The 46,522-nt window shown below is 71.4% G+C and carries 42 protein-coding genes and 2 pseudogenes; 12 read left to right on the forward strand and 32 right to left on the reverse strand.

Annotated features, from left to right (window positions below; all coding sequences use genetic code 11):
• On the reverse strand, window positions 1–785 hold a 785-nt coding region (locus FNH08_RS05545; RefSeq protein WP_228033924.1), incomplete at its 3' end, for a winged helix DNA-binding domain-containing protein.
• A gap of 238 nt (window positions 786–1,023) precedes the next feature.
• Here FNH08_RS05545 and FNH08_RS05550 point away from each other — a divergent pair.
• A complete protein-coding gene (locus FNH08_RS05550; protein WP_407704337.1) occupies window positions 1,024–2,178 on the forward strand; it encodes a magnesium and cobalt transport protein CorA in 1,155 nt (384 codons plus the stop codon).
• Between the two features lie 62 nt (window positions 2,179–2,240).
• On the opposite strand, the pseudogene FNH08_RS05555 reads toward FNH08_RS05550, so the two are convergent.
• The 5 genes and pseudogenes from FNH08_RS05555 to FNH08_RS05575 all read right to left on the reverse strand — a co-directional run.
• Window positions 2,241–2,654, reverse strand: a pseudogene (locus FNH08_RS05555) (alpha/beta fold hydrolase); the annotation flags it as partial.
• 85 nt (window positions 2,655–2,739) lie between these two features.
• Window positions 2,740–3,606, reverse strand: coding sequence for a GNAT family N-acetyltransferase (locus FNH08_RS05560; RefSeq protein ID WP_152770123.1), 867 nt, complete (start codon window positions 3,604–3,606; stop codon window positions 2,740–2,742).
• A gap of 57 nt (window positions 3,607–3,663) precedes the next feature.
• Window positions 3,664–3,906, reverse strand: a pseudogene (locus tag FNH08_RS05565) (IS630 family transposase); the annotation flags it as partial.
• Window positions 3,907–4,021: 115 nt separating this feature from the next.
• Window positions 4,022–4,555 carry an AAA family ATPase gene (locus FNH08_RS05570; protein WP_152770151.1) on the reverse strand — a complete coding sequence of 178 codons (534 nt, stop codon included), beginning with the start codon at window positions 4,553–4,555 and terminating at the stop codon, window positions 4,022–4,024.
• A gap of 168 nt (window positions 4,556–4,723) precedes the next feature.
• Window positions 4,724–5,176, reverse strand: a complete 453-nt coding sequence (locus FNH08_RS05575; RefSeq protein ID WP_152770125.1) for an Lrp/AsnC family transcriptional regulator — start codon at window positions 5,174–5,176, stop codon at window positions 4,724–4,726.
• A 111-nt stretch (window positions 5,177–5,287) separates the two neighbouring features.
• Between FNH08_RS05575 and FNH08_RS05580 the strand changes: the two genes are divergently transcribed.
• Genes FNH08_RS05580 through FNH08_RS05590 form a run of 3 tightly spaced genes read left to right on the forward strand, consistent with a single transcriptional unit; the run spans window position 5,288 to window position 7,386 of the window.
• Window positions 5,288–5,905 (forward strand): LysE family translocator, encoded by a 618-nt coding sequence (locus FNH08_RS05580; protein ID WP_152770126.1) that lies wholly within the window; start codon window positions 5,288–5,290, stop codon window positions 5,903–5,905.
• Between the two features lie 48 nt (window positions 5,906–5,953).
• Window positions 5,954–6,412: a PaaI family thioesterase gene (locus FNH08_RS05585; protein ID WP_322723764.1), complete on the forward strand. Its 459-nt coding sequence runs from the start codon at window positions 5,954–5,956 to the stop codon at window positions 6,410–6,412.
• Window positions 6,409–7,386 carry an MBL fold metallo-hydrolase gene (locus FNH08_RS05590; protein WP_152770127.1) on the forward strand — a complete coding sequence of 326 codons (978 nt, stop codon included), beginning with the start codon at window positions 6,409–6,411 and terminating at the stop codon, window positions 7,384–7,386. The genes FNH08_RS05585 and FNH08_RS05590 overlap by 4 nt, the downstream gene beginning before the upstream one ends.
• A 456-nt stretch (window positions 7,387–7,842) precedes the next feature.
• Here the strand turns inward: FNH08_RS05590 and FNH08_RS05595 are convergent, their stop codons facing one another.
• Window positions 7,843–8,709, reverse strand: coding sequence for a class I SAM-dependent methyltransferase (locus tag FNH08_RS05595; protein ID WP_322723765.1), 867 nt, complete (start codon window positions 8,707–8,709; stop codon window positions 7,843–7,845).
• A gap of 137 nt (window positions 8,710–8,846) precedes the next feature.
• Between FNH08_RS05595 and FNH08_RS05600 the strand changes: the two genes are divergently transcribed.
• Window positions 8,847–9,431 carry a TetR/AcrR family transcriptional regulator gene (locus tag FNH08_RS05600; protein ID WP_152770129.1) on the forward strand — a complete coding sequence of 195 codons (585 nt, stop codon included), beginning with the start codon at window positions 8,847–8,849 and terminating at the stop codon, window positions 9,429–9,431.
• Window positions 9,432–9,591: 160 nt separating this feature from the next.
• Here the strand turns inward: FNH08_RS05600 and FNH08_RS05605 are convergent, their stop codons facing one another.
• The 3 genes from FNH08_RS05605 to FNH08_RS05615 form a co-directional block, all read right to left on the reverse strand.
• Window positions 9,592–10,284 carry a M24 family metallopeptidase gene (locus FNH08_RS05605; RefSeq protein WP_152770153.1) on the reverse strand — a complete coding sequence of 231 codons (693 nt, stop codon included), beginning with the start codon at window positions 10,282–10,284 and terminating at the stop codon, window positions 9,592–9,594.
• Between the two features lie 83 nt (window positions 10,285–10,367).
• Window positions 10,368–10,592 carry a hypothetical protein gene (locus FNH08_RS05610; RefSeq protein WP_194238387.1) on the reverse strand — a complete coding sequence of 75 codons (225 nt, stop codon included), beginning with the start codon at window positions 10,590–10,592 and terminating at the stop codon, window positions 10,368–10,370.
• Window positions 10,593–10,623: 31 nt separating this feature from the next.
• Window positions 10,624–11,106 (reverse strand): molybdopterin-dependent oxidoreductase, encoded by a 483-nt coding sequence (locus FNH08_RS05615; protein WP_322723766.1) that lies wholly within the window; start codon window positions 11,104–11,106, stop codon window positions 10,624–10,626.
• Window positions 11,107–11,242: 136 nt separating this feature from the next.
• On the opposite strand from FNH08_RS05615, the gene FNH08_RS05620 reads away from it, so the two are divergent.
• From FNH08_RS05620 to FNH08_RS05640, 5 genes are all read left to right on the forward strand, one after another.
• Window positions 11,243–11,629 carry a TOBE domain-containing protein gene (locus FNH08_RS05620; RefSeq protein WP_152770130.1) on the forward strand — a complete coding sequence of 129 codons (387 nt, stop codon included), beginning with the start codon at window positions 11,243–11,245 and terminating at the stop codon, window positions 11,627–11,629.
• A 40-nt stretch (window positions 11,630–11,669) separates the two neighbouring features.
• Complete coding sequence (gene modA / locus FNH08_RS05625) at window positions 11,670–12,491, forward strand: molybdate ABC transporter substrate-binding protein (RefSeq protein WP_152770131.1); 822 nt, start codon at window positions 11,670–11,672, stop codon at window positions 12,489–12,491.
• Window positions 12,488–13,345: a molybdate ABC transporter permease subunit gene (modB, locus tag FNH08_RS05630; RefSeq protein ID WP_322723767.1), complete on the forward strand. Its 858-nt coding sequence runs from the start codon at window positions 12,488–12,490 to the stop codon at window positions 13,343–13,345. Before modA ends, modB begins: the two co-directional genes overlap by 4 nt.
• Complete coding sequence (locus tag FNH08_RS05635; RefSeq protein ID WP_152770132.1) at window positions 13,342–14,436, forward strand: ABC transporter ATP-binding protein; 1,095 nt, start codon at window positions 13,342–13,344, stop codon at window positions 14,434–14,436. Before modB ends, FNH08_RS05635 begins: the two co-directional genes overlap by 4 nt.
• Window positions 14,437–14,603: 167 nt before the next feature.
• Complete coding sequence (locus tag FNH08_RS05640) at window positions 14,604–15,023, forward strand: TOBE domain-containing protein (RefSeq protein WP_152770133.1); 420 nt, start codon at window positions 14,604–14,606, stop codon at window positions 15,021–15,023.
• A 261-nt stretch (window positions 15,024–15,284) separates the two neighbouring features.
• On the opposite strand, the gene FNH08_RS05650 is transcribed toward FNH08_RS05640, so the two are convergent.
• Window positions 15,285–16,859 (reverse strand): ricin-type beta-trefoil lectin domain protein, encoded by a 1,575-nt coding sequence (locus FNH08_RS05650; RefSeq protein WP_228033921.1) that lies wholly within the window; start codon window positions 16,857–16,859, stop codon window positions 15,285–15,287.
• A gap of 383 nt (window positions 16,860–17,242) precedes the next feature.
• On the opposite strand from FNH08_RS05650, the gene FNH08_RS05655 reads away from it, so the two are divergent.
• Both FNH08_RS05655 and FNH08_RS05660 read left to right on the forward strand, forming a co-directional pair.
• The gene (locus FNH08_RS05655; protein WP_322723768.1) at window positions 17,243–17,923 is read left to right on the forward strand and encodes a class I SAM-dependent methyltransferase; all 681 of its coding nucleotides are present in this window, start codon (window positions 17,243–17,245) and stop codon (window positions 17,921–17,923) included.
• 217 nt (window positions 17,924–18,140) lie between these two features.
• The gene (locus tag FNH08_RS05660) at window positions 18,141–18,815 is read left to right on the forward strand and encodes a phosphatase PAP2 family protein (protein WP_322723769.1); all 675 of its coding nucleotides are present in this window, start codon (window positions 18,141–18,143) and stop codon (window positions 18,813–18,815) included.
• A 7-nt stretch (window positions 18,816–18,822) separates the two neighbouring features.
• Here the strand turns inward: FNH08_RS05660 and FNH08_RS05665 are convergent, their stop codons facing one another.
• The 21 genes from FNH08_RS05665 to FNH08_RS05765 all read right to left on the reverse strand — a co-directional run bounded on the left by FNH08_RS05665 (window position 18,823) and on the right by FNH08_RS05765 (window position 46,467).
• Window positions 18,823–20,148, reverse strand: a complete 1,326-nt coding sequence (locus FNH08_RS05665; RefSeq protein ID WP_322723771.1) for a glutamate-1-semialdehyde 2,1-aminomutase — start codon at window positions 20,146–20,148, stop codon at window positions 18,823–18,825.
• A gap of 7 nt (window positions 20,149–20,155) precedes the next feature.
• A complete protein-coding gene (gene rfbC / locus FNH08_RS05670; RefSeq protein ID WP_152770134.1) occupies window positions 20,156–20,707 on the reverse strand; it encodes a dTDP-4-dehydrorhamnose 3,5-epimerase in 552 nt (183 codons plus the stop codon).
• Window positions 20,704–22,002 (reverse strand): polysaccharide pyruvyl transferase family protein, encoded by a 1,299-nt coding sequence (locus FNH08_RS05675; RefSeq protein WP_152770135.1) that lies wholly within the window; start codon window positions 22,000–22,002, stop codon window positions 20,704–20,706. Before FNH08_RS05675 ends, rfbC begins: the two co-directional genes overlap by 4 nt.
• Window positions 21,999–22,955 carry a glycosyltransferase family 2 protein gene (locus tag FNH08_RS05680; RefSeq protein WP_152770136.1) on the reverse strand — a complete coding sequence of 319 codons (957 nt, stop codon included), beginning with the start codon at window positions 22,953–22,955 and terminating at the stop codon, window positions 21,999–22,001. The genes FNH08_RS05675 and FNH08_RS05680 overlap by 4 nt, the downstream gene beginning before the upstream one ends.
• On the reverse strand, window positions 22,952–24,247 hold the full coding sequence (locus FNH08_RS05685; protein WP_407704336.1) for an MATE family efflux transporter: 1,296 nt from the start codon (window positions 24,245–24,247) through the stop codon (window positions 22,952–22,954). Before FNH08_RS05685 ends, FNH08_RS05680 begins: the two co-directional genes overlap by 4 nt.
• 5 nt (window positions 24,248–24,252) lie before the next feature.
• Window positions 24,253–25,527 (reverse strand): DUF4910 domain-containing protein, encoded by a 1,275-nt coding sequence (locus FNH08_RS05690; protein ID WP_152770138.1) that lies wholly within the window; start codon window positions 25,525–25,527, stop codon window positions 24,253–24,255.
• The gene (locus FNH08_RS05695) at window positions 25,524–26,549 is read right to left on the reverse strand and encodes an NAD-dependent epimerase/dehydratase family protein (protein WP_152770139.1); all 1,026 of its coding nucleotides are present in this window, start codon (window positions 26,547–26,549) and stop codon (window positions 25,524–25,526) included. Before FNH08_RS05695 ends, FNH08_RS05690 begins: the two co-directional genes overlap by 4 nt.
• Window positions 26,550–26,552: 3 nt before the next feature.
• Window positions 26,553–27,215 (reverse strand): PIG-L deacetylase family protein, encoded by a 663-nt coding sequence (locus tag FNH08_RS05700; protein WP_322723774.1) that lies wholly within the window; start codon window positions 27,213–27,215, stop codon window positions 26,553–26,555.
• Window positions 27,212–28,006: a glycosyltransferase family protein gene (locus FNH08_RS05705; RefSeq protein WP_152770140.1), complete on the reverse strand. Its 795-nt coding sequence runs from the start codon at window positions 28,004–28,006 to the stop codon at window positions 27,212–27,214. The genes FNH08_RS05700 and FNH08_RS05705 overlap by 4 nt, the downstream gene beginning before the upstream one ends.
• The gene (locus FNH08_RS05710; RefSeq protein ID WP_152770141.1) at window positions 28,003–29,238 is read right to left on the reverse strand and encodes a class I SAM-dependent methyltransferase; all 1,236 of its coding nucleotides are present in this window, start codon (window positions 29,236–29,238) and stop codon (window positions 28,003–28,005) included. Before FNH08_RS05710 ends, FNH08_RS05705 begins: the two co-directional genes overlap by 4 nt.
• A complete protein-coding gene (locus FNH08_RS05715) occupies window positions 29,235–30,476 on the reverse strand; it encodes a glycosyltransferase (RefSeq protein WP_152770142.1) in 1,242 nt (413 codons plus the stop codon). The genes FNH08_RS05710 and FNH08_RS05715 overlap by 4 nt, the downstream gene beginning before the upstream one ends.
• Window positions 30,477–30,478: 2 nt before the next feature.
• Window positions 30,479–31,744, reverse strand: a complete 1,266-nt coding sequence (locus FNH08_RS05720; RefSeq protein ID WP_152770143.1) for an O-antigen ligase domain-containing protein — start codon at window positions 31,742–31,744, stop codon at window positions 30,479–30,481.
• Window position 31,745: 1 nt separating this feature from the next.
• Window positions 31,746–33,269, reverse strand: coding sequence for a right-handed parallel beta-helix repeat-containing protein (locus FNH08_RS05725; RefSeq protein ID WP_322723776.1), 1,524 nt, complete (start codon window positions 33,267–33,269; stop codon window positions 31,746–31,748).
• Between the two features lie 12 nt (window positions 33,270–33,281).
• A complete protein-coding gene (locus tag FNH08_RS05730; protein ID WP_322723777.1) occupies window positions 33,282–35,237 on the reverse strand; it encodes a heparinase II/III family protein in 1,956 nt (651 codons plus the stop codon).
• Window positions 35,234–37,405 (reverse strand): bi-domain-containing oxidoreductase, encoded by a 2,172-nt coding sequence (locus tag FNH08_RS05735; RefSeq protein ID WP_322723778.1) that lies wholly within the window; start codon window positions 37,403–37,405, stop codon window positions 35,234–35,236. The genes FNH08_RS05730 and FNH08_RS05735 overlap by 4 nt, the downstream gene beginning before the upstream one ends.
• A 17-nt stretch (window positions 37,406–37,422) precedes the next feature.
• Window positions 37,423–39,357, reverse strand: a complete 1,935-nt coding sequence (gene asnB / locus FNH08_RS05740; protein WP_152770145.1) for an asparagine synthase (glutamine-hydrolyzing) — start codon at window positions 39,355–39,357, stop codon at window positions 37,423–37,425.
• Window positions 39,358–39,360: 3 nt separating this feature from the next.
• Window positions 39,361–40,914, reverse strand: coding sequence for a Wzz/FepE/Etk N-terminal domain-containing protein (locus tag FNH08_RS05745; protein ID WP_322723780.1), 1,554 nt, complete (start codon window positions 40,912–40,914; stop codon window positions 39,361–39,363).
• Entirely contained in the window at window positions 40,911–42,287 is a 1,377-nt protein-coding gene (locus tag FNH08_RS05750; RefSeq protein WP_152770146.1) for a Wzz/FepE/Etk N-terminal domain-containing protein, read from the reverse strand. The genes FNH08_RS05745 and FNH08_RS05750 overlap by 4 nt, the downstream gene beginning before the upstream one ends.
• A complete protein-coding gene (locus FNH08_RS05755; RefSeq protein ID WP_228033922.1) occupies window positions 42,284–43,537 on the reverse strand; it encodes a glycosyltransferase family 4 protein in 1,254 nt (417 codons plus the stop codon). The genes FNH08_RS05750 and FNH08_RS05755 overlap by 4 nt, the downstream gene beginning before the upstream one ends.
• Before the next feature lie 16 nt (window positions 43,538–43,553).
• Window positions 43,554–44,870 (reverse strand): nucleotide sugar dehydrogenase, encoded by a 1,317-nt coding sequence (locus FNH08_RS05760; RefSeq protein WP_152770148.1) that lies wholly within the window; start codon window positions 44,868–44,870, stop codon window positions 43,554–43,556.
• Window positions 44,871–44,988: 118 nt separating this feature from the next.
• Window positions 44,989–46,467, reverse strand: coding sequence for a sugar transferase (locus FNH08_RS05765; protein ID WP_322723782.1), 1,479 nt, complete (start codon window positions 46,465–46,467; stop codon window positions 44,989–44,991).
• Between the last annotated feature and the right edge of the window lie 55 nt (window positions 46,468–46,522).

Below are 46,522 nucleotides of genomic sequence, written 5' to 3' on the forward strand. Positions count from 1 at the left end.
GTGTCGGGGTCGGGCCTGGGGGCGTCCGGGAGGTCGAAGAGCTCGACACCGCTCTCGTCGCGGAAGGTGACCAGTTCGGGCCGCAGCCGCTCGAAGGAGTCGCGCAGCCGGGTGAGCCCGGCCCAGGTCTGCATGTCCTTGACGGACGCGGGCCCGAACGCGGCGAGATAGCGGAGCACGGTGGCGTCCGGTGACGACGGGGGTTCGGCGGGCCGGCCCAGCCAGTGCTCCGCCGTGGTCAGCGCGACCCGGCCGCTCCTCCCCCAGAGTCCGCGCGGGGTGACCTGGACGAGCGGCAACCGGCAGCGGGCGGCCAGGGACAGCGCCTGCGGGTCGGCGTCCGGCCACTCGGCGAGCAGCGCCTCCCGTAACTGCGCCATGGTGCGTGGCTCGGCCTCGACCAGTTCCCGGCTGATCGCCGCGAGCCGCTCCAGGTCCACGCCGGCCAGCCCCGCGCGGAAGTACCCGAGCTCCCGTTCGCGCGCCGGCTGTACGAGGGGACGCAGGGCGAGGCAGTCGTCGGCGGTGTGGGTGTGGATGGTGGACCGCAGGGTGACGATGCGGACGACGGCACGGTCCGCCATGAGCCGCGACAACTCCTCGGGCTCGAAGCCCTCCAGCCGGGCGGCGAGCGCGTGGTAGGGCGGCTTGACGTTCTGCGCCTGGAGCCCGACGAGGTGCTCGACGGCGGCGTACGCGGTGAGATCGGACCGGCGCAGGAGGAGCTGGCGGTCGAGGGTGGCGCGGTTGAGGGCCCGGGTGGAGAGGAGGGGCGCCGCGGCCATGGCCCTGGCCTTGGCCGTGGCCTTGGCCGTGGCCTTGGCCGTGGCCTTGCGCGCCGTCTCCTTTGGCGTGTTCGTCGCTGCCTTTGGCGTCTTCGTCATGCGGGGCACGCTAGCGGGGCAAGCGGACACCCATTGTCCCCAACACTTACCGACTCCTTGCCGCCCCCGCACGTCCACGTCGTTTGCCCCGTATATCCTGCCGGTCGATCCGACGATCACGCACACAGGGAGGTGCCCCATCACCTCGAAGGACCCGAAGGGGACTCGGGGCGCCAGGAGGTCCGTCTGGCGCCGTGCCCTGACGTCGCCGCCCACGCCATCGGAACCGCCCGCCCCCACCGCCGCCGATCCCGCGCCGGAACCGGTGGAACCGCCCAGCGTGGTCCAGGCCGCCCTCTACCAGGACGGCGTACGCGTCTCCTCCCCCGCGACGCTGGCCGACACCTTCCACGAACTGCGCGACACGCGGGGCGGCATGGCCTGGATCGGTCTGGCCGGACCGACCGAGGACGAACTCCTCTCCCTCGCCGTCGAGTTCGACCTCCACCCGCTCGCCGTCGAGGACGCGATGGAGGCCCACCAGCGTCCGAAGCTGGAACGCTACGGCGAGACCCTCTTCGTCGTCCTGCGCGCCGCCCGCTATCTCGACGCGCCCGAGGAGGTCGACTTCGGCGAGTTGCACGTCTTCGTGGGCCCGGACTTCGTCATCACGGTCCGTCACGGCGCCGCGCCCGACCTCTCCGCGGTCCGCCACCGCATGGAGGAGACCCCGGACCTGTTGAAGCGGGGCCCGGAGGCGGTCCTCTACGCGATCCTGGACGCGGTGGTCGACGGCTACGCCCCGGTGGTCGCGGGGGTCCAGAACGACATCGACGAGATCGAGACCGAGGTCTTCAGCGGCGACCCCGAGGTCTCCCGCCGCATCTACGAACTCTCCCGCGAAATGGTCGAGTTCCAGCGCGCCACCCGCCCTCTCGTCGGCATGCTGCACGGCCTGATGGCGGGCTTCGCGAAGTACGGCACGGACGAGGAACTCCAGCGCTACCTCCGCGACGTCGCCGACCACGTCACCCAGACCAGCGAACGCGTCGACGGCTTCCGCCAGGCCCTCAGCGACATCCTCGCGGTGAACGCGACCCTGGTCACCCAGCAACAGAACGCCGAGATGCGGGCGTTGGCGGAGGCGGGCTTCGAGCAGAACGAGGAGATCAAGAAGATCTCGTCCTGGGCGGCGATCCTGTTCGCTCCGACGCTGGTCGGAACGGTCTACGGCATGAACTTCACGCACATGCCGGAGTTGCACTGGGTATTCGGATACCCCTTTTCGATCACCCTGATGGCGGTCGTTTGCACCAGTTTGTACGTCATCTTCAAGCGGCGGGACTGGCTCTGAGCAATCGCCCGTGAAGGCCATTGCCCTGAGAGGCGCAAGCCCCGAGTGCAGTCGTCGCGGGCGTCGCCCTCCGAAAGACACGCAGAACGCCACGGGCGGGCGTCGGCTACAGGTGCGCGGCCAGGAACGGCAGGACGACGTCGGCCATCTCTCACGTATTCGTCGACCGCGTCGGAGGTGGCGCTGTCGGGGTGACTGCGCTCGAACTTGATCATGTACGTGATCAGCTCGCGCTCGTGTCCGGCGATCAGCATCTCGGGTACGTCCGGCTGGAAGTAGAAGCCCAGATGCCACAGGTGCATGCCGCTGGAGACATTCTCGGGGGTGAGGACCGTGTGGTCCTCAAAGCCGAATCCGAGGAACAGGGCCTCGGCGAACACGAGAGCGGTGACGTGGTCGCGGTGGCGGGCGGCGAGCTGGTAGCCGATCACCGCTCCCCAGTCCTCGCCCGCCACGGCGTATGTCTCGTGTCCGAGTCGTGCGGCTGCCGCACGAGGCTCTGGCGCGCGTGGTCTCCGTACGAGGTGCTGCGGCATGGTGAGAAGGTCCGCAGACCCGACGTCAGACCTTCCGGATCCGGTCGGCGATCTCCGGCCTCGCCGCGAACCCGGCCGCCTTGTACGTGGCGACGCCGCCGACGTTGGAGCTGGGCGTGCACACGCGCACGCTTGACGCGCCCATCTCCCGCAGTGCGGCCGCCCCGGCGACGGTGATCGCCCGGCCATGGCCGCGGCCGCGGTGGTCCGTGTGGACGCCCATCGGCTCGACCAGTCCTGGTTTCCCCGGGCCGGCCGACCAGACCGTCACCACCGCCGCGGGGTTGCCCTGGTCGTCGTAAGCACCCAGGCAGCGGGCGTCGGCGTAGAACGGTGCCGCGGACATCTTGTGCCGGTACTCGCGCGTGGGCTTCGTGGTGTTGAACGCGGACCGCAGGACGTCGGCGAAGTCCTGTGCCTGCTCCAGGCCGATCTCCTTGATCCGCGTGCCGGGGTCCTCCACCGCTTCGGTGAGGTCGCGGAAGAGCGGCGTCCACGGCTCGTCGACGCCCCAGCCCTCCTTGGTCAACAGGTCGTGGAGCAGCAGGCCCTGCGGTGCCTCGATGGACACCGCTCCTTCCGGCAGCACGCCGCGCTCGGGCAGCGAGAAGTCCTCGACGAGCCGCCGCGCCAAGTCCTCGTCATGGAAAGCTTCGGAAGCGACCGTCATCCGCACGAGCGTCGGCGAATCCAGCATCCCGACGGCGAGGATCCGTCCGTTCCGGCTCCAGGTCCGCACCGCCGCGGCCGTCTCGGCCGTTCCGAACCGGTAGTTCCAGCCGATGTCCCCGGGATGCAGCTGCATCGGCGTTTCGTCCTGCTGCCACTCCCGCAGCGCCGCAACGGCCTCGCGCACTCCCTCGGCCGTCGGCGTCCCCAGCACAATCGTCATGGCCGGGATCAGACACCCCGTCTCGGTGGCGTGCAACCGATTAACCGACCAGGCGCTTCAAGGTGATGGTGGCGGGAGGTCGATGGCGAGTGCGGTCCCGGCGAGGAAGCCGTCAAGGACGTCGGGGCGGCACTGGAGGCGGTTGAGTCGGTTGCGCACGAGCGCGGCGAGTCGGTTGAGGGCAACGCCGGCGAGGTTCGCGAGGCTGTGTTTCACGTGGGCCCACAGGTATTCGACCGCGTTCAGCTCGGGCGTGTAGGCGGGCAGGGTGAACACCGTCAGCCAGGCGCGTGCGTCGATTCCGGCTGCGTCCGCTCCGCCCATCCCGCACTGCTCTCCCCCTCGACTCCAGCCAGGCACTGGACGAAAGCGGCAGCAGCGGGGATGTCAGCACCCCGGCGCGACGGTGCCCCGGTCAGCGGTCCAGGGCGGGCAGGTGGGCCAGGCCGGTGTCGGACATGATGCGGGCCACGGTCTCGTGCAGGGCGCTGTCGGCGCTGATGACGGTCTCGAGACCGTCGGGCAGCAGATCGCGCGGCCGGTACCAGTCGCGCAGCTGTGTCTCGTCGACCTCGTCGGCGATCGGCTTCGTGGCATGCCGGGCGAGGGTTTCGTCGAACGGCACGTCCAGGTAGTAACCATGGGTCGGGCCGCGGTGGTCGGCGCGCAGGTGGGCGAGCATGTCGCCGTAGCGGTCGGCGTAGAGGATGCCCTCGACCACGACGTGATACCCGGCGTCCAGGGCGTAGCGGGCCGTCAGGTCGATCAGGCCGATGTTCGCGGCGCCGGGCCGATCGTGCTCGCGGAGCACGACGCGGCGAAGGTTGTCCTGGCCGACCATGGCCAGGCCGCGGCCGAACTGTTCGCGGAGGCCGGCCGCGACAGACGACTTCCCCGAGGCGCTGTTGCCGCGCAGCACGACCAGCCGGGTTGCTTCGGTTCCCACCATCACGGCCGTCACGCTACCGACAGCCGGTGACAGCACCTGGGCCGTTTCGGGACGGCTCCGACGCCGATGCCCGGACGGGTTATTTGACGGCAACGTTTCTCGGCGGAGGACGGGGAGACGTGGCGGCCATGGTCAGCGCGTCCGGGATGGCCGCGCTCCTCAGCGGTCCTACTCAGGCAGCGGGCGGTCGCGGACGACGTTCTTCATGACGAGGGTGGAGGTCAGACGCTGGACCCCGGGCAGCCGGGCGAGCTGCTGGTCGTACAGCTTCTGGAAGGCGGCCAGGTCGGTGGTGGCCACCCGGAGCAGGTAGTCGGGTTCGCCGAACAGTCGCTGCGCCTGGATGACGTGCGGGACAGCGCTTACGGCCTCCTCGAAGGCCGTGACGGTGTCGGGGCCCTCCCAGCGCAGGGTGGCGAAGACGAGCGCCTCGAAGTTCAGGCCCACGGCCGCCGGGTCCACCACCGCCCGATAGCCGCGGATCGCGCCCTCGCGTTCGAGGTCGCGCAGGCGACGGTGGCAGGGCGAGACGCTGAGCCGCACCCGCGCGGCCAGCTCGGTGACCGTCAGACGGCCGTCCAACTGCAGTTCGGTAAGAATCTTCCGGTCCAGGGCGTCCATGGAGAAGATTCTCCCTCGTATCGCGCGATCACGGGGTAAAGATGCAAACACCTTCGGGTATGTCCGGCCTAGCCTTCCCTCCAGAGTGAGACGTGCGAGAGGGAACGATCGATGGACACGACGACGCTGGCGGCCTTCCTGGCAGTGGACCTGCTGCTGGTGTTCACCCCGGGCGCGGACTGGGCCTACGCGATCTCCGCGGGCCTGCGGGAACGCGCGGTCGTCCCGGCCGTCACAGGGCTGATCGCCGGGCACGCGGCCTACGCGCTGGTGGCCGTCGCGGGCCTGGCGGTGATCGTGGCGAGTTCCCCAGCCGCGCTCACCGCCCTGACCGTGGCGGGCGCCGGCTACCTGCTGTGGCTGGGTTGGGGCGTACTGCGGCAGCCGGCCGTTCCGGCGGCCGCCGGCGAGAGCACGGACGCCTCCCGAATGCAGGTCATGCTCAAGGGGGCCGGGATCAGCGGCCTGAACCCGAAGGCGCTGCTGCTGTACTTCTCGCTGTTTCCGCAGTTCATCGACACCGCCGGCGGCTGGCCGGTCGCCGCGCAGACCGGGCTGCTCAGCACGATGCACCTGACCGCGTGCGCCGTCGTCTACCTCGCCGTCGGCGTCCTCGCCCGCACGGCCCTGAGCACCAGGCCCTCGGCCGCCCGGGCCGTCACCCGCATCAGCGGCGCCATGATGGTGGCCATCGGCGCCTTCCTGCTGGTGGAACGCCTGGCCGGCTGAGGAACCCGCCCCGCTCCACCCGACACGGACCCGAAGGAGAGCACGTACGTGGCAGAGCAGACGCAGCACGAACAGGCGAGCCCCGCAGTCCAGAAGCGCATCCAGGACAGCTTCGACCTACAGGGCCTCATGGCCCACCTCGGCGCCCGCCTCACCCACATCGGCCCCGGCCGCGTCCACATCGTGCTCCCTGCCCGCCCTGAGGTGACCCAGCAGCACGGCTACGTCCACGCCGGAGCCACCAGCGCCATCGGGGACAGCGCCGGCGGCTACGCCGCGCTCACGCTGTCCGACGAGGACTCCGAGGTCCTCACCGTCGAGTACAAGATCAACCTGCTCGCACCCGCCGCGGGCGACTACCTGGAGGCGATCGGGACCGTGCTGAAGTCCGGACGTACGCTGACCGTCTGCCAGTTGGAGGTGTACGGCGTCCAGGGCGACGGCGTCCGGAAGCTCGTCGCCAACGGCCAGCAGACGCTGATCCGCGTAGACAGGCCCGCCGAATGAGCCCCCTGCCGGCCCTGCCGTCCTGGCTGACGTGGTGGCAGCGCCCGTTCCCCGACGCCAACACCCTGTTGCTGCGCGGCCGTCGGCCGGCCTTGGTCGACAGTGGGTTCGTCGGGCACGCTCGGGAGACCGCCGCCTGGGCCCGCGAGCACGCCGGGGACATCGACCTGGTCGTCAACACCCACTGGCACTCCGACCACGTCGGCGGCAACGCCCTCCTCCAGTTCCAGGGCGCCGCTATAGCCGCCGGAGCACCGGAGGCGGAGGCGATCTCCCGACGTGACCCCGGCTGTTGCGCGGCCGAGTACCTTGATCAGCCTGTGGCGCCCTACTCGGTCGACGTACCGCTCGACGACGGGCAGGTCCTCCGGCTCGGGGACACCGACTGGGAAGTGGTCCGCACCCCCGGGCACACGCCTGGCCATCTGGCGCTGTGGCAGCCGGAGGAACGGCTGCTCGTCGTCGGGGACGCGCTGTCGGACTACGACGTCGGCTGGGTCAACCTCGCCCTCGACGGACCCGACGCCGCCACCACCGCGCTCGCCTCCCTCAAGCGAATGGCCGACCTCGCCCCTCGCGTGATCCTTCCCTCCCACGGCCCGGTCCCCGCGGATCCCGGCGCCGCCCTCGCCGCCGCCGTGCGCCGCGCCCAGCGGCTCGTCGACGACCCCGCCGGCGCGGTCCGGTACGGCGCCCGCCGGATCCTCGCCTTCGCCCTGATGATCCGCGGCGGCATCCCGGCCGACGGGATCGAGCCGTATCTGCACGCGCGGGCCTGGCTGACCGATGCCGCCCGGTTGCTGGGCCTCACACCCGAGGCCCTCGCTCACGAGTTGGTCACCACCATGCTCCGCAGCGGCGCCATCGTCCTGCGCGACGGCCGCCTCCACTCCGCCACGGACCACACTCCCGTGGCAGCCGAGACACTGCGTGTGCCCTACCCGCGGGCGTGGCCGGGCATGGGACCGCGCTGAGCGCAGGACAGCATCCGCATCTCAGTCGGGCAAGCCCCAGAAAGAGCCGTGCTCCGGTGCCGGGAACGTACCCGCCGCCACATCGGCCGCGAAGTCCCGGGCGGTCGCGGGTGGTCGCGGGTGGTCGCGGGTGGCGGCCAACAGGCCGGTGTACCAGGGGCCGTCGGGGCCGGTGACTGTGAGCTGCCGGCCGTTGCCGTTCAGAACGGCGGACCACTGCGGGTGTGGCTCGGTCCAGCCCTCGGGCTGCGGCTGATCTCAAGATGAACCAACGTAGGTGGTCGCGGCCGGGCGGGCCGTCGAACCGGACCGACGTCGGTGCGAGAGCCGGGGATCCACGAGTAGGCGCTCGATGAGCACTCCGTCCCGGAGTCACTCGACGTGTTTGGCCGGGGCCTGCTCCGGACGCTTGCCATGCCCCGGCGCATCGGCTGCGACACGCACTACGAGTACGACCTACGGCCTGTCCGAGGGGTTGGTCGGGCGGGCCGCCGTGACCAGCCATGACGTGCTGAGCAGGCGGACTGTGCCGTCCGGCGCCTCCTCGGCGCGGAGATGGTCCGTCAGGGTGCGGCGGGCGTGGGATCGCGTGGCCGTGTCCGCCTGCTCCATGAGGTGGCGGCCGGGGCCGGTGTCCAGCAGGAAGGCGGCCGCGTCCTCGGCTCCGTGCCCCCATGTCCCGTACGCCTGCCTCTGGTTGATGGTGATGCCGGTGAATCCGGCCGCGGTGAGTACTTCGCGGATGCGGTCCGGGGTGGCCAGGGAGAACATGCCGGGCAGCCCCGGCCGGCCGAAGTCGCCGACGGGCAGGAGGTCGCGCAGTGACGCCATCGCCGTAACCCAGCCGTTGAGCGTGGCGTCGGCCGGGCAGACGAACGCCAGGTGCCCGCCGGGCCGCAGTGCGCGGCCGACGTTGGCGAAGGCCGCGACCGGGTCGGCGAAGAACATCACCCCGTAGCGGCTGACCGCGGCGTCGAACGAGCCCTCCTCGAAGGGGTACACCTGGGTGTCGCCTTGCACGAAGGAGGCGTTCGTGATGCCTTCCCGCTCCGCGCGGGCCCGCGCCTCGGCCAGCATCGGGCCGGACAGGTCGAGGCCGAGCGCGTGGCCCCGGGGCGCTCTGAGCGCGGCGATGCGCGTGGTCTGGCCGGAGCCGCAGCCGAGGTCGAGGACCCGGTGGTCCCCGGTGATCCCGGCGGCATTGAGCAGTGGCTCGTTGAAGCCCTCGTTCACGGCGTTCCAGCGGTCCTGGTTACGGGCCCAGTGGGAGCCTTCCGGGCCGTTCCATGCCTGTGCCTGCTCGGTGTTGACAACGTCCGGCACGGGGGCCTCCTGTGGTGAACGACGGATGATGGGCATGCGCCCAAACAGTATGGGCGAATGCCCAAATCGGCAATCTCCGCTACGATCACGGGAGTTGTGCCCTTGAGGGCGGCGGCACCAGAACGGAAGTGAGGCCCATGTCACCGCGCGGAGTGGCGACGCCGGACGTGCGCGAGCGGCTGTTCGCGGCGGCCGAGCGCGTCGTGGAGCGGGACGGGCCCGGCGCGCTCACCAGCCGGGCCGTCACCACTGAGGCGGGCTGCGCCAAGGGGCTGTTGCACGCGCACTTCGCGGGGCTCGACGAGTTCGTGGCCGAGCTCTGCCTCGACCGGTTCGCGCGGACGGCGGCGAAGGCACAGGCACTGTCGCAGCTCACAGGGCAGGGCACGGTGGCGCGGAACCTCAACACCGTCGCCCTCGCGCTGCTCGACTCCGCCGGCCCCGCTCTCTCGGGCCTGGCCATGAGCCGACCCGCCACCACCCGGCTGGTCCGCGAGGCGCTGGAAGGCGGGGCGTCCGGCCTCACCGCGATCGAGGAGGCCGTCGCCACCTATCTATCGGCCGAACAGCGGCTCGGCCGGGTGGCGGAGACCGTCGACCCGAGCACCGCGGCCCTCGCCATCGTCGGCACCGCACACCACCTCCTGATGACCAGCTGGCCGGGCACACCCGACCCACGGCCCCGCATGACACGCCTGGTGGCCACGCTGGTGGGCGGCTGACAAGCCCTGCCAACAGCAGCTGACATGCGGCTGTCGGCTGACTGCTGTCGGCTGACTGCTCATTGGTCTCGTCGTGAGTAAGAGACCGCCGCGGCCGTGGATCGTGCGGATGAACTGTGGTCGCTCTTCGAGAACGCCTGCGCCAAGCGGGCCCGACCGGTCAGCCGAGCGTGAGCAGTTCCTCGTAGAAGCCGCCGAAACCGTGGTCGCGATCAACGAGGTGGATCTCCAGAATCCAGTGGCAGCGCAGCCCGGCCTTGTCGGTGCGGCGCATAGGGGTGTCGTTCGCGGGCGCGATGTACGACTCCACATCCGCGCCGTCGATCCACTCGTGCGGGAACTCCCCCACCAGGTGTCCGGCATGCCAGCCGCCCAGTTCCCACCCGGCCTCGGCGGCCAACCGCTCGACCTCGGCGTACAACTGCTTCCCGGTGATGTCGGCGTCGCTCGCGAAGAACCGCTTGGCGGCCGCGAAAATCCTCGGCAGGTCCTCCCGCAGCCGGTGCTTGACCGGGTCGTCGCCGAGGACGAAGGTCCGGCCGAAGTCGGCCTCGTACTCCTCGAAGATCGGCCCGAAGTCGGCGAAGACGATGTCGTCGGCGTCGATCACGCGGTCCAGCGGGTTCTCCCGGTACGGCATCAGCGTGTTCGGTCCCGACCGTACGATCCGCTTGTGCCAGTGACGGGTCGTGCCGAACAGTTCGTTGGCCAGATCACGGACACGGTCGCTGACCGCCCGCTCCCCCTCGCCCGGCGCGACGAGCCCGCGCTCCTCGATCTCCGCGAAGAGCCGCTCGGCCTTCGCCTGAGCCTCCAGCAGCCGTGCAGCACGCGTGGGTTCGTCATCCGCCATGAGCCCGAAAATAGGCTGCTTGATCCTTTCTCGGCAACCAAATACGACGGGCACCTCGGCCTCCAGTGCCGCACGCAGCAGGGTCAGCTCCGCCGTACGTCCGGGTAAGTCCTCGTACGCCGTCGCGGGCCCGCCCACCACCACCAGCGCCGCGGCGCCGCCCAGCGAGTCGGGCACGGGTCCCCCGCCCAGGTCCGGCACACCCGCACTGCCGGCCCGGCCGCCTCCAGCGCCGTGCCGATGGCGTACGGGCCTTCCTGCGGCATGTGCTCGACGACCAGGACGTCCGCCACCGGGACGGGGCTCACCGTGCTCCTCTCATCAGGGGCATGAATCGGATCACCAGGACGCGGGGTATCCGCCGTCCACGCGTATGGCGTTGATCCCGCTGATGTGCCGGGCCCCGCAACGGTCCTGCGGCAGCACCAGCTGCGGGCCGGCCCGGTCGAGCGGGTTGTCGTCGATGGTGACCGCCAGCAGGACGGGAGCGCGCCCGAAGTCGGGGTCGATCTCCGCCCACGACAGCAGGGCGTGATGGCCGTCGGCGCCGCGCACGGCGATGAGGAAGCGCAGGCGGTCCTTGCGCCGGGCGGGGTCGAAGCCCGGACCCGCATCCAGGAGCACGTCGTGCAGGAGCGGTCCGGTGAACCGGTGGTGCTGGATGCCGCTGGTGGCGCACTCGAAGCTGACCGCCGCCTCGTGCTGGGGCCAGGCCGGCAGATCGGCCACGCTCAGCCGGGACGGCCGCGCCAGATCACCGGCGAGAACGACTTCCGCCATCGGAACGGCGGCCGTACCGGCGGCTGCGAGGGACTGACTCACGGGCACCACCTCCCGAATGACGGTACCCGAGCACACCACCCGTACAAACGCACATACCAACCCTAGGGACCGTGGGCCCGACTCATGCAATGAGATTGGGACCTTTGACCTTGCATCTGCGGCATATGATCGATGTATGCGCACCTACCGGATCGGAGACGCGGCAGCCTTGCTCGGCGTCAGCGTCGACACCGTGAGGCGACTTGTCGACGGCGGCGAACTCGCCGCCGAACGCGACGAGCAGGGCCGCCGGACCATCCCGGGTCCGGCCCTCGCGGCCTACGCCCGGCAGGTGCACCGCACGGAGCGGGAGAACACCGGCTCCTCAGCCCGCAACCACCTCTCCGGCATCGTCACCGACGTGATCCTCGGGGACGTCTCCGCGCAGGTGGAGATCCAGGCCAGACCGTTCCGGGTGGTGTCCCTGGTCAGCCGGGAGTCGGCTGAGGAACTGAAGCTGGAGCCCGGGGCTCCGGCCGTCGCGGTGATCAAGTCGACCAATGCGGTCGTCGAGAGACCCTGAGCAGAGATTCACCACATTCGTGACAAGGAGTAGATCCGTGATGACCCGTTCCGCGCGCCGGACCCGCCGGACCTTGCAGGTGACCGGGGCCGGCGTCGCCGCGCTGCTGGCCCTGAGCGCCTGCTCCTCCTCCGACTCGGACTCCGCCGGGTCGGAGGGTTCCTCCGCGTCCTCGTCCCCGAAGCTGTCCGGCACGGTGACGGTCTTCGCCGCCGCCTCGCTCAAGGAGAGCTTCACGACCCTGGGCAAGGAGTTCGAGAAGGCCCACCCGGGCACGAAGGTCACCTTCAGCTTCGGCGGCAGCGACGCCCTCGCCGCGAGCATCACCGGCGGCGCCCCGGCCGACGTCTTCGCCTCGGCCAGCCCCAAGACCATGGCGATCGTGACCGACGCGAAGGACAACGCCACCGAGCCGGTCACCTTCGTCCGCAACCAGTTGGAGATCGCCACCCTGCCGGGCAACCCCGACAAGGTCTCCTCCCTGAAGGACCTCACCAACCCGGATCTCAAGGTCGTGCTCTGCGACAAGGCGGTGCCCTGCGGAGCCGCGGCCCAGAAGGCGTTGGACGCGAGCAAACTGAAGCTCACCCCGGTCTCCTACGAGGAGGACGTCAAGAGCGCCCTGAACAAGGTGGTGCTGAAGGAGGCCGACGCCGCCGTCGTCTACAAGACCGATGTGAAGGCCGCGGGTGACAAGGTGGAGGGCGTGGAGTTCCCCGAGTCCGCCGACGCCATCAACGACTACCCGATCGCCCTGCTCAAGGACGCCCCCAACGCGGCCGCGGCCAAGGCGTTCATCGCCCTGGTGCAGTCCGCCGAGGGCCAGAAGGTCCTGACCGAGGCCGGGTTCCTCAAGCCGTGACCGACGTGGACAAGTCCGGTGCCGCGGCCGACACCCTGACGGGCGGCCCGCGGCGTCGGCGCGGCCCGGCACGTCTCCGAGGAGTGCCGCTCCCGCTGCTCGTGCCCGGTCTGGTGGGGCTGGCGTTCCTGGTGCTGCCGCTGATCGCGCTGCTCGTCCGCGCTCCCTGGCGCAGCCTGCCGGACCTGCTGACCAGCACGGAAGTGTGGCAGGCGCTCCAGCTGTCCCTGGTCTGCGCCACGGCGGCCACCGTCGTGAGCCTGGTCCTGGGCGTGCCCCTGGCCTGGCTGCTCGCCCGGGCCGACTTCCCCGGGCGCGGCTTCCTCCGAGCTCTGGTGACCCTGCCGCTCGTGCTGCCCCCGGTGGTCGGGGGTGTGGCGCTGCTGATGGCACTCGGCCGCAACGGGGTCGTCGGGAAGTGGCTGGACGCGTGGTTCGGGGTCACCCTGCCCTTCACCACGGCGGGTGTCGTGGTCGCCGAGGCGTTCGTGGCGATGCCGTTCCTCGTCATCAGCGTCGAGGGCACGCTGCGGGCCGCCGATCCGCGCTACGAGGAGGCCGCCACGACGCTGGGTGCCTCCCGCTTCACCGCGTTCCGCCGGGTCACGCTGCCGCTGATCGCACCTGGGATCGCCGCGGGCGCGGTGCTCGCCTGGGCACGGGCGCTGGGCGAGTTCGGCGCGACGATCACCTTCGCGGGCAACTTCCCCGGCCGTACGCAGACCATGCCGCTCGCCGTCTACCTGGCTTTGCAGAGTGACCCGGAGGCGGCGATCGCCCTCAGCCTGGTCCTTCTGGCCGTGTCGATCGCGGTCCTCGCGGGACTGCGCGACCGCTGGATGACCGCCTCATGACCCAGATCGAGAAGACCGCACACGACGACGGCGCTGCGCCGACTCCCACTGGCGAGGGGCTGGATGCGCGTCTCGTGGTCCAGCGGGGCCGTTTCCGTCTCGACGCCACATTGAAGGCCGCCCCCGGTGACGTCGTCGCCCTGCTCGGCCCCAACGGCGCCGGAAAGACCACGGCCCTACGCGCGCTGGCCGGTCTGATTCCCCTCACGGAGGGGCACCTGCGGCTCGACGGCGACTCGCTGGAGGGTATGCCGCCCGAGGCACGCCCGGTCGGCGTCGTCTTCCAGGACTACCTGCTCTTCCCCCACCTGACAGCCCTGGACAACGTCGCCTTCGGCCCCCGCTGCCACGGCGCCACCAAAGCGGAGTCGCGTGCGCAGGCCACCGAGTGGCTGGAGCGGATGGGGCTCGCCGAGCACGCCGGCGCCAAGCCCCGCCGCCTCTCCGGCGGCCAGGCCCAGCGCGTCGCCCTCGCCCGCGCCCTGGCCACCCACCCCCGGCTGCTGCTCCTCGACGAACCCCTCGCCGCGCTCGACGCCCGTACCCGCCTCGACGTCCGCGCCCAACTCCGGCGCCACCTAGCCGACTTCGAGGCCGTCGCCGTACTCGTCACCCACGACCCGCTTGACGCCATGGTCCTGGCCGACCGCCTGATCGTCATCGAGGAGGGGCGCGTGGTGCAGGAAGGCACCCCGGGCGACATCGCCCGCCACCCGCGTACGGACTACATCGCCCACCTCGTCGGCCTGAACCTCTACCCGGGCCAGGCCGAAGGGCACACGGTACGACTCGATGCCGGGCCCGCGATCACGACCGCCGAGGAGCTCACCGGGCCGGTCTTCGTCACCTTCCCACCGAGCGCCGTCACTCTCCACCGCGACCGCCCCACAGGCGCCAGCGCACGCAACCTCTGGCACTGCGAGGTCGCCGGCCTGGAGACTCACGGCGACCAGATCCGCGCCGCCCTCACCGGCGAACTCCCCCTCACCGCCGACCTCACCACGATCGCCGCCGCTGAACTCGGCCTCCATCCCGGCGCGGCGGTCTGGGCCACGGTCAAGGCGGCACAGACCCACGCCTACCCGGCCTGACACACAGCAGGAACGGGGACACAGGCCCCCACGACGTGCAAGACCCTGCCCGTCCGCCCCCTGGCAGATGCGAGCAGCAGCCTGCCACGCGCGCCGGACCCGACTAGCGTGATCCCCACAGAAGGAAGCAATACCGGCAGACCATCCCTCCCCCGTGAGGTGTTCTCATGAGCCTGAGCATCCGCAACCAGCTCCCCGGCACCGTCACCGCCATCACCACTGGTGAGGCCATGGCCGCGGTCAAGATCCGCCTCGACGGTGGCCAGGACCTCACCTCGGCGATCACCGCGGAGGCAGTCGAGGAACTCGGCCTCGCCGCGGGTTCCGCCGTGAACGCCCTGGTCAAGTCCACGGAGGTCTCCCTCGCCACCGGCGCGGTGGAGGGCCTGTCCATCCGCAACCGGCTGCCGGGCACGGTGGCCGCAATCGCTGCCGGAGCCGCGATGGCCTCCGTCAAGGTCACCGTCGAGGGTGGGGAGCTGACCGCCGCCATCACCAAGGACGCCGTCAGCGATCTCGACCTGACCGCCGGCTCCGACGTCACCGCACTGATCAAGTCGACCGAGGTCTCCCTCGCCACCGCGTGACCCGGCCCCGGCACCCGCCACGGCCGCCGCGTGAGCGGATGGCCCCTCGCGTGTACCCCGTCCGGGCTTCGGCTGTTCCACGGACTGGCGGACTGGCCGGTGGGGAAGCGCAACGTGGTGCGCTACGTCTTCCTGCACCCGGCGGTTCCATCACCCCGACGCAGGCGGCGCCTTCCGGCCAGGGCGAGCGAGAGGGGACGCGCTGAGCCAGAACTCGCCGTCACCCGTTCTCGTCGCGAGCCCGCAGGCGTGACGGCGGGCTCATCCGGCGGCCGAAACCTCCCGGACGGCCGCCGACGGTGAGGTGCCGCGGTCGAACCCCTCGTCGGTGCGCCAGCGCTGGGACCTGCGGACCCTGTCCTGTGGGACGGGCTCCAGGAGGATGACCGCCCCCGCGTCCCGGCGAACGGGCGTCACGGCCACTCCGGGCTCGGCGACAAGGGTGAGGAGGCCGTCGACCGCCAGGTCGTAACGTGTGTCCCCGGACTCCTCACCCTCCCGGCCCTCCGGATCGGTACACGGCCTCAGGGCGACGGTGCCCTGCGGCTCGGCGTTCAGGCACAGTTCGGGGGCAGCCTGGTTGCGCAGTCGTCCCCCGTCCTCCAACCACCACATCTGGGTGGCGGATCCCCCGCACTCCGCCGTCACCGCGGGCACGCCCACCAACTCCGTCGAAGCGCGCAGGTCGAGGCACAGTCCCGTCCTCACGTTGCGCAGCCGCGTGGCCGTGGCCTCGCCCGTGCCGGGGGCCGACGAGGTGCCGGGTGACGGGGGTACGGCGGACGGCTCGGGAGCGGAGCCGGACGGGCTCCGGGTCGGTCCAGGCACCGGACCGACCACCGCCTCGCGGTCACTCTCGGCTCCGCTGAGGGCCATGGGGGACGCCGCGACCACCCCGCACAGCACCACACCGGAGGCGACCAGCAGCGTCCACCGGCGCCGCCGCAGCGCGGGACCACCCGAGGCCGTCGGCTGAGCCTCCTCGTCCGCGGGCTGTGGGGCGGGCTCCGAGCGCGCGCGAGCCGACGCGATCACCTGGCGGGCGGGCCGGGTCGCGAGGTAGTCCGCCGCACGGAAGCCCAGTACGGCATCCGCGAGCAGCGCGGGGAGCCGGTCCGGGGACTGGTCCAGTTGGTCCACCGCCGCCCGGCAGTAGGCGCAGCCGTCGAGGTGGTCGCGCACCCCCGCCATCATCTCGATGGATCCTCGGCGGGCGTGGACGTCGATGAGCCGGTTGAGCCGGCGGCAGCGTTCGTCGGGTGCGAGATCGAGGTGGACCCGTACGCATTCGTCGCGCAGCAGGGTGCGGGCGCGCTCGGGATTCAGCTGGGAGGGTTCAGCGCCGAGCAGGAGCGCCACCGCCTCGATCTCCTCGCCCTCGACCGCCGTGTGCCACAGCAGTACATGAGCGCGGTCCGGCAGGTTTCGCAGAGCGCGCAGGACCAGGCTCCTGGCACCGCTCCCGCCACCCGTGCCGGTCGCCGCCCGGCGCGCGTCACTGGTCGCGCCGTCCCGCAGGTCCGGGTGGAGGGACGATCGCCTGTCGTCCGCGCTCCATTCCCGGGCGGCGTCGAGGACCGCCGCGAGCAGCCGCGGGCGCCACGGGAAGTCGATGCCGACGTGAGGTGCCGCGTCGCCGTAGGTGTTCCGGAAGGCGTGCCCGGCCAGCCGCTCCGCGGCGCCCCGGCGCGGCACCGTGCACAGCGCCGCGTAGTCCAGGACGGATCTGCCGTGCAGAGTCAGCAGCTCATCGGCCGAAGGCACCGCGTCTCCGCGTTCCTCTTCCCTCTCCATGGGCTCGGAATGCGTGAAGACGAAATCCACTCCGGGCGTCATGCGCTCTCCTCCGCGAACGGAGCTTCCACCGCGGGAGCACCATCCATGAATCCGGTCCCTTCCCTGTTCCGTACCGCCGATACGTCCGACCTCGGTTCCCGCGCTCGGACACCCGAGCCGGAGCGTCGCGGTCACGCCGGATCGACCAGGAGTACGTCCCGAGCGATGACACGGTTCACCCAGGGGCGCTGCCATCGGTCGCCTACCCCGACCAGAGCCTCTACCCGGTCAGTGGCTCAGACACCGGGTGATCGACCAGGAGACGGTGGTGCGACCGCTCGACGACGAGGTCGTCGCCCTCGGCGCCGAGTACCTCCGGACGCCGATTTGCCGGATCGGCAACAGGAGTGGCCGACCGGGGCGCGGTGGGCGACGGTGGGCCCGTGACCGACAACATCGCAGCAGGATCGCCCGCGTCCGACATCCCTTCGACTGCCGACGGATACGTCGGAGACCCCGCGGTGCGGGCGGAGTGGGACAGCCGGTACACCGAGCGACAGCAGTTGTGGAGCGGCCGGCCCAACGGTGCGCTCGTGGCCGAGGTCGCCGGGCTCACACCGGGGAGGGTGCTCGACGTCGGCTGCGGCGAGGGCGCGGACGCCGTCTGGCTCGCGCGCGGCGGCTGGGACGTGACCGCGATCGAGGTCTCGGGCGTGGCGCTGGAGCGGGCGGCCGGACACGCGCGGGACGCCGGCCTCGCCGTTCACTGGGTACACGCCGCACTCACCGAGGCGGTGCTCCCGCCGGCCTCCTTCGACCTGGTTTCCGCGCAGTACCCGGCCTTGCTGCGCACCCCCGACGCCGCGGCCGAGCGAGCGCTGCTCGCGGCCGTCGCGCCCGGCGGCGTGCTGCTGCTCGTACACCACGCGGGGATGGACACCCAGCAGGCGCACGACAGCGGCTTCGACCCGGCTGACTACGTCTGGCCGTCGATGGTCGCCGATCTGCTCGACGACGACTGGGAGGTGGAGGTGGACGAGCAACGGCCACGCGTGGCACCCGGTGGGGGCGCCGGTGGGCACCATACCGACGACCTGGTGCTGCGCGTACGTCGGCTGCGCTGAGAGGTGAGCGGTCGCGGCGTCCGGCTCGCCGACCGGACGGCAGCGCGTCGGTGCTCCAGGACGGGATCGAACCCGGTGTGCCGCCACCGGATCGTTGGCTAGGGTGGCAAAGTCAGACACGACGGGGGGGCTCCGACCTGCCACGCAAAGTCAAGATCCGGAACACCATTTACCGGTCACGGCAAGCTACCGCAGGTCGACCGGACGAGGTGGGCATGTGACCGGCCGGTCGGCGCCCGCGGTGCTGCCCCCGTCGCTGCGCCCGTGGCTCGGGCTGATCGCGGCCCTCGCCGCGCTGGTCGTCGTCGTGCTCGGGGTCCTGTACACCGGCCACAGCGAGCCCGGCACGGTGGACAGGTGGATCGTCCAGCCCACGGCGGACAGTGTGCGGCCGCCGTGGCGGAACGTCGCTCTGGCCACGGACTTCCTGGGGGAGCCCGCCGGAGCGGCGACGCTGGTCCTGGCCGCCGTGACGGGCTGCCTGCTGCTTCGGCGACCTCGTGCGGCGGTGCTCTTCGTTGCCGGCGCCGGCCTGACCGTGGGGACGACGACGGTGCTCAAGTCCCTGGTGGGACGCACCATCCACGGAGCCGACAACCTGTCCTACCCGAGCGGGCACACGGCCTTCCTCACCGCGCTCGCCCTCGTGCCGGCGCTGCTCGCGACCGGCCGGCTCGGCCTCGGCAGGACGGCCGGCACGTCACTGGTACTCGCCGCGGCGCTGGTCGCCGGTGCCGCCATGGGCTGGGCACAGGTCGCCCTGGGCGCGCACTACCCGACCGACGTCCTGGGCGGCTGGTGCACCGCGCTGGCGGTGGTCCCGGCGACCGCATGGCTGGTCGACCGGACGGCCGACCGGACGGCCGACGCCGGTCTACGAAAGCGTCACTGACGTCACGTCACGCCAAGCGGCGGAACACGGGCTTCACCGGTCGTCCGCCCAGCCAGGGGGTGGGATCACCGGCGTCCAGTGCCTTCCGGTACACCGCGCATGCCTGGGCCACCGCGTCGACGGTGTGATCGATGTCGGCGTCGTCGAGCGCGCTGCTCACCACGAACGACGGGGCCAGCACCCCGCCCTCGAGGAGCCGGCGCAGGAACAGGGTGCGGTACTGCTGCGACGGCCGGCGGTTCTCGTCGAGGGTGGCGAAGACCAGGTTGCTGGCCCGGCCCCGTACGACGATGTGGTCGCCGACCCCCATGCTTGCCGCGGCGTCGCGGACACCGGCGGCCAACCGCTCCCCGAGGGCGTGCAGTCGCGCGGTGACGCCCTCCTCGGCGTACGTGGTCTGCACGGCCATCGCGGCGGCCAGCGAGTGCGTCTCCGCACCGTGCGTGGTGGACAGCAGGAACACCCGGTCGCCGGAGTGACGCAGCCCGCCCAGCTCCATCAGTTCGCGGCGCCCGGCCAGCGCGGAGACGGCGAATCCGTTGCCCAGCGCCTTGCCGAACGTGGAGAGGTCGGGGACGACGCCGTACAGGCCCTGGGCGCCCGCCTCGGACCAGCGGAAGCCGGTGATCATCTCATCGAAGATCAGTACGCAGCCGTGCCGGTCGGCCAGCTCGCGCAGGCCGGCGAGGTACCCGGGCGGCGGCTCGGTGTGGGTGGCGGGTTCGAGGATCAGGCAGGCGACCTCGCCCTGGTACCGGGTGAGCAGTTCCTCCGTGGCGGCCAGGTCCCCGTAGGGGAACGCCACGGTGAGGTCGGTGGTCGCCGCCGGGATGCCGGCGGACATCGGCGTGGTGCCGATGAACCAGTCGTCGGTGGAGAAGAACGGATGGTCGGCGCAGAGGGCCACCCGCGGGCGCCCGGTGGCGGCGCGGGCGAGGCGCACCGCGGCGGTGGTGGCGTCGGAGCCGTTCTTCGCGAACTTCACCATCTCGGCGGTCGGCACCGTGGCCAGGAAGCGTTCCGCGGCCTCGACCTCCACGACGGACGGCCGGACGAAGTTGCTGCCGCGCTCGATCTCCCGCCGCACCGCCTCGGTCACGCGGGGGTGGGCGTGGCCTAGGCTGACCGACCGCAGGCCGGAGCCGTACTCGATGTAGCGGTTGCCGTCGATGTCCCACACATGGGCGCCGCGGCCGTGGCTGATGACCGGGGCCAGGTTCTCGGGGTACTGGTCGTCGCCCTTGGCGTAGGTGTGCGCGCCCCCGGGGATCATGGCGTGCAGCCGCTCGTTCGCCGCCTGCGACCTGGGCAGGAAGAACTCCTCAGTGTCCACGCTGACTTCAGCTCTCTCTCTGCTTCAGGACCTCGGCGAGGCTCGGCGCCTCCCGGTCCCGCTGGGACATCGATGTGGCCGGCAGCGGCCAGGGAATGGCGAGCTCCGGGTCGTCGAAGGCGATCGTCACGTCCTCGGCCGGATCGTGCGGGCGGTCGATCCGGTACGAGGTGTCGGCGGTCTCGGTCAGCGCCTGGAAGCCGTGCGCGCACCCCGCCGGGATGTACAGGGTCACCTGCGTCTCGCCGGACAGGTCGAAGGAGGCCACGTTGCGGTACGTCGGCGAGTCCGGCCGGAGGTCCACGACGACGTCGAAGATCCTCCCGTACGAGCACCGCACCAGCTTGGCCTCGCCGGCACCGGAGCGCAGGTGCAGGCCGCGCAGCACGCCCCGGACCGAGCGGGACACGCTGTCCTGGATGAAGGCGTCCGGGTCGAGGCCCACCGAGCGGACCACGTCGGCGTCGAAGGTGCGGCAGAAGAAGCCGCGCTCGTCGGCGTACGGCGTCGGCTCGAACAGGTACGCACCCTCGATCTCCGGGACTGCGGTCGCTTTCATGAAGCCTCCTGCCGTGCGTGGGCGTTGGCGTTGGCGTTGGCGTTGGCGTTGGCGTTGGCCTGATTGGCCGCCGGGAACAGGGCCGCGGTCAACTCGGTGAACTGGTCCTCGAGTTGCCGGGCGGCGACCAGGTTCCGCTCGGTGAGGGTCCGCCGCAGCTCCGCCGATCTCTGCTCCAGCGCCCGGAACTGCTCGATCAGCCGGTCGGCGTCGACCTCGCGAGCCGGGTGGCAGTACGCGCCGAGCCCCATCCGATCCATGAGCGCGTCGCTCTTCGCCGCGTAGCTGAGTGCGAGCGTCGGCGTGCCGACCTTCAGCGCGCAGATCAGGTTGTGGTAGCGGGTCGCCACCACGGTGTCGGCAGCCGCCGTCTCCTTCATCAGGTCGGCCAGCGAGGCCGCCTCGGCCGCGGTGACCAGCGGCGAGTCCACCGCGTCGAGGATCGCGGCGACCACCGGCGCGTCGCACTCGTCGCCGGTGAGCAGCCGGACCGGCCTGCCGTCCTCGACCAGCGCGCGGACGAACCGGGTCGTCCCGTCGAGGTAGCGCAGGTGGATCTCCTCGGCCCGGGCGCGGTCGTCGTCGCCACCGTGGAAGTCCATGACGCCGACGCAGACCGGACCAGTCGGACCCGGACCAGTCGGACCCGGGCCCGGCGGACCCGAGGGCACGCCCGCCGACGGCGTCGGCAGGGCGAAGGCGAGGTCCGGGTAGACCTCGTCGCGCGCGGTGTCCACGCCCATCTCCCGCATAGCGTCGCGGGACTGGGCGTCCCGGTACGACCGGTACGCGGCCAGCCGCGCCGACCAGCGCACCAGGGTTCGGGTCGGCCGGTTGCCGATCGCGGCGGCGCCGACGCCGACCAGCGCGACCCGGGTGCCGAACAGCCGGCCGCTCGCGCAGAGCAGGAACAGCGCGTACGGGAAGCCCCACGGCCGCAGCGGCAGCGTGGCCTCCAGGACGCCCATGCCCGGCACGATCACCACGTCGTGCCGGCGCACCCAGGCAGCGGTGCGGAAGGCGTCGACGAGTTTGCCCAGGCCCTTGCCCGCGATCGCGCCCGCACGCGACGCGGTCCGGTACTCCCCGCGGTACCAGTGCAGCCGCGTCGCGGGGATCGCGTAGCGGGTCGCGACGACCTCGGGGCCGCCGCACAACGCGTCCACGACCGCGTCCGGGTGCTCGGCGCGGAGGTACCCGAGCACGGCCTCCAGCGACCCGTCGTTGCCGAGGTTGCCGGAGCCGAGCAGGCCGAACACCCCGACGCGCACCGGGGTTTCGTCCGCGGACGTCATACCTGCCCCCCTGTACGACCCTCACGGCCGGCTACGAGAGCGTCGACGGAGACAGCGAACCGGGCCGGATCGACCGGAGCGCGGTCCTCGACGCGCTCCCCGGCGCCCGGCCGGACCCGGCTGGTCATCCACGCGGCGAGATGGCGGTAGCACGCGCGCCGGTCGGCGGCGGACAACGGCGCCCGCCGGACCGCCGAGACGAAGCCCCAGACGTACTCGGCGAGCAGCCGGGGCGTCGGGTGCAGCGCACCTGCCCGGCGCGGGTCCAGGTTGACGCACCGGGAGCGCTTGCTCGGATTGGCCCGCTCGGCGCGGGTGGGGTGGTCGCGGCGGAAGTACAGCAGCTCCGGCACCTGGTGGAAGGGCCCCTGAAGGACGAGCTGGGCGACGAACGTGCGGTCCGCGTGGTGGTAGCTGTCGTGCGGCTTCACCCGGCGCAACACGTCGGCACGCATCACCCCGTAGAAGTCGTCGCCACCGGGCTCGAACAGGAAGCTGCGGAAGCGCTCCGGCGCGTGCGGCGAGGCGGTGGCGAGCCCGTACTCGTACGGGACCTTCACCCGTCCTTCGCCGTCGATGACCGCCTGGTCGGAGTGCGCGAGAACCACGTCCGGCCGCTCGTCCAGCGCCTGAACGCAGCGCCTTAGCAGGTCGCGGGCGTAGAGGTCGTCGTGCGAGGCCCACTTGAACAGCTCGCCGCGGCACTCGGTGAAGACGTAGTTGTGGTTCGGCGCGGCGCCGATGTTCCTGGGCAGCCGGATGTACCGGATGCGCGAGTCCTTCTCGGCGTACCGGCGGCAGATCTCCTGGGTCCCGTCGGTCGAGGCGTTGTCGGAGATGACCAGCTCGAAGTCCTCGTAGGTCTGGCCGAGCAGGGCGTCGAGCGACTCGGCCAGGTACTCCTCGCCGTTGTACACGGGCAGGCCGATGCTCAGCCTGGGTTGGGCGGTCATGGGGTCCTCGCTTCGGGAACGGAGTTGTGGTGGTGCTCGCGCAGGGCGGACCGCAGCTGCAGCCACCACACGGCCGAGCTGCAGACGGTCGCGGCGGCGACGCCCCAGGCCGAGCCGACCGTGCCGGCCGCGGCCGCCCCGCCGAGCCCGCCGATGACGTAGCAGGCGGAGGCGAACAGCTGGCAGCGCAGGCTGCGCCGGGCCGCGGCGAGCGCGCGCAGCCCGGCCGCCGCGCCGGTGCCGAGTCCGGCGCCCGCGACGCCGAGCGTGGCCGGCACGATGAGCTGTGCGGCGGAGTGCCAGACGTCGCCGAGTACGAGCTCGCCCACCCGGTCCGGCATGAGGAGCAGCGCCGCGCCCCAGAGCAGCGCGGCGGCGGCCTGCCCGCCGCCCAGCAGGAGGCAGAACCTGCCAAGGCGGTGCGGGGCCCGCCTCAGCACCCGTGCCGCCTCCGCGACGGTGACCAGCGACAGCCCCATCAGCACGGCGAGGAACGGGCCGAGCAGAAGCTCGGCACCCCGCACCGCACCCACCGCGCCGACCCCGACGATCGCGCCGAGCCCGTACGCCCGCAGCTGGCTCGCGCCGCTGAGGCAGGTGTTCTCGACCAGGTACCGGTAGCCGAGGTCGCGGTGCTCGCGAACCCACGCGCGCGCTCCGGTCAACTGGGGCCGGATGCCGGACTGGAAGCAGCCGTACACCGCGGCCACCGCGGCGGATCCGCCCCAGGCGAGCACGAAAGCGGCCACGCTGCCCACGCGGGCCGCCACCACCATGGCCGGGACGAGCGCGACGCCCCACACGACGTCGTTGACGAACGCCTTCCGCCCGGTGCCGGCGGCGAAGAACGAGTACCGCCAGGCGTCCTGCAGCAGCAGCCCCGGCAGCATGACGCCGAGGCAGGCGAACGCGGGCCCCACGCTGCCGCCGAGAGCCGTCCCGACCACCAGACACACCGCGCCGATGACGGCACCTGCGCCGAGCGCGGTACCCGACGACCGGGCCACCGCCCCGCGCCAGGAGGCTTCCGACACGCCGCTGAAGCGCACCACGAGCGGGTCGGTGGCCAGCCCGCGGGAGACGCTGAGCACCACGCCGTAGGTCACCCAGGCCAGACTGAACACGCCGAACGCGGTCAGCCCGAGTGAGCGGGCCACGTAGATCCCCACCGCGAAGTTGGTCGCGCTGGAGGCCGCCTGGTCGGCCAGTCCCCAGGACAGCCGGCCGACCACGGCCCGCCTGGCGGTGGGCGGGGCCGCTGCGGCCGTCGTCTTCTGTCTCCCGGTGGTCATCGGCGTCATGCCTTGATCAGCCCGGCGCCGTGCAGGGCGTCGGCCGCGGCGGCGACGGTGTCGAACGGCAGCCCGGACCGCTCGGCGACGTCAAGGAGACCATGCTCGCCGTCGGCGAGGCTGAGCACCCAGAGCATGGCCATCTGGGCCTGTTTCGCGTCGCTGCGGCCGCCGAGCGAGTCGTACAACCCGCGTCGGCCCAGCTGTGGTTCGCCGTAGGGGCTGAGGTTGACGTACCGCCGGTTGCGGTCGAGGACGGCGAACGCCTCGCGGCAGACGGCGAGCGTGTCCGCCATCGCCTCCGGGGAGACGAAGTCCGGGTTGTCCGCCGAGGTGTGGTACTCGGGGTAGCCGGCGTACGGGGTCCGGCTGAGCGAGCCCACGCCGAGGTCGAACCCGGGCGAGCAGTACTGCCGCTCGTCGTAGCCGTACGGAGTGAACTCGTTGACGTGGTGCGGCCGTTCGGAGGCGGCCAGTACATGCCGCAGCACCCGGTCGATCTCCGCGTCGCCGCGTCTGCTCTGCTTGTACGTCAGCTGTCCCGAGTCGCCGGCGCAGGCCAGCACGAGGCCGTGCTTGACCTGGTCGATCCGCTCCGCGTTGCGGGCCAGCCAGGTGATCGCCCCGATGGTGCCGGGCGCGTAGATGAACCGGTAGGTGTAGTACGGCGTCCGCTCCGCCAGCGCCCGGGCCAGGAACGTCGCCACCGCGATGCCGGCCAGGTTGTCGTTGGCCAGCGACGGGTGGCAGACGTGGCAGGAGACGATCACCTCGTCGGTGACCTGCCCGGGGACCACGTGCTCGGCGTAGGTGAGGTGGCCGTCCGCGAGGGTGGAGTCGACGCACACCTCGTAGTCGCCGTCCGGCAGCGCGTCCAGGGTCTCCTGGGCCAGGCAGAACCCCCATTCCGGTGTGTAGTAACTGGTGCGGTACGGCACCCAGGCCGGGTGGTCCGGCAGGGTGTGCAGGTGTTCACGAAGCTCGGCCAGCGGCATGGTCCGCGACACGGGCACGCTGTAGCCGAGCACGTGCAGGCTGGACGCGGCGAAGTCGACGACGCGGTTGCCGGCGGTGTCGGCGATGTACGCGTCCCGGATGTTCCACTCCTGCGGCACCGTCCAGTCGAGCACCTGAGTCCCGGTCGGCACCTCGTGCACCTGCAGCGGAACGTACTCGCCGACGATCTCCAGGGTGGCGCGCACACCGTCGCCGGTGATGCTCCGGCAGAGCGGGTACAGCCGCTCCACCAGCGCGTGCATCTCTTCGCCGGCAGTGGTCATCGGCGCCACCGCAGGGTGTCGTCGACGGCGCCGGCGTCGGATGCCGCGCGCAGCACGGCAAGGCGGGTGAAGCGTCGCTCGAAGTCCTCCTGGGTCAGCCCGTGTTTCCGGTAGGCGTCGGCGAGTTCGAGCGCGCCCTGCTTCACCGTCCACTCGCAGTCGAAGCCGGGTATCGCGGCGCGGAACCGGGAGAAGTCCACCCGGTACGACCGCGGGTCGGCACCGTTCTCCCCGGTGATCACCACCTTCGCGCCGGACACCGCCTCGGCGACCTGTTCGGCGATCTCGGCGACCGTGACGTTGTTGGTCTCGCTGCCGATGTTGAACGCCCGGTCGTGCACCGCTTCCCGTGGCGCGGTCAGCGCGGCCGTGAAGGCCCGTGCGATGTCGGCGGCGTGCACCAGCGGGCGCCAGGGGGTGCCGTCGGAGAGCACCAGGACCTCGCCGGACAGGAGCGCGTGGCCCACCAGGTTGTTCAGCACGATGTCGGCGCGCAGCCGGGGTGAGTAGCCGAAGGCGGTGGCGTTGCGCATGAACACCGGGCTGAAGTCGCCGTCAGCCAGCGCGTGGAGGTCGTCCTCCACCCGCACCTTTGACTCCGCGTACGGCGTCACCGGGCGCAGCGGGGCGTCCTCGGCCACCAGGTCGTCGCCGCCGGCGGCGCCGTAGACGGAGCAGGTCGACGCGTACAGGAAGCGCCGCACTCCGGCGTCGCGGGCCAGCCGGGCGAGCCGTACGGACGCGTGGTGGTTGATGTCGTAGGTGAGTTCCGGCGCCAGCGATCCGAGCGGGTCGTTGGACAGGGCGGCCAGGTGGATCACGGCGTCCACCCCGGCCACGTGGTCGGCCGTGACGTCGCGCAGGTCCACGCGATGCCCCGACGGGTCCGCGGGCGGCGGGCCGAGGACGCAGTCGGCGAACAGGCCGGCGTCAAGGCCGACGACCTCGTGCCCGGCGGCCGTGAGGACCGGTGCCATCACGGTGCCCAGGTAGCCCTGGTGTCCGGTGAGCAGTACGCGCAAGGTTCATTCCCCCAGGTTGGAAGTGCCGAGATCGAGCGTGAGTTTGGTGACGGCGAACGCCTCGGCGTAGCGCGCGTGGCTTTCGATGCCGCGGATCCGGGCCAGCCCGAGGAAGGCTTCCCGGTCGTACCAGGGCCGGTGCCGCTGCGAGGGGTAGTGCTCCTGCAGCAACCGCACCTTCTGTTCGGCGATCTCCGGCGACAGCGGCTGGTACGCCGCCGGACGGCCGAGATCGCCGTCCCACTTGACGATCTCGTAGCCGAGCACCAGGTGGTCGCGGAACGCGGTGGGTATCAGCTGCGCCAGGCCGCGGTGGTCCTGGTGCGCGTCCTCGGTGCGCGGGGCCAGGACCAGATCCGGCTCGGTCCTCTCGCGCAGCTCCTCGACCGCGGCCTTGGCCTCCTCCCAGTGCGCGGGCAGTCGGCCGTCCGGCAGCTTGAGCACGGTCAGCCGCAGGTCGGCGCCCGGGCAGAAGGCGGCGAGCGCGGCCTTCTCCTCCTGCTCCCGGTCGGTGCCTCCGCCGGAGAGCACCAGCGCGTCGATTCGGATACCCGGCCGCGCGAGGCACAGCGTCAGCAGCGTGCCGCCCGCGCCGATGGCGATGTCGTCGCAGTGCGCGCCCACGGCGACGATCCGGTCCAGGGGCCCGGCCCCGAGCCGGATCACGCCCGTGCTCCGGCGGTGTCCCGTTCCCACACGGCCCAGGGGCGGTCGCCGCGGGCGTATGCCTCGTCGAGCGCGGCCCGCTCCTTCACGGTGTCGGTCGGCTTCCAGAAGCCGCGGTGCTGGTGCGCCATCAGCCGTCCCTGCTTGGCCAGTTGGGCGCATCCGTCGGCGACCAGGTCGCCGTTCTCCGGGATGTGGTCGAAGACCTCCTGGCGGAGCACGAAGTAGCCGCCGTTCTCCCACAGCGGCATGTCGCTCACCGCGGTGATGCCCCCCACCAGGCCGTCCTCGCCCAGGTCGACGCAGTGGAACGAGGACTGCGGTGGCACCACCATCATCGACGCACCGGCGTCGCGCCGGGCGAAGTTCTCGATCATCTGCGGCAGTGGGGCGTCGGTGAGTACGTCGGCGTAGTTGGCGAGGAACATCTCGTCGCCGTCCAGGTGGTGCCGCACCCGGCGCAGCCGCTCCCCGATGGGCGACTCGATGCCGGTCTGCGCGAACGTGATCGTCCAGTCGGCTATGTCGGTGGACAGCAGCTCGGTCCGCCCGCCCCGCAGCACGAAGTCGTTCGACGTCGTCTCCTCGTAGTTGAGGAAGAAGTTCTTGATGTGGTGGGCCCCGTACCCGAGGCACAGGATGAACTCCTTGTGCCCGAAGTGCGCGTAGTAGCGCATGACGTGCCAGATCAGCGGCCTGGGGCCGACCATCGCCATCGGCTTGGGCACGTCGTCCGCGGCTCCGCTCCGCATCCGCATCCCGTAACCGCCGCAGAACAGTACGACCTTCATCGCTTGACCTCGACAATGCTCAGTTCCGGGATGGGAAAGACCAGTCGGCCGCCCCAGTCGTGGACGAAGGACAGTTGCTCGACCAGCTCGTCCCGCAGGTTCCACGGGAGGACGAGGACGTAGTCCGGTTTGTCGGTGCTGATCTGCTCGGGCGGCAGGATCGGGATGCGGGTGCCGGGGGTGAACCTGCCGTGCTTGTAGGGGTTGCGGTCGACCGTGTACGGGAGCAGGTCGGGCCGGATGCCGCAGTGGTTGAGCAGGGTGTTGCCCTTGCCCGGGGCGCCGTAGCCGACGACCGTCTCGCCGCGCTCGGCCGCCTCGATGAGGAACCGCAGGAGGTCCCGGCGCACCTTGGCCACCCGGGCGGAGAACTCGGTGTACCCGGACAGCTCCTGCAGCCCGGCGGCCTTCTCCCGGGCCAGCACGTCGGCCACCCGCTGAGTCGGCTCGCCGGCCACCTCGGCCGGCCGGGCCCACAGCCGGATGGAGCCGCCGTGCGTGGGCAGCAACTCCACGTCCACGAGCGCGAGTCCGCCGCTCGCAAGGGCTCGGATCGCGGACGCGACCGTGTAGTACTGGAAGTGCTCGTGGTAGATCGTGTCGTACTGGTTCTCCTCGATCAGGGTCAGCAGGTGCTGCACCTCGATGGAGACCCAGCCGTCGTCGGCGACCAGGGCGCGCAGCCCCTGGGTGAACCCGACGACGTCGGGGATGTGCGCGTACACGTTGTTGGCCACGACCAGGTCCGCCGGGCCGTGCTCGGCGCGGACGGCCGAGCCGGTGTCCGGGGACAGGAACTCCGTGAGCGTGGGCACACCCGCGTCCCGCGCCGTGCCACCGACGTTCACCGACGGCTCGATACCGAGGCAGCGGATCCCCCGGTCCACCACGTGCCTCAGCAGGTACCCGTCGTTGCTCGCCACCTCGACCACGAAGGCGTCGGTGCCGAGACCCAGGCGTTGTACGGCGTCGGCGACGAACGTGCGCGCGTGCTCCACCCAGGAGGTCGAGTACGAGGAGAAGTACGCGTACTCCTTGAACGTCTCCTCCGGCGTGATCAGCGGAGGGATCTGCGCGAGCCAGCAGTCGGTGCAGACCCGCAGGTGCAGCGGGTACGCCGGTTCCGGCTGGTCCAGTTGGTCCGCGGCGAGAAAGCTCTCACATGGTGGCGTCGCCCCGAGGTCGACGACGCTCGCCATCGCCTCCGAGCCGCACAGTCGGCATCGTGTCATCTACTGTCCCCATCCCCCCTGCTCGCGCGGGTGTCCCCGCCGCGAGCCAGTGCTGACCGTCCCGCGATCGCGGTGCGGTACTCCTCCAACAGGCGCTCCAGGCCGACGGCCGGGCTGAACCCCTGCTCGTATCGGCGCCGGGCCGCCTGGCCCATCTCCTGGTTGCGGTCCGGGTCGGCCGCGATCCGGCGTATGCAGGACGCGAGCGAGGCGGGCTCGCCCGGCCGGTGCAGCAGCCCGGTCACCCCGTCCTCGACGAGTTCGACGAAGGCGCCGTGACCGGCGGCGACGACCGGGACCCCCGCTGCCATCGCCTCCACGACCACCAGGCCGAACGCCTCCAGCCACGTCGAGGGAGCCACTACGGCGACCGCCCGCGCGACGGCCTTCCGGCACTCCGCCGTGTCGTACAGACCGACGTAGCGCACGTCGTCCCGGCCCGCCGCCCAGGCGGTCACCTCCCGCTCCAGCGGCCCCGTGCCGGCGATCACGAGCGGCACGCCCACACCGCCGTCCGCGGCCAACTCGTCCCACGCGGTCATGAGCAGCCGCACGCCCTTGGCCTCCGCGAGCCGGCCGAGATAGAGCAGATGCTCGCCGGCGCCCTCTCGGCAGGCGCCCGGGTCGGGCACGAAGTTGTGCTTCACCGCCAGCCGCTCGGCCGGCATGCCGGCCCGCACCAGGACGTCGCGCTGCGCCGCGGAGATGCAGAAGAACCGTTCCACGCCGGACCACCACCGCCGCCGGTTGACCGACATGCTGACCGCGAGCGGCACCGTCGCAAGGCGGGAGCTCCGGTAGCAGCCGTGCCGGACGGCGGGCAGCGGCGCGGACCCGACGCACTCGGTGCACGGCCGGCCGTCCCGCTGCAGCGTGCCGGGCGGGCAGACCTGCGTGTAGTTGTGCAGCGTGGCGACGGCGGGCACGCCGGCGTCGGCGCAGGCGGCCAGCACCGCCGGCGACAGGAGCGGGAAGACGTTGTGGACGTGCACCACGTCCGGCCGCTCGGAGCGAAGCCGGGCGGCGAGCTCCGTGCGAACCGCCGGGTTCCACGGCACAAGGAGCGGTACCGCGACCTTGCCCAGCAGGGACCGGGCGGCGATGTCGTCGCTGCGCCGCTCGAACACCTCGACCCGGTGGCCGGCCGCGCGGAGCAGCGCCACCTCCTGGTCGACGACCTTGTTCTCCCCGCTCGGCTGCGCCGAGGCGTAGCGGTTGTGCACCACGAGGACGTGCATGCTCAGGTCACCTCCGATTTCTGGGCCCATCGCGGGACGCGCCGTTGACGGACTTCGGGCGTCGGGACGTCGGGCCCCGGGAGGGGCGTGGGCACGGCGGGTGCCGCCAGCAGCGAGGCGGCCACGGCGAGATGCAGCAGATACGGCGAGGCGTCGCCCAGCCCGGCCTCGGTGTACGACGCGATCGCGCAGTAGCTGATCAGGAAGATCGCGCAGGCCCTCGACAGCGACGGTGGCCGCAGCAACGCGACGCCGCCCAGCACGATGATGATCGCCGCCACCAGGGCGACACCGGTCATGCCCTGCTCGTTGTAGACGGCCAGCCAGCTGTTGTCGATGGGCAGCCCGTCGAACGACTTGTCGCCCAGGCCCATGCCGAACAGCTGTTCCGTGGTCGTTCGGGGTGCTGCCAGCAGGGCGTGCCAGACCTTGGCCCGGCCGGTGAGGCTGGCGAAGTTCTCCTGGCTCTGCCCGCGCAGGAACCACGCCTGGAGCGCGGAGCTGAACCCCACCGCGGCCACCGCGGCGCACAGCACCGCCCAGGTGAAGAACCGGCGGGCGGCGGCGCTGGTCAGGATGAGCGAGCTGATCGCCAGTGCCAGCCCGACCAGCAGCCCGAGCGTGGCCGTCCGGGTATGGGTCAGCGCGAGCAGGGCGAGTGAGGGCACGATGACCACCGCCGCGCTGGTCCGGTCGGTCCGGCGGCCCAGGAGGAGCAGCACGGTGAGCCCGATGATCACCGCGGCGTACTGTCCGATCTGCGGCGGGGTGAGCGGCCACAACGCGCCGACCAGCCGCCCGCCGTAGAGCTCGGGCATGGCGGCGCCCGGTGAGATGACCAGGCCGGCGGCCACCGACCCGAGCACCGCGAAGTACATCCGGATGTGGTGCCGGACGAATGTCGTGCTGCCGTCCCACCAGCGGCTGAGCAGCCACAGCGTGCCGATGAAGAGAGCCAGCCGGGTGCAGCGGAACAGCGCGCCGAGCCCGGCCCCCTGTTCCACGCTGGAGATCAGGCTCGGCACCAGCAGCAGGGTGAGCAGGAACACGTAGGCGCTGGCCCGGATGCGCACCCGGGGGTTGACCACGAGCGCCAGCGCGAACGCGGCGACCAGCGAGCCCATGGTGACCATCTGGATGAGAGAGCGGGGCAGCGGGACGATGGTCTGTGCCCCGGCGGAGCCGAGGGTGTTGAGGACGAGCAGCCCCCAGGCCGTCCCGACGATCCTCGACGTGTGGTTCGTGCCCGTCTTGATCTCTGTGCCCATCTCAACCACCGTCCCCTGCGCGGAAGGTGCTGCCCGCGTCCTGCCGGTACGGCTTGTCCTGCCACTGCTTGAAGTCGACTGTCCGGCTCGCGTCATGGACGACGAAGGTCCATGGTCCGACGTAGACGTTGTCGTGCCAGCGGTTGTGCTGCTCGTTGGTGATCGCCTCGGCCACCCGCTCGCCCTGGTACGGCGACCAGTCCGGATAGGTGCCGTAGTTGGACAGCACAGCCATCCGGTCGCACTTCACCGTGCAGTCGACGACGGACTTGTCCAGCACGAAGCGGTTGTCGTGGATGTCCACCCGCTGGGTCTTCCACCGGCAGTCGGAGTAGAGCGGTGCCTTGGCGATCGCCGGCTGCGCGCAGCGGTCGGTGTTCTTCACCAGCAGCGTGCAGTCACCGGACGAGGTGTTGGCCGGGCTGTTGCAGAACCGGTCGGCGTTCTCCCACAGGGTGATCCCGGACCAGTTGTTCTCCAGCCGGTTCCGGTAGACCTCGATCTTGTCCGTGCGGGCTCGGATCCGCGGTTCGCCGCCGGACTCGGAGAGGTAGACGGTCGCGTACGGGAAGTTGTCGCCGTCGGCGGCGTAATCGCGGCCCTCGACCCAGTTGTTCCGCCGGATCGTGTTCTTCCGGATGACCGCGTTGTAGCTGATCTCGTAGATCAGCGCGGCACCGTCGTTGTCCTCGATCAGGTTGTCCTCGATCAGGAAGTCGTTGTTGTTGGTGTCCGCCCACAACCCGGTTCCGCGGTTGTCGTGCACCCAGTTGCCGCGTATGTCGGCGCCGTTGACGGCCCAGAACTTGACGCCTCCGCTGCAGCCGCAGTTCGGCCGCCGTCGCTCCCAGTCGCCCGTGTTGTTGCCCACGATCTCGTTGCCCTCGACCACCAGGCCGCGGATACGGTCGCCGGCCTGGTACGCGTTCATGCCGTACTGGCCGTTGGCGCGCAGGCAGCTGGCGCGGACCTGCTGGCGGGCGCCGGCCATCAGCCCGGCGCCGGAGTTGTTCTGGATCGTCGTGTGCTCGATCACCCACCCGTCGGCCGAGTCGTGATTGACCACGCCCTCGTCACGGGGCGCGACGAACCCCTGCACGGTCAGATAGCGGATCGTGACGTCGCGGGCGGTGCCGCCGAACGCGTAGTGGTTGCTCTTCCGGCCGTCGAGCACCGCGCCCGGCGCGCCGAGGTAGACGTCCCCCTCCTTGGGGACCACCTGGTCGTAGCGGTTCGACATGAGCGTGTGCTTGCCCGGCCGAAGCCAGAAGGTGGTGTGCGCGGGGCTGTTCTCGGTCTTCGCGGCCAGGTCGCCGGGCACGGCCGGGTCCACCGTCACCGCGCCCGCCGGCGCCTTCGCCGGTCCGGCCGCGGGCTTGGCGCACACCCGGGCCGCGGGCGTGGACGGCGCAGCGGTCGGCTTCGGCGCCGCGTCCGTGGTGCCGCCCTCACAGCCGGTCGCCGCCAGCAGGGCCAGCACCAGGGGTGCCGCCGGCCACGCCCAGCGCCGCCACTTCGTCCCCACGCGTCCTCCCCCCTAGCCGCGGAACCTGAGTACGGTCGTGAAGTCCTCCGTGCCGTCGGCGAAGCCGGTGCCGACCAGCGTGGTGGTGGGTTCCTTGCGCCCGAAGCCGGGGGAGTACCAGCCCAGCGGCGGGTCGCTCTCACCGCGGTGCGCCCGCCAGGACAGCTGCCCGGGCAGGTCGAGCGCTGCGGAGCGGTGCTCGCCGTCCCGGGTCCAGGTGAGCACGGCCCGGTTGTCCACCAGGTCCGCGGCGATCGCCGGGCCGAGGTGGAACGCCAGCCGCACGGGCCGGCGCGGGCCGCGCACCTCGTCGACCACCCTCAGCTCCTGGCTCGCAGCCGCAAGATCCACCCTGCGGCGGTGCACGGAGGGCTGGTAACCGTCGTGCTCGGCACACCAGCGGGTCACCCCCTCGGAGGATGTGTCCGCGACCAGGACCCGGCTGCGGGCATGCCGGGTCCACAGGAACGGGCCGCCGGAGACGGACTGGTCACCGCCGTCCAGTTGCAGGGTGTTGTGGCCGAGGGTCGACCGGAAGTACTGCCGCCACTCGGGCTGCCCGTGGTAGCAGAACGTCCCCGGGTCGGCGAGCACGTCGACCCCGTCGTGCCGGACCTCCACGGACAGCGCGTCCGCGTGGGCGTGCGCGGCGATGGACAGGAATCCGTGCGGACCACCGTCGCAGCGGCACCAGATCTCTCCCGTCCCTTCCGGACCGCGCAGGATGGTCATGCCCGCGTCGGCGAAATGGGCCGGTCGGCTCGCCGGGCGTGCGGTTCCTTTTGTCGCGTACGGCCGGATGAGCGCGGCCAGCAGCGGGGTGCGCACATCGGTACCGGTCACCGCCGGCCACCAGGCGAGCCGGCCGAACACGGCTTCCCCGGTGGCCAGCAGCGAGGCCCAGCGGTCGGTGCCCGCGCCGTCCACGATCAGACCGTGCCCGTCGTCGGCGTCCCCCTGGCGTGGCGGCCGCAGCCGGCCGTCCACGACGGCCGCGAGCGCGTCGGTCATCCGCAGCAGCACCAGCCGGACCGTCGCGGGGACCGGCACGCCCGCGGCATCCGCCTCGGCCACCGCGGCCAGGCCGAGCTCCAGCACCAGTCCGTGATACTCGCTGGCCAGCTCGCGGTTGAGGCCGGAGAGGAAGGTGTTGCCGCGCAGATTCCGCTCCAGCGAACGCAGCGCGTCGGCTCGCCAGCGCGCCGAGGAGGGGAACCACCCGAACGCGCAGGCCGCTGCGACCTGCCCGGCGGCCTCGGCGATGACGTGGTTGTTCGCCGAGGACCCCCGGCTGGGGAAGGCGGCCAGCCAACGCTGGTGGTGCCAGATCTGGTTCAGCGCCACCGGGTTGCCCTCGAACAGAGCGGCCACGCCCGGCCATCCGTCGAGCAGCCGGCGGACCCACACCCAGGACAGCAACCGGATGCCCAGCTCGATGCCGCTGATCCAGTGCACTCCGCGCAGCGGAGGGTTGGCCGCCCACCACGACCGCAGGTGCTCGGCCACGCGCTCGGCGTACCGCTCGTCCCCGGTGATCGCGTAGGCGGCGGCGAGCACGGTGAGGTACTGATGCCGGGACGGCTCCCAGATCTGCTTGATGTCCCCGACCGCGTCCTCGTCGCGGTACGGCACGTCGAAGGCGTAGCCGCCCGGAGCCCGGCGCCCTGTCTTCGGGTCGTACCACCAGTCCGGGTCGGCCAGGTCGTCACGGGCCACCCCGAAATACTCGGCGTGCCCGTCCATCAGCCGGTCCGCCTCGGCGATGAGACGTTTCGCGGCGTCCGGTGGCACCGCGTCGAGCGTCCCCGCGGGCAGTACCGCGGTGAACCGGGCGCCGGTCACGCTCGGGCAGTCCGGCGGCGCCGAACGCCATCGCCGCCTGCGCACCGCGTCGCCCATCCGGCCGCCGACCTCCCGCGGTTCCATCCGGGACAGCCGCCGCAGGTACCAGCCCGCGCTCATGGTCACAGCGGCCTCGCCAACGTCACCGGCGCGCCGCCGGCCAGGCCGGCCTGCACGGCGAGGGTGGCCGCCGTGGTGGCGACCAGCGACTCCAGCGGCACCGGCATCGGCCCACCAGTCCGCACCGCCTTGATGAACGCGGCCAGCTCGGCGTTCTGGCCCTTGTCCCGGGCCTTGGGCAGCCGCGAACTGACCCACCGCTTGCGGCCGTAGACCGAGGCGCGGACGAAGTCGTCGAGCCGCAGCACCTTGCCGTCCGCGAAGAGGTCCAGCGTCTCCTTCGGGAAGCCGGGCGCGCCGGTGGTGACGTAGCTGATGGTGGCGGTGGACCCGTCCGGGTAGCGCAGCACGACCTGCAGATCCTCGTTGCCGGACGGGGCGACCGCGAACACCGAGACCGGATCGGCCTCGAGCAGCCAGCTCGCCGTGTCGATGAAGTGCCCGCCCTCGCCGGCGAACCGCGAGCCCTCGGTGCCTTGTTGGAGGTACCAGCTGCCGTGGTCGAGGCGGCCCGCATTGACCAGGTAGCGCAGGCTCGCCGGCCCGGTCCGGGCGCCGAACCGCGTCCTGGCCTCCTGCAGCAGCGGCGCGAACCGACGGTTGAAGCCCACCTGCAGCCGGTCGTTGCCGGACTCCTCCACCGCCGCGAGTACGCCGGCCAGCTCGTCCTCGGTGAGCGCCAACGGCTTCTCCACGAACACCGTTTTGCCGGCAAGCAGCGCCTGTCGGGTCAGTTCGGCGTGCGAGCTGTGCCGGGTGACCACAAACACCGCGTCGATGGACTTGTCGCCGAGCACGGCGTCGAGATCGGTGGTCGCCTCGGCGAATCCGAACTTCCGCTTCGCGTTGGCCGCGGACAGCGCCGTCGTGGTGACGACCGTGGACAACTCGACGCCGTCGCGCTGTGTCAGGTGCGGCAGTAGCATCGACGTCGCGTAGTTCCCCGCGCCCACGAACGCAAGGCGCACCGGCGTCTTCACGGCCCGGGTCGGACTCGGCTTGACGTTCACCGTGGGCACGGCCACCGCCGGAGCCTCCGCCTGCACCCCCTGTTCGGGGTACCGGAACAGCACGGCCACGGCCTTCAGATCGCCGTCCTTCAGGCTCCGGTACGTCTCGACGGCGTCGTCGAAGTCGGCGATGTGGGAGATCAAGGGCTCCACGTCGACGCTGCCGCGGGCGAGGAGATCGAGGAAGCACGCCAGGTTGCGGCGCTCGGTCCAGCGCACGTAGCCGATCGGGTAGTCCCGCCCCTCCAGCTCGTACTCCGGGTCGTAGCGCCCGGGGCCGTAACTGCGGGAGAAGCGGACGTCGAGCTCTTTCTCGTAGTACGCGTTCCACGGCAGGTCCAGGCGGCACTTACCGATGTCGACGACCCGGCCGCGGTCCCGGCAGAGCCGGGCGGCCAGCTCGACGGGCTCGTTGCTGCCGCCGCCGGCGGCCAGGTACACCTGGTCCACACCGTGACCGCCGGTGAGTTCGGCGACGGCGGTCTCCACGGCCGCGGACGCCGGATCGCCGCAGGCCGCAGCACCCAGGCGCTCGGCGAGCTCGCAGCGCACCGGGTCGGGGTCGACGCCGACGACGCGGACTCCGGAGGCGGCAAGGAGCTGAACCACCAGCTGCCCGATCAGGCCGAGGCCGATGACCAGCGCCACTTCGCCGAGCCGTGACTCGCCCTGGCGGACGCCCTGCATCGCGATCGACCCGACGGTGCCGAAGGCCGCGTGCCGCGGCGCGAGGCCGTCCGGCACCGGGGCATAGAGGTTCTTCGGCACCCAGTTCAACTCGGCGTGCAGCGCGTGCTCGTTGCCTGCGCAGGCCACGAGGTCGCCGACCTTCACATCGTCGATCCCGGCGCCGACCTGCTCGACCACCCCGCACAGGGAGTAGCCCAGCGGCGTGTAGGAGTCCAGCTTGCCCATCACCTTGCGGTAGGTGGCGGGCACCCCGTTGGTGGCCACGCTCTGCACGACCTTGGCCACCTGGTCCGGCCGGGAGCGGGCCTTGCCCAGCATCGACATGCCGGCCTCGGACACCTTCATGAGCTCGGTCCCGGTGGAGATCAGCGAGTAGGCGGTCCGGACCAGCACACCGCCCGCCTTGCAGCCCGGCACCGGCACGTCGAGCAGGGCCAGCTCGCCGCTCTTGTAGTTCTGTACAACCTGTTTCACGCGAAGTCCTCTTGTCTCTACGCCGTCAAGGACGAGTTCTGGCCGGACCCGGAGGTCGCGCCGCGATACCAGTACTCGAGGGTCAGCACATGCCACAGATGTTTGGAGAAGTCCCGCTGCCCGGCGGCGTCCTCGGCGACGAGCCGCGCCAGCGCGTCGCGGCGCAGGAACCCGGAGCGGACGAGCTCCCCGTCGTTGATCACCTCGCGCACCAGCGGTGCCAGATCCCGGCTCATCCAGGCGCGCAGGGGGGCGCTGAACAGGCCCTTGGGCCGGTACACGATCTCCCGGGGCAGGATCGAGGTGGCCGCCTCCTTCAGGACTGCCTTGCCCTGTCGTCCGACGATCTTGCGATCACCGGGCACGGCGAACGCCGCCTTGACCACCTCGACGTCCACGTACGGCACCCGCACCTCGGTCGACGCGGCCATGCTCGACCGGTCCGTGTACGTGAGGTTCAGGCCCGGCAGGAACATCCGGGCATCGCCCAGGCACATGCGGTTGACGAAGTCGTCGAGGTCGTTGTCCTGGTAGACGTCCGCATGCTCGGTCAGCACGTCATCGACCGTCCCGGCCAGGTCCGGATCGATCAGGGCGAGCAGCTCGTCCTGGTCGTACATGGTGTAGCTGCGCCGGAACGCGGTCTCCTCCGGCAGATCGGCGAAGGAGAGGAACCGCTTCGCGAAGCGCACCGACCGGTACCCCCGGCGGCTCGTTGCGACCGGCAGCCGGTCCACGGCCCTCGACAGGCCACGCCGCAGGGGGCTCGGGACGCGCTGGTAGCGCAGCGCGATCAGGTTGGCCAGGTGCTTGCGGTAACCGGCGAACAGCTCGTCGGCACCCATCCCCGAAAGCATCACCTTGACCCCGGCCTCCCGGGCGGCCGAGCAGATCAGGAACGTGTTGATCGCGGCGGGGTCGCCGATCGGCTCGTCCAGGTGGTACGTCATCTGCGGCAGCAGGTCGAGCACGTTCGGGGCGATCTCGATCTCGTGCAGGTCGACGCCGAACCGCTCGGCCACCTGCCGGGCGTAGCGCAGGTCGTCCGGCATCGCCTCGAACTTCGCGTCCTCGGCGCGGAAGCCGATCGTGTAGGCGGAGATCCCGGGTTGGTCGCGGGCCGCCAGCGCGGTCAGGTAGCTGGAGTCGAGGCCGCCGGAGAGGAAGGTCGCCACGGGTACGTCGGAGAGCATGTGCCGCCGGGTGGACTCCTCGACGACGGCGGCCAAGTCCGGCTGCTCGCCGCCCCGGGCCCGCTCCCGGCCCTCTGCGGCGACGTCCTTCAGGTTCCAGAACCGGCCGCGCTCCACCCGGCCGTCAGGCCGGCACCTGAGCCAGCTCCCCGGCGGCAGCTTCTCCGCTTCGCGGAACGCGCACCGTGAGTCCGGCACCCAGTAGTACAGCAGCGAGGCCACCAGCGCCGCATGGTCCACCTGCAGCGACCCGCCGGTCACGGCGGCGAGCGCCTTGAGCTCGGAGGCGAACACCAGACCCTCGCCGCGCCGGAGCAGGAACAGCGGCTTGATGCCGAGCTGGTCGCGGGCGAGCACCAGTTCACCGGTTCGCTCGTCGAAGATCCCGAACGCGAACATGCCGCGCAGCCGGGGCAGGCAGTCCGTGCCCCAGCGCCGCCAGGCCTCCAGCAGCACCTCGGTGTCGGAGGTGCCGCGGAAGCGCACCCCGGCGGCCGCCAGCTCGGCGCGCAGCTCGGGCGCGTTGTACAGCTCGCCGTTGTACGTCAGGACGAGGCCGTCCGAGACCATCGGCTGGGCGCCGGTCTCGGACAGGTCGATGATGGCCAGCCGACGGTGCCCGAGGTGTACTTCGCCGTCACCGAGGGGGTGGCTGTACCGGCCCGCCCCGTCCGGACCGCGGTGGGCGAGGGTCTCGGTGAGCCGGTCGGTCACGACCTTCCCGTCCGGCCATCGGTAAGTGCCTGCGATGCCACACATGTCCTACCTCACCTCCTTGTCGTTGTCCGGGACCCGGGCAGCCCACGCCGGCAGCTGCTCCGTCAGCCGCCGGCCCTCCCCCCCTGCCTGAACGGCGTGGGAGGTACCCCCACCCTTCTGCCGGGCCGGCCGCCCGCTCCGCCCACGCAGCGCGGTGTGCAGCCCGTTCCACAGCGTGCCGTCGGTCCGGTCACGCGGATCGGGGTCGATCAGCACGACACCGATCACCGGAATGCGCTGGTCCGCGAGCTGCCGTGCCACGGTGTGCAGCCATGCGGCGCTTCCGTGCCCGGCACGCACGACGAGCACCGTCTCAGTGCCGAGGTACTGGAGGTCGGTCCACGCCGTGCCGGGCGCCACCGAGCCGACGCCGAGTCGGCGCTCCTGGTGCGACACGGCCGCGGCATGCTCGCCGGTGACCACGGCGGGGTCCCCGGGCTTCGGGCGGAGCCCGGCGAGCTGTCGGCCGGGCAGACCGTCGACGATGACCACCGGCCCCTCCGCCGCCAGTGCCCTGGCGAGGTCCAGGGCGATCACGCTCGTGTTGCGCGCGCAGCCCAGTTCCAGCAGCGACACGGGTTCCGCGGAGCCGCGCACAACGCGGGCCAGGGACGTGGTGAGCCGTTCGCGTGTCGCCCGGACCCGGCGGCTCTGCCATCGCCCGGCCGACCGGTGGGGCAGCTCCGCGATGACCGAGGCGCCGAGGTTCGCGGCGATCTCCCGGCGCAGCACGGGACGGTCCGCCACCACAGCGCCGACCGCGGCCACCGCGAGCCCGAGGAAGAGCCCGAGGAAGAGTCCGATCGCGGCGTTGGTGGCAGCGGCCTTGGGCAGGGAGTTCCGCACCAGGTACGGGGCATCCACGATCTGTGTGCCGGCGACGAGCCGGGGCGTGCCGATTCTCGCCTCCCCGGCGCGCTGGCTGAAATCGGTGATCTGCGAGGTGAGTTCGGCCCGGCGGGCGTAGAGCGACTCCAGGTCCGCCGACGACTCCGGCCCGCTCGCCTGCGTTCCGTCTCCGATGGCCTTGTTGACCTGGGCCAGTTGGCCCTTCAGCTGGTCACGCTGGTCGAGCAGGGTCTTGGCCTCGGCGTCCGCGGCCTCCTGTATTCGCCTCACATGGTCCGCGACGAACGCATCGGCCAACGCCTTGGCGCGGGCCACCGCTTCCGCGTCGCTGTCACCGGTCACGGTGATCTGCAGCACGTTGTTGGTCAAACCGGTACCGCTGTAGTCCTTCATGAAGTCCTCGGCTTTTTCCTGGGACTTGAGGGACTTCAGGGCCTTGTCGGCGATCCGTGTGGTCTGCAGCAGCGCGACGTCGGTGCGGATCAGCGTTCCGGGGTCGTTCGGCTGATCCTCCTCATGCGAGACCAGCACCTTGGTCACCGCGGTCGGCGGCTGCGGGAGCAGGAACGCCACCACCGCGCCGACGAGCAGCCCCAGCAGCGCGAGGGAGCACCAGAGGCGGCGCCGCCTGCGCACCGCGGCCACCAGGGCCTGCAGATCAAGCAGCGGAGCGGCGGCCGACGACTCCGGAGTCGTACTCGTCGTCACCCTCTGACTCCCGTCGCGTCGTCCAGTTCGCCGTCGAGGTCCGCGAGCGCCGGTACGGCGGCATCTCGAGAGTTGTCGGCCGACTGCGTCGCACGGATCGGACCGGCGAGGACGATGCCGACGACCGCGTGCTTGGCGTCCGCACACGCCTCGGCGATGCCGGCGAGCTCCCCCGCGGTCCAGCTGCCGGCGCTGAGCACGATCAGGGCTCCGGACTCGAAGCCGCGGTCCGGCACCATCGGCCGGGACACCGAAACCGCCACCGCTCGCAGCAGCGGATCGCTCCCGGCCTCGACGACGAGCTGCCCGGCGGCCCGGCGGGCGATCTCGTCACCCTCGGGGAAGATGACCAGCAGCCGCCGCGAGGCCGGTGGCTGGTCCCGGAGACGTGAGCACACCCGCCGGTAGCGGATCTGCCTGCTGGCCTCGTCGCCGGACGTCTGCGGGGTCGGGATGTCCCACCGGACGTCCAGGCCCAGCAGCCGGCGGATCCAAGCCCCCGGGCCGCGGCCTTCCGGCCGGTGCGTGGGCCGTTCCACGGGTACGTCGACGGTACCCAGCAGCGCCGAGCCCAGCGCCGCGGTGATCTCCCCTTCGCCGCGCAGCCGACGGCTCATCCGCGCGGCGGTGAGATGGCCGATGACCGCGAACAGGAAGAACAGCAGCGCTCCGCCGGCGATGAGCTGCGGTCTCGTCGGCGGAGCCTCGCCGGTCGGCCGGGCCGCCGACCCCATGACGACCAGGTTCTTCGCCTCGTCCTCGGCCGGATCGGCCTGCTCCAGCGTGTTGATGGCCTCCCGCAGCGCGGTGCGCAGCTTCTCCAGCTCGGTGCGGGTCTGCACGCTCTCCACGGTCTGCCCCGGGTCGGTCGCGTCGGCCAGCTTGCTGATACGACGGCTGGTGTCCCTCACCGACTTCTGAAGCGCGGCGAGCTCCTCCGCCGCTTCGGGGTCGGCGCTTTCGTTCGCGATCCGCGTGGCGTAGGAGACGAACTCCTTGGCCACCTGGTCGGAGAGCCGCTGTGCGCGCTCCGGGGTGTCGGCCGTGCCGGAGATCTTGATGATGTTCCCGTCGGTGGCCTTGGCGCTGACATGATCCCGCAGGTCGCTGCCGCTCACCCCGGTCCAGCCGAGCTTGGCGGCCGCGCGGTCGACCACCACCGAACTGGTCGCCACCTCCGTCTGAGTCAGCAGCTCGCGCTCTTCCCACGTCCCGGGCAGCAACACCGACGCCGACGTCGTGTAACGCGGCGGAAACAGCAAGGAGGTGCCGTAGCCGACGAGCGCGCCCACCACGGCGACGATGGCGAGAAGCCGCCAGCGCCGACGGAAAATGCGCCCGATCGTGACCAGGCGTATGGCGTCATCGTTCAACGGCGCTGCCTCTTCCCAGCCCGGTCCGGGTCGCCTGCCGACACCGGAGCGTGGTCACGGCAGGCAGCGGCGTAGGCGGCGAGCAGCGACGCCTGCGAGTTCCGCCAGGAAAGCTGCCCGCTGATCCGCTCCTGGCCGATCTTGCCCATCCGGGCCCGCTGCTCCGGATCGTCCAGAAGCAGCGCGATGAGCTTCGCGAACTCGGCCTCGTCGTTGGCGGGCGCGTAGACGGCGGCGTCACCGGCGGAGACTCGCGCCTCCCGGAGGTCGAACGAGACGATCGGCCGGCCCATCACCATGTATTCCAGGACCTTGTTCATGGTCGACACGTCGTTGAGCGGATTGTGCGGGTCGGGAGAGAGGCACACGTCCGCGGTGGACAGATAGCGCACCAGGTCGGCGTCCGGAACGCGCCCGGTGAACTGCACCTGCTCCGAGAGCCCGAGCCGCCGGGACAGCTCCACCATCGCGTCGAAGGTGTCGCCGGCGCCGACGAACACCGCGTGCCAGTCGGTCCGCCCGACTTCGTCGCGCAGCTTCGCGAGGGCCCGCAAGGCGTAGTCGACCCCGTCCTGCGGGCCCATGACGCCGAGGTAGCACAGCAGATGAGGCTTGCCGCGCTTGAGTTCCGGCTCGGGCGGTACGGGGTGGAACCGGTCGATGTCGGGCGCGCTGCGCACCACGAAGACGTCCTCCGGCCGCCGGCCGCCACGGCGCACCGCGACGTCCCGGTAGCTCTCGTTCGTGGCGAGCACGATGTCCGCGGCCCGATAGGTCCGCCGTTCCAGCGCACACACGGCGCGGTAGAGCAGATCCTGGCCGCGGTCGAACCGGGAGAGGTACAACTCGGGTACCAGGTCGTGCTGGTCGAAGACGAACCGCGCGCCGCGCCGCTTCATCCACAGTGCGGGCAGGAACAGCAGGTCGGGCGGGTTGCAGGCGTGAACCACGTCGACCGGGCCGACCTTCCGGGCCAGCCGGACCGTGTGCCACAACGCCGATCCGTACTCCCGCAGATAGCCGGCCGGTCCTCCGGTGGCCGCGCGCAACGGGTAGCGGTGGATCCGCACCCCGTCGATCTCCGCCTCCGGCTCCGTGTCCCGCTTGCTCCCCATGGGGCAGATGACGTGCACCTCCCACCCCGCGTCGCGCAGGGTCGTGCACTCCTGCCACACCCGCCGGTCGAACGGCACCGACAGGTTCTCCACCAGGATCAGCGCGCGCCGACCCGGCCGGTCGCCGCCGGCCATGTCTCCAAACGATCTGTCACCAAGCAAGGCCCACGTACCCCGGTTCGGCCCGGCGCGCCGCGGCGTCGGGAAGGTGGATGAGGTCGACGATCACCGGGCTGTCGCCATGGGGCAACGCCGACAGGACGGCCGGGTCCCTGGTCCCGACCAGGCACACCTCGGCGTGTTCGAGCACCTCGTCGACGGACTCCGCGAGCAGCTGCGCGAGGTGCGGCAGCCGGGTCTCGATGTACTCGCGGTTCGCGCCCATCAGCCGGGAGAGGCTCACGTTGGCGTCGTAGATCCGCAGGTCGTACCCCTTGCCGAAGAGCCTCTCCGCCAGCTCGACGAGCGGGCTCTCGCGGAGGTCGTCGGTGCCGGGTTTGAAGGACAGCCCGAACATTCCCACCCGGCGCTTGCCGGTGCGCTCGACCAGCTCCACCGCGCGCTGCAGATGGTCGGAGTTGGAGGGCAGCACATGGGAGAGGATGGGCACCGAGACGTCGGCCCGCTGCGCCGCGTGGACCAGGCTGCGCAGGTCCTTGGGCAGGCAGGAGCCACCGAAGGCGAAGCCGGGCCGCAGGTAGGCGGGGCTGATGTTGAGCTTGCGGTCGGCCAGGAACACGTCGATCACCTGGTGCGAGTCCACCCCGAGCGCCTGGCACACCGCGCCCAGCTCGTTCGCGAAGCCGATCTTGAGGCCGTGGAACGCGTTGTCCGCGTACTTGATCGCCTCGGCCGTCGGGATCGGCACCCGGAACACCTCGCCGGGCAATCCGTCGTACAGCGACGCCACCACGTCGCCGCTCGCCGGATCGAGCTCGCCGATGACGGTCTTGGGCGGGTCGAAGAAGTCCCGCACGCTCGTGCCCTCGCGCAGGAACTCCGGGTTGACCGCGACCCCGATGTCCACGCCGGCCGTGCCGCCGACGTACTTCTCCAGGATCGGCACCAGCAGGTTCAGGCAGGTGCCCGGGAGCATGGTGCTGCGGAACACGACGGTGTGCCGCCCACCCCGCTCGGCCAGCGCGGCGCCGATCTGCTCGGTGACCCGCTCCAAGTACGTGGTGCACAGGCTGCCGTTGGGCTCCGACGGCGTGCCCACGCAGATCAGCGACACCTCGCTGTCCATGATCGCCTCGCGGACGTCACCGGTGGCGCGTAGCGCTCCGGTCCGCACGACCTCGGCGGTGAGCTCGCCGATACGTTCCTCGACCACCGGGGCCTTGCCCTCGTTGACCAGGTCGACCTTCACCTGGTTCACGTCCACCCCGATGACCTCGTGCCCCATGCTGGCAAGGCACGCGGCCGACACGCAGCCCACGTAGCCGAGCCCGAAAACGCTGACTCTCATGACTCGTTCCTCCCCCCAGGCAGGCCCTCCCGGCCTGCGGTCCGCGCACCGGCGGGACCCTTGAGTTGCAGTCCCCCGTTGAGTTGCAGTCCCCTGCTGAGTTGCAGTCCCCCGCGCATCAGTAGGCCCCCTGCCCGTAGAGCACCGCACGCAGCGTCTTCCACAAGATCACTGTGTCCAGGGCGAGCGACCAGTCCTCCACGTACCGCAGGTCCAGCCGGACCGCTTCCTCCCACGACAGGTCGCTGCGTCCGCTGATCTGCCACAGACCGGTGAGTCCGGGCTTGACCAGCAGCCGCCGCCGGATGTCCGGGCCGTACGCGGCGCACTCCTCCGGTAGCGGAGGCCGCGGACCGACGAGCGACATCGATCCGGTGAGTACGTTGAAAAGCTGCGGGAGTTCGTCGATCGAGTACCGGCGCAGCACTGTTCCCACCCGGGTCACCCGCGGATCCCGGCGGAGCTTGAACAGCAGGCCGGCGCCCTCGTTGCGGTCGGCCAGTCCGGCACGTGCCCGGTCGGCCCCGGCGACCATGGTGCGGAACTTGAACATGGTGAACTCGCGGCCGTCCTTGCCGACCCTGCGCTGGCGGTAGAACGCCCCACCCCGGCTGTCCACCAGCACGAGCAGCCCGACGAACACCATCAGCGGCGCGAACAGCATCAGCAGAATCGTTGCGCCCACCCGGTCGACGACCGCTTTGACCGCCCGGCGGCCCCCGGTGAAGGTCGGCATGCTGACCCGCAGCAGCGGGATCCCGAGCACCGCGTCCACGTGCAGCCGCGGGCCGGCCACCTCCATGAGCACGGGGGCCACGACCATCTCGGCATCGCTGCCTTCGAGGTTCCAGGCCAGCCGCTGCAGTCGGGCCGGTGACCAGTGCGGGTCCGGTGTGACCGCGACGACACGGTAGCCGTCGTGGCGAACGTGCTTGGCTACGTCCGCGAGTTGGCCGACGACCTGCACTCCGTCCAGTTGGTCACCGTCGATCCCGCGACCGTCCGTCGTGCACACCGCGTCCACCCGCCAGCCGAGGTGCGGGAACTTGCGGGTCCGGGTGATCAGGTCGCGCACGGTGTCCGAGCTCCCGGCAGCGAGCACCGGTCTCAGGCACCGGCCTTCCTTGCGCTGTTTGTGCAGCCAGAGGCGCAGCAGATACCGCTCGGTCATGGTGACGAGGGCGATCGCGGGGATCGCGACGAAGATCCAGAGCTTGACGTTGCGCGAGGTGATGGCGATCCCGCCGAGCGCCAGTACGACGGTCGCCGTGAACAGTGAGCGGCCGAGCCGGCGGAATTCCTCGGCGCCCTGGCCGAGCACGGCCGGAGCCCACGCCCGGCTCACCGCGAGCGCCCCCAGCACCAGCAGTTCGGTGCCGAATGCGAGAATTCCCCACTTCTCATGCCAGTTGGCCGCGTCGCGGGCCCCGAAGAAGTTACCGATCGCCGCCACGACGAAGGCGGTGGCCACGGTGTCGCTGGTGATCACGGCACGGCGGTACCGCTGCTCCCAGTCGATCATTGGCCGGCTGATGGCGCCGTCCGCCAGACGCCCGTGCGCCGGCGGAAACGGGCTGACTAGTCCCCCTTGCCGCACAGAACCCCCCAAGGTCCCCAGTGGTTCGACGTGTTCGCCCAACACTGTTTAGCCC

Source organism: Streptomyces spongiae (assembly GCF_009377185.1).
Taxonomy (GTDB): Bacteria; Actinomycetota; Actinomycetes; order Streptomycetales; family Streptomycetaceae; genus Streptomyces; species Streptomyces spongiae.

Bases quoted from the DNA above. Each gene is read 5' to 3' on its own strand.
- FNH08_RS05560 (WP_152770123.1), bottom strand. From the start codon at position 3,606: ATGACGATTGTGCTGGGGACGCCGACGGCCGAGGGAGTGCGCGAGGCC.
- FNH08_RS05570 (WP_152770151.1), bottom strand. From the start codon at position 4,555: ATGGTGGGAACCGAAGCAACCCGGCTGGTCGTGCTGCGCGGCAACAGC.
- FNH08_RS05575 (WP_152770125.1), bottom strand. From the start codon at position 5,176: ATGGACGCCCTGGACCGGAAGATTCTTACCGAACTGCAGTTGGACGGC.
- FNH08_RS05580 (WP_152770126.1), top strand. From the start codon at position 5,288: ATGGACACGACGACGCTGGCGGCCTTCCTGGCAGTGGACCTGCTGCTG.
- FNH08_RS05590 (WP_152770127.1), top strand. From the start codon at position 6,409: ATGAGCCCCCTGCCGGCCCTGCCGTCCTGGCTGACGTGGTGGCAGCGC.
- FNH08_RS05600 (WP_152770129.1), top strand. From the start codon at position 8,847: ATGTCACCGCGCGGAGTGGCGACGCCGGACGTGCGCGAGCGGCTGTTC.
- FNH08_RS05605 (WP_152770153.1), bottom strand. From the start codon at position 10,284: ATGGCGGATGACGAACCCACGCGTGCTGCACGGCTGCTGGAGGCTCAG.
- FNH08_RS05620 (WP_152770130.1), top strand. From the start codon at position 11,243: ATGCGCACCTACCGGATCGGAGACGCGGCAGCCTTGCTCGGCGTCAGC.
- modA (WP_152770131.1), top strand. From the start codon at position 11,670: ATGACCCGTTCCGCGCGCCGGACCCGCCGGACCTTGCAGGTGACCGGG.
- FNH08_RS05635 (WP_152770132.1), top strand. From the start codon at position 13,342: ATGACCCAGATCGAGAAGACCGCACACGACGACGGCGCTGCGCCGACT.
- FNH08_RS05640 (WP_152770133.1), top strand. From the start codon at position 14,604: ATGAGCCTGAGCATCCGCAACCAGCTCCCCGGCACCGTCACCGCCATC.
- FNH08_RS05650 (WP_228033921.1), bottom strand. From the start codon at position 16,859: ATGACGCCCGGAGTGGATTTCGTCTTCACGCATTCCGAGCCCATGGAG.
- rfbC (WP_152770134.1), bottom strand. From the start codon at position 20,707: ATGAAAGCGACCGCAGTCCCGGAGATCGAGGGTGCGTACCTGTTCGAG.
- FNH08_RS05675 (WP_152770135.1), bottom strand. From the start codon at position 22,002: ATGACGTCCGCGGACGAAACCCCGGTGCGCGTCGGGGTGTTCGGCCTG.
- FNH08_RS05680 (WP_152770136.1), bottom strand. From the start codon at position 22,955: ATGACCGCCCAACCCAGGCTGAGCATCGGCCTGCCCGTGTACAACGGC.
- FNH08_RS05685 (WP_407704336.1), bottom strand. From the start codon at position 24,247: ATGACCACCGGGAGACAGAAGACGACGGCCGCAGCGGCCCCGCCCACC.
- FNH08_RS05690 (WP_152770138.1), bottom strand. From the start codon at position 25,527: ATGACCACTGCCGGCGAAGAGATGCACGCGCTGGTGGAGCGGCTGTAC.
- FNH08_RS05705 (WP_152770140.1), bottom strand. From the start codon at position 28,006: ATGAAGGTCGTACTGTTCTGCGGCGGTTACGGGATGCGGATGCGGAGC.
- FNH08_RS05710 (WP_152770141.1), bottom strand. From the start codon at position 29,238: ATGACACGATGCCGACTGTGCGGCTCGGAGGCGATGGCGAGCGTCGTC.
- FNH08_RS05715 (WP_152770142.1), bottom strand. From the start codon at position 30,476: ATGCACGTCCTCGTGGTGCACAACCGCTACGCCTCGGCGCAGCCGAGC.
- FNH08_RS05720 (WP_152770143.1), bottom strand. From the start codon at position 31,744: ATGGGCACAGAGATCAAGACGGGCACGAACCACACGTCGAGGATCGTC.
- asnB (WP_152770145.1), bottom strand. From the start codon at position 39,357: ATGTGTGGCATCGCAGGCACTTACCGATGGCCGGACGGGAAGGTCGTG.
- FNH08_RS05755 (WP_228033922.1), bottom strand. From the start codon at position 43,537: ATGGCCGGCGGCGACCGGCCGGGTCGGCGCGCGCTGATCCTGGTGGAG.
- FNH08_RS05760 (WP_152770148.1), bottom strand. From the start codon at position 44,870: ATGAGAGTCAGCGTTTTCGGGCTCGGCTACGTGGGCTGCGTGTCGGCC.